55 protein-coding genes, 3 tRNA genes and 1 pseudogene (2 of these 59 cut by a window edge) are annotated in these 55,915 nt (G+C 68.5%); 23 read left to right on the top strand and 36 right to left on the bottom strand.

Features of this window, described 5'->3' with window-relative positions; all coding sequences use genetic code 11:
• On the top strand, window positions 1–93 hold the 3' portion of the coding sequence (locus ACFYY8_RS26560) for a TetR/AcrR family transcriptional regulator (protein WP_390045368.1). It extends 522 nt beyond the left edge of the window; the window shows 93 of its 615 coding nt (coding positions 523–615); the start codon falls outside the window, past its left edge; the stop codon is at window positions 91–93.
• Complete coding sequence (locus ACFYY8_RS26555) at window positions 90–1,175, top strand: acyltransferase family protein (RefSeq protein WP_390045366.1); 1,086 nt, start codon at window positions 90–92, stop codon at window positions 1,173–1,175. Before ACFYY8_RS26560 ends, ACFYY8_RS26555 begins: the two co-directional genes overlap by 4 nt.
• Before the next feature lie 22 nt (window positions 1,176–1,197).
• On the opposite strand, the gene ACFYY8_RS26550 is transcribed toward ACFYY8_RS26555, so the two are convergent.
• Window positions 1,198–2,727 carry an alpha/beta hydrolase gene (locus tag ACFYY8_RS26550; protein ID WP_390045364.1) on the bottom strand — a complete coding sequence of 510 codons (1,530 nt, stop codon included), beginning with the start codon at window positions 2,725–2,727 and terminating at the stop codon, window positions 1,198–1,200.
• 255 nt (window positions 2,728–2,982) lie between these two features.
• Between ACFYY8_RS26550 and ACFYY8_RS26545 the strand changes: the two genes are divergently transcribed.
• The 3 genes from ACFYY8_RS26545 (at window position 2,983) to ACFYY8_RS26535 (ending at window position 6,376) form a co-directional block, all read left to right on the top strand.
• Window positions 2,983–4,275 carry a sensor histidine kinase gene (locus ACFYY8_RS26545; RefSeq protein ID WP_390045362.1) on the top strand — a complete coding sequence of 431 codons (1,293 nt, stop codon included), beginning with the start codon at window positions 2,983–2,985 and terminating at the stop codon, window positions 4,273–4,275.
• Window positions 4,272–4,934, top strand: a complete 663-nt coding sequence (locus ACFYY8_RS26540; protein ID WP_390045360.1) for a response regulator — start codon at window positions 4,272–4,274, stop codon at window positions 4,932–4,934. Before ACFYY8_RS26545 ends, ACFYY8_RS26540 begins: the two co-directional genes overlap by 4 nt.
• Before the next feature lie 92 nt (window positions 4,935–5,026).
• Complete coding sequence (locus ACFYY8_RS26535) at window positions 5,027–6,376, top strand: cation:proton antiporter (RefSeq protein WP_390045358.1); 1,350 nt, start codon at window positions 5,027–5,029, stop codon at window positions 6,374–6,376.
• 2 nt (window positions 6,377–6,378) lie between these two features.
• On the opposite strand, the gene ACFYY8_RS26530 is transcribed toward ACFYY8_RS26535, so the two are convergent.
• The 4 genes from ACFYY8_RS26530 to ACFYY8_RS26515 all read right to left on the bottom strand — a co-directional run bounded on the left by ACFYY8_RS26530 (window position 6,379) and on the right by ACFYY8_RS26515 (window position 10,570).
• Window positions 6,379–7,230: a DUF72 domain-containing protein gene (locus ACFYY8_RS26530; protein ID WP_390045356.1), complete on the bottom strand. Its 852-nt coding sequence runs from the start codon at window positions 7,228–7,230 to the stop codon at window positions 6,379–6,381.
• Window positions 7,231–7,389: 159 nt separating this feature from the next.
• Window positions 7,390–8,460, bottom strand: coding sequence for a phosphotriesterase (locus tag ACFYY8_RS26525; RefSeq protein ID WP_390045354.1), 1,071 nt, complete (start codon window positions 8,458–8,460; stop codon window positions 7,390–7,392).
• On the bottom strand, window positions 8,457–9,473 hold the full coding sequence (locus ACFYY8_RS26520) for a phosphotriesterase (RefSeq protein WP_390045352.1): 1,017 nt from the start codon (window positions 9,471–9,473) through the stop codon (window positions 8,457–8,459). Before ACFYY8_RS26520 ends, ACFYY8_RS26525 begins: the two co-directional genes overlap by 4 nt.
• A gap of 155 nt (window positions 9,474–9,628) precedes the next feature.
• Window positions 9,629–10,570 carry an RNA ligase family protein gene (locus ACFYY8_RS26515; protein ID WP_390045350.1) on the bottom strand — a complete coding sequence of 314 codons (942 nt, stop codon included), beginning with the start codon at window positions 10,568–10,570 and terminating at the stop codon, window positions 9,629–9,631.
• Between the two features lie 398 nt (window positions 10,571–10,968).
• On the opposite strand from ACFYY8_RS26515, the gene ACFYY8_RS26510 reads away from it, so the two are divergent.
• Entirely contained in the window at window positions 10,969–11,457 is a 489-nt protein-coding gene (locus tag ACFYY8_RS26510; protein ID WP_390045348.1) for a DUF1648 domain-containing protein, read from the top strand.
• Between the two features lie 239 nt (window positions 11,458–11,696).
• Window positions 11,697–12,140, top strand: a complete 444-nt coding sequence (locus tag ACFYY8_RS26505; RefSeq protein WP_390045346.1) for an HIT family protein — start codon at window positions 11,697–11,699, stop codon at window positions 12,138–12,140.
• A 218-nt stretch (window positions 12,141–12,358) separates the two neighbouring features.
• Here ACFYY8_RS26505 and ACFYY8_RS26500 read toward each other — a convergent pair whose 3' ends face one another.
• The 4 genes from ACFYY8_RS26500 to ACFYY8_RS26485 all read right to left on the bottom strand — a co-directional run bounded on the left by ACFYY8_RS26500 (window position 12,359) and on the right by ACFYY8_RS26485 (window position 17,024).
• On the bottom strand, window positions 12,359–13,759 hold the full coding sequence (locus ACFYY8_RS26500) for an acyltransferase family protein (RefSeq protein WP_390045344.1): 1,401 nt from the start codon (window positions 13,757–13,759) through the stop codon (window positions 12,359–12,361).
• 1,261 nt (window positions 13,760–15,020) lie between these two features.
• On the bottom strand, window positions 15,021–16,688 hold the full coding sequence (locus ACFYY8_RS26495) for a TROVE domain-containing protein (RefSeq protein ID WP_390045342.1): 1,668 nt from the start codon (window positions 16,686–16,688) through the stop codon (window positions 15,021–15,023).
• A 111-nt stretch (window positions 16,689–16,799) separates the two neighbouring features.
• Window positions 16,800–16,871, bottom strand: a tRNA-Asp gene (locus tag ACFYY8_RS26490).
• Window positions 16,872–16,949: 78 nt separating this feature from the next.
• Window positions 16,950–17,024, bottom strand: a tRNA-OTHER gene (locus ACFYY8_RS26485).
• A gap of 655 nt (window positions 17,025–17,679) precedes the next feature.
• On the opposite strand from ACFYY8_RS26485, the gene ACFYY8_RS26480 reads away from it, so the two are divergent.
• Window positions 17,680–17,895: a hypothetical protein gene (locus ACFYY8_RS26480; RefSeq protein WP_390045340.1), complete on the top strand. Its 216-nt coding sequence runs from the start codon at window positions 17,680–17,682 to the stop codon at window positions 17,893–17,895.
• 274 nt (window positions 17,896–18,169) lie between these two features.
• Window positions 18,170–18,796 (top strand): hypothetical protein, encoded by a 627-nt coding sequence (locus tag ACFYY8_RS26475; protein WP_390045338.1) that lies wholly within the window; start codon window positions 18,170–18,172, stop codon window positions 18,794–18,796.
• A 251-nt stretch (window positions 18,797–19,047) separates the two neighbouring features.
• Here ACFYY8_RS26475 and ACFYY8_RS26470 read toward each other — a convergent pair.
• The 5 genes from ACFYY8_RS26470 to ACFYY8_RS26450 all read right to left on the bottom strand — a co-directional run bounded on the left by ACFYY8_RS26470 (window position 19,048) and on the right by ACFYY8_RS26450 (window position 22,517).
• A tRNA-Ala gene (locus ACFYY8_RS26470) sits at window positions 19,048–19,120 on the bottom strand.
• Between the two features lie 113 nt (window positions 19,121–19,233).
• On the bottom strand, window positions 19,234–19,974 hold the full coding sequence (locus tag ACFYY8_RS26465) for an HAD-IA family hydrolase (RefSeq protein ID WP_390045336.1): 741 nt from the start codon (window positions 19,972–19,974) through the stop codon (window positions 19,234–19,236).
• Window positions 19,975–20,003: 29 nt separating this feature from the next.
• Window positions 20,004–20,123: a DLW-39 family protein gene (locus ACFYY8_RS26460; protein WP_013130296.1), complete on the bottom strand. Its 120-nt coding sequence runs from the start codon at window positions 20,121–20,123 to the stop codon at window positions 20,004–20,006.
• Window positions 20,124–20,466: 343 nt separating this feature from the next.
• Window positions 20,467–22,182 (bottom strand): pentapeptide repeat-containing protein, encoded by a 1,716-nt coding sequence (locus ACFYY8_RS26455; protein WP_390045334.1) that lies wholly within the window; start codon window positions 22,180–22,182, stop codon window positions 20,467–20,469.
• A 50-nt stretch (window positions 22,183–22,232) separates the two neighbouring features.
• On the bottom strand, window positions 22,233–22,517 hold the full coding sequence (locus tag ACFYY8_RS26450; RefSeq protein ID WP_352013554.1) for a GNAT family N-acetyltransferase: 285 nt from the start codon (window positions 22,515–22,517) through the stop codon (window positions 22,233–22,235).
• A gap of 200 nt (window positions 22,518–22,717) precedes the next feature.
• On the opposite strand from ACFYY8_RS26450, the gene ACFYY8_RS26445 reads away from it, so the two are divergent.
• The 3 genes from ACFYY8_RS26445 to ACFYY8_RS26435 all read left to right on the top strand — a co-directional run bounded on the left by ACFYY8_RS26445 (window position 22,718) and on the right by ACFYY8_RS26435 (window position 24,717).
• Window positions 22,718–23,089, top strand: a complete 372-nt coding sequence (locus tag ACFYY8_RS26445; RefSeq protein WP_390045331.1) for an STAS domain-containing protein — start codon at window positions 22,718–22,720, stop codon at window positions 23,087–23,089.
• A 69-nt stretch (window positions 23,090–23,158) separates the two neighbouring features.
• A complete protein-coding gene (locus ACFYY8_RS26440; RefSeq protein ID WP_390045329.1) occupies window positions 23,159–23,557 on the top strand; it encodes an ATP-binding protein in 399 nt (132 codons plus the stop codon).
• Window positions 23,558–23,646: 89 nt separating this feature from the next.
• Window positions 23,647–24,717, top strand: a complete 1,071-nt coding sequence (locus tag ACFYY8_RS26435; protein WP_390045327.1) for a polysaccharide deacetylase family protein — start codon at window positions 23,647–23,649, stop codon at window positions 24,715–24,717.
• A 79-nt stretch (window positions 24,718–24,796) separates the two neighbouring features.
• On the opposite strand, the gene ACFYY8_RS26430 is transcribed toward ACFYY8_RS26435, so the two are convergent.
• The 6 genes from ACFYY8_RS26430 to ACFYY8_RS26405 all read right to left on the bottom strand — a co-directional run bounded on the left by ACFYY8_RS26430 (window position 24,797) and on the right by ACFYY8_RS26405 (window position 31,303).
• On the bottom strand, window positions 24,797–25,438 hold the full coding sequence (locus ACFYY8_RS26430) for a response regulator (protein WP_390045325.1): 642 nt from the start codon (window positions 25,436–25,438) through the stop codon (window positions 24,797–24,799).
• Window positions 25,435–26,700, bottom strand: coding sequence for a sensor histidine kinase (locus ACFYY8_RS26425; RefSeq protein ID WP_390045323.1), 1,266 nt, complete (start codon window positions 26,698–26,700; stop codon window positions 25,435–25,437). Before ACFYY8_RS26425 ends, ACFYY8_RS26430 begins: the two co-directional genes overlap by 4 nt.
• Before the next feature lie 8 nt (window positions 26,701–26,708).
• On the bottom strand, window positions 26,709–27,686 hold the full coding sequence (locus ACFYY8_RS26420) for a hypothetical protein (protein ID WP_390045321.1): 978 nt from the start codon (window positions 27,684–27,686) through the stop codon (window positions 26,709–26,711).
• 314 nt (window positions 27,687–28,000) lie between these two features.
• A complete protein-coding gene (locus tag ACFYY8_RS26415; protein ID WP_390045319.1) occupies window positions 28,001–28,699 on the bottom strand; it encodes an HAD family hydrolase in 699 nt (232 codons plus the stop codon).
• Window positions 28,700–28,780: 81 nt separating this feature from the next.
• Entirely contained in the window at window positions 28,781–29,884 is a 1,104-nt protein-coding gene (locus ACFYY8_RS26410) for a ferritin-like domain-containing protein (protein WP_390045509.1), read from the bottom strand.
• Window positions 29,885–29,992: 108 nt separating this feature from the next.
• Window positions 29,993–31,303 (bottom strand): MFS transporter, encoded by a 1,311-nt coding sequence (locus ACFYY8_RS26405; RefSeq protein WP_390045317.1) that lies wholly within the window; start codon window positions 31,301–31,303, stop codon window positions 29,993–29,995.
• A 236-nt stretch (window positions 31,304–31,539) separates the two neighbouring features.
• Here ACFYY8_RS26405 and ACFYY8_RS26400 point away from each other — a divergent pair, with 236 nt between their 5' ends.
• The 3 genes from ACFYY8_RS26400 (at window position 31,540) to ACFYY8_RS26390 (ending at window position 34,617) form a co-directional block, all read left to right on the top strand.
• On the top strand, window positions 31,540–32,670 hold the full coding sequence (locus ACFYY8_RS26400; protein WP_390045315.1) for a M20/M25/M40 family metallo-hydrolase: 1,131 nt from the start codon (window positions 31,540–31,542) through the stop codon (window positions 32,668–32,670).
• 92 nt (window positions 32,671–32,762) lie between these two features.
• On the top strand, window positions 32,763–33,890 hold the full coding sequence (locus ACFYY8_RS26395; RefSeq protein WP_390045313.1) for a glutamate--cysteine ligase: 1,128 nt from the start codon (window positions 32,763–32,765) through the stop codon (window positions 33,888–33,890).
• Window positions 33,891–33,954: 64 nt separating this feature from the next.
• The gene (locus tag ACFYY8_RS26390) at window positions 33,955–34,617 is read left to right on the top strand and encodes a nitroreductase family protein (RefSeq protein WP_390045311.1); all 663 of its coding nucleotides are present in this window, start codon (window positions 33,955–33,957) and stop codon (window positions 34,615–34,617) included.
• 122 nt (window positions 34,618–34,739) lie between these two features.
• Here the strand turns inward: ACFYY8_RS26390 and ACFYY8_RS26385 are convergent, their stop codons facing one another.
• From ACFYY8_RS26385 to ACFYY8_RS26375, 3 genes are all read right to left on the bottom strand, one after another.
• Window positions 34,740–35,225 carry a hypothetical protein gene (locus ACFYY8_RS26385; RefSeq protein ID WP_390045309.1) on the bottom strand — a complete coding sequence of 162 codons (486 nt, stop codon included), beginning with the start codon at window positions 35,223–35,225 and terminating at the stop codon, window positions 34,740–34,742.
• Window positions 35,226–35,244: 19 nt separating this feature from the next.
• A complete protein-coding gene (locus ACFYY8_RS26380; protein ID WP_390045307.1) occupies window positions 35,245–36,813 on the bottom strand; it encodes a S1 family peptidase in 1,569 nt (522 codons plus the stop codon).
• A 353-nt stretch (window positions 36,814–37,166) separates the two neighbouring features.
• The gene (locus ACFYY8_RS26375) at window positions 37,167–37,511 is read right to left on the bottom strand and encodes a dienelactone hydrolase family protein (protein ID WP_390045305.1); all 345 of its coding nucleotides are present in this window, start codon (window positions 37,509–37,511) and stop codon (window positions 37,167–37,169) included.
• On the opposite strand from ACFYY8_RS26375, the gene ACFYY8_RS26370 reads away from it, so the two are divergent.
• Window positions 37,500–38,249 (top strand): helix-turn-helix transcriptional regulator, encoded by a 750-nt coding sequence (locus ACFYY8_RS26370; RefSeq protein ID WP_390045303.1) that lies wholly within the window; start codon window positions 37,500–37,502, stop codon window positions 38,247–38,249. The genes ACFYY8_RS26375 and ACFYY8_RS26370 overlap by 12 nt on opposite strands.
• Here the strand turns inward: ACFYY8_RS26370 and ACFYY8_RS26365 are convergent.
• On the bottom strand, window positions 38,242–39,774 hold the full coding sequence (locus ACFYY8_RS26365; protein ID WP_390045301.1) for an NAD(P)-binding domain-containing protein: 1,533 nt from the start codon (window positions 39,772–39,774) through the stop codon (window positions 38,242–38,244). The two genes, ACFYY8_RS26370 and ACFYY8_RS26365, sit on opposite strands and share 8 nt — an antisense overlap.
• Window positions 39,775–39,962: 188 nt before the next feature.
• Between ACFYY8_RS26365 and ACFYY8_RS26360 the strand changes: the two genes are divergently transcribed.
• Window positions 39,963–40,505, top strand: a complete 543-nt coding sequence (locus ACFYY8_RS26360) for a carboxymuconolactone decarboxylase family protein (protein WP_390045299.1) — start codon at window positions 39,963–39,965, stop codon at window positions 40,503–40,505.
• 125 nt (window positions 40,506–40,630) lie between these two features.
• Here the strand turns inward: ACFYY8_RS26360 and ACFYY8_RS26355 are convergent, their stop codons facing one another.
• The 3 genes from ACFYY8_RS26355 to ACFYY8_RS26345 all read right to left on the bottom strand — a co-directional run bounded on the left by ACFYY8_RS26355 (window position 40,631) and on the right by ACFYY8_RS26345 (window position 43,209).
• A complete protein-coding gene (locus tag ACFYY8_RS26355) occupies window positions 40,631–40,870 on the bottom strand; it encodes a hypothetical protein (protein ID WP_390045297.1) in 240 nt (79 codons plus the stop codon).
• A 156-nt stretch (window positions 40,871–41,026) separates the two neighbouring features.
• Window positions 41,027–42,970 (bottom strand): hypothetical protein, encoded by a 1,944-nt coding sequence (locus ACFYY8_RS26350; protein WP_390045295.1) that lies wholly within the window; start codon window positions 42,968–42,970, stop codon window positions 41,027–41,029.
• Window positions 42,970–43,209 carry a hypothetical protein gene (locus ACFYY8_RS26345; protein WP_362783659.1) on the bottom strand — a complete coding sequence of 80 codons (240 nt, stop codon included), beginning with the start codon at window positions 43,207–43,209 and terminating at the stop codon, window positions 42,970–42,972. The genes ACFYY8_RS26350 and ACFYY8_RS26345 overlap by 1 nt, the downstream gene beginning before the upstream one ends.
• Window positions 43,210–44,479: 1,270 nt before the next feature.
• On the opposite strand from ACFYY8_RS26345, the gene ACFYY8_RS26340 reads away from it, so the two are divergent.
• Both ACFYY8_RS26340 and ACFYY8_RS26335 read left to right on the top strand, forming a co-directional pair.
• Window positions 44,480–45,241: a DUF2127 domain-containing protein gene (locus ACFYY8_RS26340; protein ID WP_390045293.1), complete on the top strand. Its 762-nt coding sequence runs from the start codon at window positions 44,480–44,482 to the stop codon at window positions 45,239–45,241.
• 77 nt (window positions 45,242–45,318) lie between these two features.
• Window positions 45,319–45,744 (top strand): hypothetical protein, encoded by a 426-nt coding sequence (locus ACFYY8_RS26335; RefSeq protein WP_390045291.1) that lies wholly within the window; start codon window positions 45,319–45,321, stop codon window positions 45,742–45,744.
• 323 nt (window positions 45,745–46,067) lie between these two features.
• Here ACFYY8_RS26335 and ACFYY8_RS26330 read toward each other — a convergent pair whose 3' ends face one another.
• From ACFYY8_RS26330 to ACFYY8_RS26310, 5 genes and pseudogenes are all read right to left on the bottom strand, one after another.
• Window positions 46,068–46,298 (bottom strand): BldC family transcriptional regulator, encoded by a 231-nt coding sequence (locus ACFYY8_RS26330; RefSeq protein WP_390045290.1) that lies wholly within the window; start codon window positions 46,296–46,298, stop codon window positions 46,068–46,070.
• Between the two features lie 12 nt (window positions 46,299–46,310).
• Window positions 46,311–46,544: a hypothetical protein gene (locus ACFYY8_RS26325; protein ID WP_390045289.1), complete on the bottom strand. Its 234-nt coding sequence runs from the start codon at window positions 46,542–46,544 to the stop codon at window positions 46,311–46,313.
• A gap of 707 nt (window positions 46,545–47,251) precedes the next feature.
• The gene (locus ACFYY8_RS26320) at window positions 47,252–47,707 is read right to left on the bottom strand and encodes a hypothetical protein (RefSeq protein WP_390045286.1); all 456 of its coding nucleotides are present in this window, start codon (window positions 47,705–47,707) and stop codon (window positions 47,252–47,254) included.
• Window positions 47,704–47,943: a hypothetical protein gene (locus tag ACFYY8_RS26315; protein WP_390045513.1), complete on the bottom strand. Its 240-nt coding sequence runs from the start codon at window positions 47,941–47,943 to the stop codon at window positions 47,704–47,706. Before ACFYY8_RS26315 ends, ACFYY8_RS26320 begins: the two co-directional genes overlap by 4 nt.
• Before the next feature lie 657 nt (window positions 47,944–48,600).
• Window positions 48,601–48,996 (bottom strand): annotated as a pseudogene (locus tag ACFYY8_RS26310) (ATP-binding protein); the annotation flags it as partial.
• 240 nt (window positions 48,997–49,236) lie between these two features.
• On the opposite strand from ACFYY8_RS26310, the gene ACFYY8_RS26305 reads away from it, so the two are divergent.
• Window positions 49,237–50,040: a Scr1 family TA system antitoxin-like transcriptional regulator gene (locus tag ACFYY8_RS26305; protein ID WP_390045284.1), complete on the top strand. Its 804-nt coding sequence runs from the start codon at window positions 49,237–49,239 to the stop codon at window positions 50,038–50,040.
• Entirely contained in the window at window positions 50,028–50,234 is a 207-nt protein-coding gene (locus tag ACFYY8_RS26300; RefSeq protein WP_352013576.1) for a DUF397 domain-containing protein, read from the top strand. The genes ACFYY8_RS26305 and ACFYY8_RS26300 overlap by 13 nt, the downstream gene beginning before the upstream one ends.
• Before the next feature lie 347 nt (window positions 50,235–50,581).
• On the opposite strand, the gene ACFYY8_RS26295 is transcribed toward ACFYY8_RS26300, so the two are convergent.
• Entirely contained in the window at window positions 50,582–52,027 is a 1,446-nt protein-coding gene (locus ACFYY8_RS26295; protein ID WP_390045281.1) for an amidohydrolase family protein, read from the bottom strand.
• A 121-nt stretch (window positions 52,028–52,148) separates the two neighbouring features.
• Here ACFYY8_RS26295 and ACFYY8_RS26290 point away from each other — a divergent pair, with 121 nt between their 5' ends.
• Window positions 52,149–52,607 (top strand): MarR family transcriptional regulator, encoded by a 459-nt coding sequence (locus ACFYY8_RS26290; protein WP_352013586.1) that lies wholly within the window; start codon window positions 52,149–52,151, stop codon window positions 52,605–52,607.
• A gap of 109 nt (window positions 52,608–52,716) precedes the next feature.
• Here the strand turns inward: ACFYY8_RS26290 and ACFYY8_RS26285 are convergent, their stop codons facing one another.
• The 3 genes from ACFYY8_RS26285 to ACFYY8_RS26275 are packed head-to-tail and all read right to left on the bottom strand — an operon-like array spanning window position 52,717 to window position 55,345.
• On the bottom strand, window positions 52,717–53,613 hold the full coding sequence (locus ACFYY8_RS26285; protein ID WP_390045279.1) for an alpha/beta fold hydrolase: 897 nt from the start codon (window positions 53,611–53,613) through the stop codon (window positions 52,717–52,719).
• Window positions 53,614–53,630: 17 nt separating this feature from the next.
• Window positions 53,631–54,302, bottom strand: coding sequence for a TetR/AcrR family transcriptional regulator (locus ACFYY8_RS26280; RefSeq protein ID WP_390045277.1), 672 nt, complete (start codon window positions 54,300–54,302; stop codon window positions 53,631–53,633).
• A gap of 59 nt (window positions 54,303–54,361) precedes the next feature.
• Window positions 54,362–55,345: an Acg family FMN-binding oxidoreductase gene (locus ACFYY8_RS26275; protein WP_390045276.1), complete on the bottom strand. Its 984-nt coding sequence runs from the start codon at window positions 55,343–55,345 to the stop codon at window positions 54,362–54,364.
• Window positions 55,346–55,601: 256 nt separating this feature from the next.
• Between ACFYY8_RS26275 and ACFYY8_RS26270 the strand changes: the two genes are divergently transcribed.
• Window positions 55,602–55,915, top strand: partial view of a hypothetical protein gene (locus tag ACFYY8_RS26270; RefSeq protein ID WP_390045274.1) — the 5' portion only. Its footprint extends 778 nt past the window's final position; only the first 314 of its 1,092 coding nucleotides appear in the window; its start codon is at window positions 55,602–55,604; the stop codon falls past the right edge of the window.

The following is a 55,915-nucleotide window of genomic DNA, read 5'->3' as shown; positions in this document are numbered from 1 at the left end:
ATGTTCGCCTACTGGGCGGTCACCCCTGACCACGACCTCGACGCGCACGCGCGCGAGTTGGCCGACTTCTTCGAAAGGGCGGCGGCGAAGTGACGACCGAGACCAGAACCAGGACCAGACTGTTCGCCGTCGACAACCTGCGTGTGGTGCTCACGGTCCTGGTGGTCCTCCACCATGTCGCGATCACCTACAGCCACATCCCCGCGTGGTACTACTTCGAGGAGGCCAAGGACGCCAGCGGCGTCGCGCTCGACATCCTGGTGATGTTCAACCAGGCGTTCTTCATGGGGTTCTTCTTCCTCATCTCCGGTTTCTTCACGCCCGCCTCCCACGACCGCAAGGGCGGCGGGGCTTTCGTCCGTGACCGGTTGAAGCGGCTCGGCATCCCCCTGCTGGTGTTCCTCCTGCTGCTGCGGCCCCTGCTGGTCGCCGGTTTCTACCCGGACGACATTCCGTACTGGTTGTTCTACCTCGGCTCGTGGGACGCGGGCCCCATGTGGTTCGTCGAGGTGCTGCTGGTCTTCGCCGTCGTGTACACGCTGTGGTCGAAGTGGACCGGCGGGTCGAAGCAGGCCGTCGAACCCCGGCGCACCGAGCTGACCGCGCGGGCGATCGTGCTGTTCGCGCTTGGGCTGGCGGTCGCCACGTTCCTGTGGCGGTTCCTGGTGCCCGTCGGGACCTACTGGATCGTGATCGGGCTGCCGACGCCCTCCCACCTGCCGCAGTACGCCTCGATGTTCGTCGTCGGAGTGCTGGCCTACCGGCGTGGCTGGTTCGAGACGCTGCCCGCCAAGGCGGGACGAATCGGCCTTCTCGCCGCGACCGGGGTGACGCTGGTGGTGCTGCCGCTGAGTATGACGACCGAGGGTGTGCTCCACCAGGCGTTCAACTCCCTGTGGGAGTCGACGTTCGCCGTCTCGATCATCGTCGGGCTGAGCGTGCTGTTCAGGAACCGGTACAACCGGCAGGGGGAGGGTGGCAGGTTCCTCTCCGAACACGCCTACACGGTCTACTTCATCCATCCGGTCGTGCTCGTCGCGGTCGGCTACGCGCTGGCCTGGCTGCACGCGCCGGCGATCGTCAAGTTCGTCGTGGCCGCCGCCGTCGCGTTGCCGCTGTGCTGGGGGGTGGCCTGGCTGGTGCGCGCGCTACCCGGCGCCAAGCGGGTGCTGTGACATCAGAGCGGCATCAGGGACGTCAGGTCGCCGTGCAGGTGGTGTCGGTCGCGGGCATGACGCCGTCCACCAGATAGCGGTTGACGATCCGGTCGACGCAGTCGTTCTTCGGGGCGAACAGGCCCGCGTAGACGGTGTGCCGGAAGGCTCCGCGCAGAGTGACCAGGCGTGATCCGGTCAGGGCCCGGTGGGTGGCCCGCTGACCCTGGTACGGGGCTCCCGGGTCGCCCGTCGCGCCGACCATCAGGACCGGCACGTCGTTGCGGACCCGGGTCGGCGGCTCCGCGGGCGTCACGGGCCAGAACGTGCAGGGGGTGAGGTTGCGGATGAGCGGCCCGAACAGGGGCTCCCCTGCCCGGTGGGCCTGGATGTCGCGGTAGTAGGTCTCGGGGTCGCGGGAGGCCGCCCGGTCCGCACAGAAGATCGCGTTCTGTACGGCGGCCGCCCCGTCGGCGTCCGGCCCGGAGAAGCCGGTCAGCACCTGCTCCAGGACCGGGGTCGGGGTGACCTCGACCCCCGTGGCCGCGTCGCCGAGCACCTTGACGTCGGCGGCGAAGCTCCCGTAGGCCTCGTCGCTGTCTCCCCCGGTGACGTTGAACATGATCATGGGCAGCACACGGCTGTCCACCTGGAACCGGCCGACCCTCAGCGGGCCCCGGCCGGTCGCCCGGTTGATCCGGTCGACGACGGCCAGCACCTCGCCCGCCGTACGGCCCAGCCGGTAGCGGTCGTGGTGGCGGGCCGTCCAGGCCGCCCAGTCCCGCATGACCCCGGCGAGGGCCGGGCCCTGGTACCGGGCCAGGTCGGGGCCGTAGCGGTCGACGTCGAGCGCGCTGTCGAGGACGACCCGGTCGGCACGGCCGGGGAAAAGCTGGAGGTAGACGGCGCCCAGGTAGGTGCCGTACGACGAGCCGAGGTAGGACAGTTTGCGTTCGCCGAGGGCGGCGCGGATCACGTCCATGTCTCTGGCGGTGTTCCTGGTCGAGACGTACGGCAGCACGTCCCGGTGGGCGGCGCAGCGGGAGGCCAGGTCCCTGGCCAGCGCCGTGGTCCGGTCGAAGGATCGCCGGTCGGGCCCGGCGGAGCCGACGATGGGGCTGGGCCAGCCGCAGTTCAGCGGGGTGCTGCGCCCGACGAAGCGGGGGTCCATCCCGATCAGGTCGTAGCGGGCGGCGACCTCGGGCTCGGCGTTCCTCACCATGAGCGCGAGGTAGGTCACCGGGACGCCGGGGCCGCCGGGGTTGTAGAGCAGCGTGCCGCGCCGGCGCGCGGGGTCGGTCGCCTTCAGCCGGGACATCGCGACCTTGATGGTCCGCCCGTCAGGACGGCCGTAGTCGAGCGGCACCGTGACCTCGGCGCACTGGGCCTTCGCCGCGTCCAGCTCCTTACCCGCCTCGTCGTCGGGGCCGTTCTGGCAGCGGTGCCAGTCGATCCGCTGGTTCTGGAACCTGGCCAGACCGTCGTCGGCCGTCGCCGTACCGGTCAGGGCTGTGGTCAGGGTGGTGGCCAGGGCCGTACCGGCCAGGACCGCCGCCATCCCTCGTCCGAGCATCGGACTCTCCTCTCGCTTCGCCATGCGGGGCACGAGGCTAGGCGGGCGGGCCACGGCGGCGCGTCGGTCCGGAGTCTGGTCTTAACGACCCCTGTGACCTGCGCTTTCCCCTGTCGGGGAATGGTCGTTGGCGGAGGGTGTCCTCCTGGGGTCGCAGGTCCTCCGCGTCATCGTCATCCCCAGGGGGCACGTGTTCACCGGGTCGCGGAACCTAACATGTGTCACGCGATGCGGCTGTTCAGGAGGAATGCCCTGATGTTCGGAGTTCACCGGCGTGACGGGGTACTGGCGGCCGTGATCCTCCTGGGGTGCGTGGTTCTCAACGACCGTGTCTACGGCTCCCCGGGGCCGTTGATCCTCCAGGCGGCGCTGACGGCGCCGCTGGTGTGGCGGCGACACGCGCCGTTCACGGTGTTCTGCGTGGTGGCCGGGGTGGCGCTCGTCCAGTGGTTCGCCGACGTCCAGACGCTGGCCGACGTGGCGTTGCCGGTCGCCCTCTACACGGTGGCCGCCCGTTCGACCTGGCGGTACGCGCTCGCCGCCGGGGTCGTCCTCGAAGCGGGAGTCCTGCTGGCCGCCGCCCGCTGGGCCGCGCCCGCCGACAGGTTCCTCAACTCGGCCGCCTTCCTGACCGCCGTGGTCGTGGCCGTCGCCGTCACCGGCGTGAACACCCGCATCAGGCAGGAGCGTGCCGTACGGCTCGAACATGAGCGGGACCAGCGGGAGCGGCTCGCGGTGGCCGAGGAGCGCGGACGCATCGCCAGGGAGATGCACGACATCGTCACCCACAACCTGTCGGTGATGGTCGCGCTGGCCGACGCCGCCGTCTTCGCCCAGCGGTACTCACCCGAACGGGCCGAGGGCGCCATGCGGCAGATCTCCGGCACCGGACGGCAGGCGCTGACCGACATGCGGCGTTCCCTGGGTGTGCTGCGGGCCGACGAACCGGACGCGAGCCGGCATCCGGCTCCCGGCCTGTCCCAGCTCGAACCGCTCGCCGCCCGGACGCGCGCAGCGGGACTGTCCGTCCGCCTCTCCCTTGAGGGGGACGTCTCGGCGGTTCCCGCCGCCGCGCAGCTCACGGTCTACCGGCTGGTCCAGGAGGCGCTGACCAACACGTTCAAGCACACCCCCTCCGGGACGCGCGCCGCCGTACGGGTGCGGTGCGCGGGCGACGCCGTCACCGTCGAGGTCGTGGACGACGGTCCGGCGGCGCGGGTCCCCGGCCCGTCGGACGGGCACGGCCTGATGGGCATGCGCGAACGCGCCGCCGCGTACGGCGGGACCCTGGAGGCCGGTCCCCGTGACGGCGGCGGCTGGCGGGTCGCGACCAGGCTCACCCTGACCACGGCGGGCACGACCGGACCCGGCCGGACCACGGCGGGCACGACCGGACCGGCCGTGAACACGGCGGGCGTGACCGGGGGCCTGGGCATGACGAGTACGGCCGGGCCCGGCTTGGACAGGGCGGGTGCGACCGGGGGTCTGGACGCGCCGGGTGTCGCCGGGCTCGACCTGGGTGTGGCGGCCGGTAAGGGGGCGGTGTGACGATCCGGGTGTTGCTGGCCGATGACGAGTCACTGCTGCGGATGGCCTTCACCATGGTCCTGGACGCCCAGCCGGACATGGAGGCCGTCGGCGAGGCGGCCGACGGCGCCGAGGCCGTACGACTCGCCAGGACACTGCGTCCCGACGTGGTGCTGATGGACGTCCGGATGCCCGGGATGGACGGCATCGAGGCGACCGGCCGGATCACGCGTGTTTCACCGTCGTCGAAGGTTCTCATCCTGACCACCTTCGACCTCGACGAGTACGCCTTCGCCGGGCTGCGGGCCGGGGCCTCAGGCTTCCTGCTGAAGAACGCCCTGCCCGAGGAGCTGCTCGCGGCCATCCGCAACGTCGCGGCGGGCGACGCCGTGGTCTCCCCCAGGATCACCCGGCGGCTGCTGGAGACCTTCGCCCACCGGCTCCCCCACGGGGAGCACCCCGTGTTCGACGAGCGGCTGGAACGGCTCACCGCGCGTGAGCGGGAGGTGCTCGTCGAGGTGGCGCGTGGTCTGTCGAACACCGAGATCGCCGCCGAACTACACCTCGCCGAGGCGACCGTGAAGACCCATCTGGGCCGCATCCTGCTGAAACTGGAGCTGCGTGACCGGGTCCAGGCCGCGGTCTTCGCCTACGAGAGCCGCCTCGTTCATCCGTCGTGAGCGTTCTCGCGACTGGTTTGTGATCTGTCCGGAAGTGGGTTCCGGGTGCTTAACGGGGAGACCTTCCTAGATTCCTACTCTTTCTAGGGGTAATGATGCCTTCTGCCTTAGGTGCTCCCATAGCACCCATCGCCGCGCACAATCTGCTCGTCTTCCTGCTCCAGGTCAGCCTGTTACTCCTGCTGGCGCTGGTTCTCGGACGGCTGGCCACCCGGTTCGGGATGCCCGCCGTCGTCGGCGAACTGTTCGTCGGCGTGGTCCTCGGCCCCTCCTTCCTGGCGCACGTCGCGCCCGGCCTGCAGACCTGGCTGTTCCCCGCCGATCCCGAGCAGTTCCACCTGCTCGACGCCGTCGGCCAGATCGGCGTGCTGCTGCTGGTCGGCCTCACCGGCATCCACATGGACATGAAGCTGGTCCGCCGCCGTGGCGTCACGGCCGCAGGAGTCAGCGTCGGCGGGCTCGTCGTCCCCCTCGGCCTCGGCATCGGCGCCGGGTTCCTGCTGCCCAGGACGCTGGTGCCCGAGGGCACGGACATCACGGTCTTCGCGCTGTTCCTCGGTGTGGCGATGTGCGTCAGCGCGATCCCGGTCATCGCCAAGACGCTCATGGACATGAAGCTGCTGCACCGCAACATCGGGCAGCTCACCCTGACCGCCGGGATGATCGACGACGCCTTCGGCTGGTTCATGCTGTCGATCGTCAGCGCGATGGCCGTCAACGCGGCCTCGACGGGAACCGTGCTGACCTCGCTCGCCTACCTGACCGTCATCGTGGTGTTCGCGCTGACGATCGGCCGCCCCCTGGTCAGGCGCGCCTTCCAGCTCACCGCCAGGTCGGAGGAGGCGGGACCGGCCGTCGCCACCGCGGCCGTGCTCATCCTGCTCGCCTCGGCCGGTACCCACGCGCTCGGGCTCGAAGCCGTCATCGGCGCGTTCGTCTGCGGCATGCTCATCGGTAGCGCGGGCAAGGTCGAACCGGCCAGGCTCGCCCCGCTGCGCACGGTCGTGCTCTCCGGATTCGCGCCGATCTTCTTCGCCACCGCGGGCCTCAGAATGGACCTGACCGCGCTGGCCAGGCCTGAGGTACTGCTCAGCGGCCTGGCCGTACTGACCATCGCGATCGTCGGCAAGTTCCTCGGCGCCTACGCCGGGGCGCGGCTGAGCAGGCTCAACAGGTGGGAGGCGCTCGCACTCGGCGCCGGGCTCAACGCCCGCGGCGTGATCGAGGTGGTGGTCGCCATGGTCGGCCTGCGGCTGGGCATCCTCGGCGTCGAGGCCTACACCATCGTGATCCTCGTGGCGATCGTGACCTCGCTGATGGCTCCGCCGATCCTGCGGATCGCCATGGCCCGGGTCGAGCAGACCGCGGAGGAGAAGCTCAGGGAAGCCGAACACCAGGCCTGGAACAGCCACTCGACCAGTGGCACCGAACCGATTCTGTGACCTCAGAAAAGGGTGAGCGGCTCGACCGGTACGGGCTCCGGCAGCGGGGCCAGGGCGGGCAGGTGGGACCGTACCTCGTCGTGGAAGCGCCGGGCGAGCGCGGGGGCGTCGGCGTTGTCGGGGGTGTGCAGGAAGAAGGTCGGCGAACGGCCCTCACGCAACCACGTCACGACCGTGTCCACCCAGGGTTGCCAGCCCTCGGCGGTGCTTTCGGCGGCGTCCCTGCCGATGTAGCGGACGATCGGGTTCCCGGTGAGGGCGGTCGTACGGCGCGGCATGCGCGGCTTCTTCGTCCAGGACTCCCGCTCGGCGTCGGTCGTCGGCGGCGTCTGGAAGAGGACGACCGTGTCGAACGGCACCCACTCGGCCCCGGCGCCCGCCAGGACCTGTTCCAGCAGCCGCGCGGACCGCTCGTCCTCGAAGAACGCGCGGTGCCTGACCTCGACGGCGTACCGGTGGGATCGGGGAAGCCGGTTGAGAAAGGCCGCGAGGACACCGAGGTCACCCGGGGAGAACGAGCCGGGAAGCTGGATCCACAGCGCGTGGGCGCGTGGGCCGAGGGGCTCGATCGCGTCCAGGAACGCCCCCAGCTCCTCCTCGGCGCCGTTCAGCCGGCGTTCGTGGGTGATCGGTTTGGGCAGCTTGAGCACGAACCGGAAGTCGGGGTCGGTCTGCCGCGCCCACAGCTCGACCGTGTTCCTCGCGGGTGTGGCGTAGAAGGTCGTGTTGCCCTCGACCGCGTTGCACAGGCTCGCGTAGGCGTGCAGCCGTTCCTTCTGCGGAAGGGGATGGGGGATGAAACGCCCCTGCCATGAGGTGTTCGTCCACATCGCGCATCCCACATGAAGCCGCATGTACCGACGCTATCCGAGTACGGCCCGCATCCGGTCATCGGACGCGGGCCGTACTGACGGGTCCGCCTGGTTCAGCGGGAGCCGGACCCGCTTCGGTCCGGCCGGTTCAGGTCCGGTGAGGCTCGGGCCCAGCCGGGCTCGGGTTCGGTGAGACCGGATTCAGCGGGGCTCGGCGAAGGCGAGGGCACGGGCGGGGTTCTCCACCATGATCTTGTGGATGACCTCGTCGCCGACGCCGAGTTCGCGCAGCGCGGGCAGGAAGTAGCGCGAGATGTAGTCGTACCCCTTGCCGCCGTACTTCCTGAGCTGGATCTTCTGGCACACGTCGTGACCCAGCACGATCTGGTCCGCGTAGCCCCGTTCGATCAGGTCCGCGACGCCCCGGACGACCTTGTGGTCGCTGGTCAGGAAGAGGTGTCCCCACGGGCTTCCTGGCGAGGCCAGGAAGTCCAGCTCGATGAAGGCGCCGCGGGCGACGAGACGCTCGGCGAGCGAGGGGTTCGTCACCGCCTCCATGCAGTGGCCCATGACGACGTTCGTCGGGGCGACGCCCTCCTCGTCGAGGATGTCAAGCACGGCGATCTTCTCCTCGCCGACTCCTCCGACGTGGAAGGTGATGGGGGCGCCGGTGATCCTGCTCGCCCGGCCGCTCGCGCGCACGCTCTTCAGCTCGTTCTCGGTCAGCGGCGCGGAGTCGGCGCCGACCTCGCCGATGACGCCCGAGCGGACGCCGGTCTCGCCGACCCCGAGCACGACGTCGCGCACGATGATGTCGGTGAGCTCGTCGACGGTGAGCTCGTCCATGTTCTCCGGGTGGAAGGTCGGGGTGTACCAGCCGCCGCCCATGACGACGTTGAGCCCGCTCTCCCGGGAGAGCCGCAGGAGCCCTTCGGGGTCACGGCCGACACCGATCGGCGAGACCTCGACCAGCGTGCCTCCCCCGACGTTGGCGAAGGCGAGCACCTCCGTCAGCATCTCGTCGAAGTCGCCCATCGCGTCACTGTCGGCGTTGGGGAACCCGTGACGCGTGCGGGCGAGGTTGGCGAGCGTGAGCGGCTCGGCGGCCTCCGGGGAGTCCTCGCCGGGACGGCGGAAGCGCGCCGGGCGTCGCAGGTCGACGAAGACGTGCTCGTGCATGAGCGTCTCCCCGAGCGCCGCCGGGTCGACCGGGCCCGTGACGGTCAGCGCCTTGCCCGCGATGTTCGGGATCTCGAAGGGGTAGCGGCTCACGAGTCTGCCTTCGGGGTCGTGATGGTCAGAAGTCGCCTCGGGTTGCGCACGGTGACGGTCTCGATGAGGGCGTCGTCCGCGCCGACCATCCTCAGGTAGTGGACGAGCTGCTGCAGGATGAAGCCGTACCCGCCGCCGCCGTAGGCGAGGAGGTGCGACTTGGCCGAGACGTCCTGCGACAGCAGAACCCGTTCGGCGTATCCCCTGCGTGCCAGTTCGACCACGGCCGTCGCCACGTCCTGGTCGTCGGAGACGCTCAACACGGACGGCAACCTGCCGAGCTGGTCGAACTGCACGAACACCCCGCGTTCGAGGAGCGGTTCGAGCTCGTCGGGACGCGGGGAGAGCGGGTCGCAGTGCCCGACGACGACGCGTGTGAGGTCCGCGCCCTCCTCGGCGAGCAGGTCGAGCACCCGCCGCTGGGTCGCGGGGTCGGCGGAGCGGTCGAGCGTGATCGCGGCACCGGTGGCCGCGGAGGCCCGCGCCGCCGCGACGAGGATCGCGCGTCCCGCGGGCTCGCCGGGGTCGAGCGCGCCGAGTTCGCCGATGACGCCCGCGCGCACGCCGTCCACGCCCTCGGTGATGTCCCTGACGATCTCCTCGGTGAGCCCGACGGCGTCGCCGGAACCGGTGGGACGGTAGCGTCCCGCGCCCATGACGACGGCCAGGCCGGTCGCCTCGGCGATACGGCGCAGCGCGGCCGGGTCGCGTCCGAGGTCGGGGGTGGTGACGTCCACCAGCGTGCCGCCCCCGGCCTGCTTGAACGCGGTGGCCTCGCGGACGGCCAGCGCCTCGTCGCCGAGAAGCAGGTTGTCCCTGTTGGGGAGGCCCAGGCTGACCTCGCCGAGCAGTTCCATGGTGAGCGGTTCCGGCGGTTCGGTCCCGTCGCTGAAGTCGCTCAGCAGATGTTCGTGGGGCATGACCGCGCCTAGGGCGTCCGGCGCGAGGTCACCGGTGACGGTGACGACCCTCGCCGCGCGCGCGGTTGCCGTGGTCGAGTCGGTGGTGGACACCGGGCCAACATAACATAGAAGATCGTATATGATACAGAGGGCAATCCGTGTCTCTCCGAGGCCGAACGGCACGTGGACGCGTCGAACCGCCGACCATACGGAACCACGGGCCGGCCCGTTCCGAACTCCCCCGCCCCGGACCGGCCGACGGCCTCTCAGCCCCCGGCCAGAGCCTCGGCGGCCCCGCGGACGTGGGCCTGCAACTCGGCCTCCGCGCGGTCGTCGAGGGCCGCCGTGGTCGTGGGAAAGGCGTCGGACAGGTCCACCATGACGTCGAGGACCACCTCGTCCAGGAGCTCGTCGAGGGAGGACGGCCCCGTCTTGGACCGCGCGCCGGCCAGCCGTGGCCCGTTGACCATGTCCAGGGCGATCCGGCGTAGCTCCTCCGGGGCGAGCATCACCTGCGGGTCCCAGGGACGACTCTGGTCGAAGCGCCGTTCGTCGAACTCCTCGATCTTCAGTTTGAGGGCGGGACGGCGTGCGGGAGGCAGGGGGGTGTCGGGTCGCAGGACGATTCCCTCTGCCGTGTTGTCCGGCACCTCGGGCAGGCCGAGCATCCGCGGCACACGGGTGGGGAAACGGCGGGGCAGACCGTCGAGATCGGCCCGGCTCCCCCTGGCGAGAAGCGGCACGACGTCGAGACCGGTGTCGGCGGCGATCGAGGCGATGTCCGCATAGGGCAGGAAGGTCCCGGGGTCGTCCGGCCCCTCGTGACGCAGCACGTCGAAAAGGGCGAAGCGAATCCCGGGGCTGTACCAGACGCCCGTCTGGACGGGGGACGCACCCGGCGCCGGGGGGACACCGGGGTGAGGGTAGTGGCCGCCGTACAGCTCGCCGTAGAGACGCACCGCCGAACCACCGCGGGCCAGGGCGGCCTCCACGGCCCCGGCGAAGGCGCCGCGCAGGAGCTGCCAGCCGAAGAACGGCTCGTCGTCACGCAGCCATGCCTTGCGCTTGCCCACCGACATGCCCTCGCCGTCATGGGCGATCACCATCTGGGCCCCGTGGACCTTCTCGGTGGCCACCCAAGGGCCTCCGGCGGTTCCTCCCCCGGCCCGGTCGGCGGTGGGAATCTTGGGGTAGGCGAGATGCCGCATCGGAGCAGTATGGCCGAGGCGGACTCGGAAACACCTCTGCTTTTCCGGCCGGTCCGGAGCCTGTTCCGGCCCGGTCCGGAGCCGGTGATCGGATCGGTTCCGCTCCGGGGCCGCCAACCTTGATCTTCGCATCGTGTGGTGGATCGCTTCTGAGCCCGAAGGGCCGAGGTCACGACGATCCGTGCATCAGGCCGGTCCTGACGACGAAGCCGTCGGGCGGCCCGGGACGGCGCCGCCGCGCCGTGGCCTCCGTGGAGCCGTCGCATCACCGGAAATGCTTTACCCGGGGCCTACGGCCTTTTTGAGATGGTCTCCACGACCAGGAATGACCAGCCTTCCGGACAATCCTCCTCGTCGTCACAGAAAAGTCACAACAACCCAGGAGAAGCGGGTTCGGCGTGGATGAATCACATGGCTCTCGCTCCATATCGTGGAAGCTCGCATTACTCACCTGCGGACCGCTGCTGACGACGGCGCTGTCGGTGTGGGCCTTCAACCAGGTACCGGCCGACGCGGTGGTCCCTGTCCATTGGAATGCGATCGGCGAGGTGGATCGATACGTGTCGAGACTGGAGGCGCTCCTGACGCTTCCCATCGTCTCGATCGTCGTCAGCCTCGTGGCCTGGCTGGTCGACATGCTGGGAGGCGTTCAGCGAAACGTCGTACCCGGATGGGTGCTGATCTCTCTCATGCTCGTGACGGCGCACGGCTTCGTCCTTCAGGCGGCGCTGTCCGGCAGGGCCGTCCTGCCCCGGGTGATCGTCGGGGTGCTCGGCCTGGCCGTACTGGCGCTGGTCGGCAGATCTTCCGTACCGGCCGGATGGAGATGGGCAGCCGCCCTCCTCGGCTGCGCCCTCCTCGTCGCCGCCTTCGCCGTACCGCTGTGACCACCCGGCGGAGACGAGACCTGGCGCGCCGTACGGTCCCGGCGGCCGCCAGCCCCCCGATTCTGCTCGACGATCTCACAACAGTCCTTTCTCGGAACCCCTGCTTTCTCTTGGCGGGATGGACGTCAGCCAGACCGGCCGACATTTTTTAAAGGGCGACCAGAAAGCATTGTTGCGGCCGGTTCCCACGGAGCGAAAATGATTCGCCACGGCCCTTCTCCGCCGCCACCATGTGAGCCATGAAAGATGACGGCGGATCGGACTGTGAGTTCTGCGCGATCGTCCGCGGCGAGGCCGAGGCGAGTGTTCCCTACGCGGACGACCGGGTGATTGTGATCATGGACATAAGGCCCGTGACCCCCGGCCACCTTCTCGTCGTCCCACGCGTCCACGCCGTGGGTCTGGAGGACCTCGACGAGGAGACGAGCGCGCACGTGTGGCGGATCGGTCACCGGATGGGCCGTGCCCTGCGGCGCTCCGGTCTGCGGTGTGAGGGCGTGAACGTCTTCCTCGCCGACGGGGAGGCGGCGTTCCAGGAGGTCTTCCACTTCCACCTGCACGTCTTCCCGCGATTCGAGGGAGACGGTTTCCGGATAACCGCCGACTGGGAGACAAGGGCAAGGGACCTGCTCGACCAGGAGGCGGAAGCGATCCGGTCCGGGCCGGCGGAGCCGAATCCGTAGAGAACCCGAGGCCCTGACGGTTCCCCCGGAAATCACAGGCCGACCAGTACGTCGAACACGCCGCGCCGTCCCCGAGCGGCGGCAGGTGTCGGTCGTCGGCGACGGGGACCTGGTAGCGCTACCGGGACTGGAGGACGACCTGACCGTGGTCGCCGAGGCCGGCGCCTCCGCCGACGCCGCCAAGCGGTGAACGAGTGGAACACATCGAACTCGCACGCCTAACGCATCGACCGGATCATCCGTCTTCCCTTCATCTGCGCCGGGTACTCGACCAGACGGTAAGCAACCGAAGCAGTGGGAATCAGCAGCAGGAGGTACACGAAAAGTGGAATGAAGTTGTCGATACGCCAGCGACCGACAAGGGCGTCCGACACCTTCAGAACCATCGGGTGCAGCAGGTAGACCGAGAAGCTGATCTCCCCGAGACGCACCAGAGGAGCGGGAATCTTTCTGTCCTGAAGCGCCATGCCTCCGAGGAAGAAAAAAGCCACCAGAACCATGGAGACGGTCCACGAGATGGATCCGCCCTCCACCTCTCTCGGATGCATCCAGCCTTGTGCAACGGTGACGATGAAAACCAAGGAGCCGAAGACGGCTGCCACCCGAACCGGAACCTCTTTTTTCCTGGCGCGATACATCAGTGTTCCACTGAACATCATCGCGAGAACAGAAAGTCCATACCAGGGTGAGATTCTTCCATTCGCCACGACAAGGACCAGCGCCATGGCGGCTCCCGCCGTCGCCCCCAGCCGGCCGACCACGGCGTTCGAGGAGAAGCCGGATCCCATCGCGGCCACCAGGATCACGACCGAGACGGTGGCCACAGTGTTGACTCCGGCCACCGACGACAACTGCGCCGCGCCTGCCAGAAATGTCAGAAGGACACCGCCTGCCACGAGCACGCATATGACCGGGGCCGTTCTCCTGTGCGCACCCCAGGCGAACAGACCGACCACCAGGAGATAGAAGGCCATCTCGTACGAGAGGGTCCACAGCACGTTGATCGCGTTCGGAACGGCGAGCATGTCCTGAAGCATGGAGGCATGCGAAACGACCACGACGACTGGATTGATGGGCCGAAGCTCGCCACGCAGCTCATTGACACCGGTGACGGCAAGAAGGACAAGGACCGTCACCGCCACGCACCAGAGCGGATAGATACGAAATATCCTGCTGACCCAGAAGCGGCGAACATCGCCATGCCGCTCCAGAGAAGAGGGGATGATGTATCCGCTGATCAGGAAAAATATCATCACCCCCCACGTACCCGGGTTGAACCACTCCAGGAGCGCGCCGCGAAACTGTGGAGTGTAAACGTATGTCCCGTGGTGAATCGCGACAGCCAACGCTGCGATGCCGCGCAACCCGTCCAGCCACCTCAGGCGCGCCTCTCCAGGCCTCGACGGCCCCGGGTCGTGAATATTCACCTCAGAGGCAACGCCTCGCGAGAAAGACGCCCCTTCGTTTACCGTCAACTCTCCGCCATCTTCAACAAGGCCGGATTTCCCGTTCCACCGTCGAACAAGGTCTGCAATGTCATATATTACATATCCAACCCTATAGGCTAAGGGAGTCCCAGCTGGGGTTATATGATGCCCGCCGACACAGGCCCCTCTCATCGGAACCGTCAGGCACAGGCCAATCTCGCCTTCGTGTCCACGAATGCCAGATCAAGCATAACAAATTCCTAGCTAATTATAGTAGATCCAGACTTTTCCAGTCGTCTCGGCATCTCCGGTAATCCACCCACAGACGTGGAACGACCCCTTAACGGACACCCAGGGCCGCAGAGACTACCGGCTCCGGCGGAGCCGTACCAATGATCCGGTTCGATGGATAGGTTCATTCCCCAGCCTTGGAGAGATGCGCGGACCTGAACGTTTTTCGCCGCCTGGAACGTGGGAGACCGCCATATGTCGTTAGCCCGGTGGAGGTTGAGGGGCACGGTCCGGCTGTCAGGCCGACCGGCTCGCTTTGAGCGCCACTGTGGCAGCGAGCGCGATACCGGTTTCGAACATGAATGCACACGCGGCGATGCCCATGGCGGTAAGTACGGTGACGATCCTCTTCATTGTCTCGCCTTCCCCGATCTCGCTCCTGGGTCCAGGATTGTCCTATTGGCCAGCAACTCATCGCACGATGTCGGCTCCTGACACGTCCTCCACCCGGCCTACATTCCTTGAGGCGGGAAGAGCTCACGGTCCGAACCAGCGCTGAGAGCATTGACAGGGCCGGGAAGTCCTCATCTGGCTGCCCCGGCCCTGTAGGTGAAAAACCCGTCGCCCGTAACGGGCGAGGGTTGGTTCGTTGAGCTGGGATCACGCAATCCTCAGCTCAACGAGTCAACTCAGACGTGGGCACCATTGACGCCGACCGCGCCGAGGCCGCTCGGGCACTCTGCCTTGGCGTATTCGCACCCGATTGCTCTGTATTCCATGTAGGAATTGAACCTTTCTCATTCTGAAGTGCCGTTTAGCGGGCTGCCCTTGTCGCGAAGGAACTCCCGGAGGACGCACAACGACAAGATCGTGTATTACCCAGGAACTTCCGTGCTGCGTTGTCTTCAACCCTCATCTGTGTGAGCGGCCTGATCCGGCGCTTCCCGGCGTAGGTTCAACCGGTACTCGTCCGCCTGCGCGAAGGCGGATGGGGCCGGGGCGGCCGCGCACCCGTCCCCGTCTTGGGCGGGCGGATAGGTGTACTCCTCCCGGGCGATCCGTGCCCATCCGCGTCGGCGCGGGATCCGCGCCACGCTACACCGGACCTCGCCACTACGGGTACAGGCGCTCGAAGCGATGGGCCGACCTCCTCGATCGCGACATGGGCTGACAGGAAGCCCCGGCCCCTCCTTGATCGGTGGGCCGGGGCTCCGGTCCGGCGCTACGCGCGCACGAAGCCGTTGATGACCAGTGGGAGCGACGCGTCCACACCCGCCATGTTCAACACGCCTTCGTCCTCCGGCTCACCGATCGAGTAACCGGCAGCGGTCATCGCCGCGACCACGACCCGGGCCCGCGGGTTGACGCTGTCTCGGTAGGCGCGGAGCGCCTGCGACGGGTGAGCCCGACCCGCCCACGTCTCGTTGTCGGTGAAGACCACGATGCCATCGGCGTGGAACCGCTCACGCCGCGCCCAGACGAACGGGAGCGACAGGTCGGTGCCGCCGCCCGAGGGACTCCAGGTGGAGATCTCCCGGAGGTTCGTGCGCGGCGTCACCTTGGAGGGGTGGACATCGGTGTCGACGTCGATGACGTGAACGTCACCACGCTCGATGCGGGCGAGCATGACAGCCATGGCGCAACCGACCTCGTACGGCGAGCCGACCGGCGACCCACCGACCCGCACCCCGCCACCCCAGCTCATCGATCCTGACGAGTCGACGGCGACCAGCAGTCGCTTCCCTGAGGGTGCGACGGCGCCGAAGGCGAGCTCGTACGTCTCCTCCAACGCGTCGGAGACCGCCGGCACCGGCTGCCACGTCTGCTGGTCGGCGCGCGGGTTCGGCCGCGCCTGTCCCGAGTTGTAGACGCGGAGTGCGAGCCAGGCGTCCATCGGGTGGATGCGCGCCTTGAGGATCGCGTCACGATCGGTGAGCCTGGCGACCGCCCGGCCGGTGACGTCGCCGAGGGGCTTGAGCGCGCCGATCCGGGTCATGCGGGCCAGGTTGCGGATGAGGGCGGTCATGCCGACGGTGTCGATGAGCGCCTCCCACACGGCGGGCTCGCGCAGCATCGCGTCGGGGAGGAACTCCCACGGCACCCGCGCCTCCGTCACGACCCGAACAGCCTGGTCGACCGTGGTGACGGCCTTCGCGGTGAGGAACCGGTCGACCGCCGGAAGCTCGTCACGCGCCTCGTCATCGGTGACGTTTCCGGCGATCCACCCGAACAAGGCCTTCCGCTGCTCGGAGTCAGCGGCAGGGTGGGCGATCCGCAGCACGTCCCGCAGGTCGAACGCCTCTCCCTGCGGCGTCTTACGCTGCCGCGCCTTCACCGCCTTGAACGCCACGTGGTCCGGGTCGCCCCGCAGGAACCAGGAGCCGAGCGCCGTCCGAAGCGACCGGCCCACCCGCGGCGCCGTACCGCGTGAGGTCGGCTTCCCGCCAAGGTTCTTGTAGTAGCCGAAGAACTGCGCCAGGTGGTCCGTCGTCCGGGCGACCTTCGGAAGTGCCGACTTCGCCGCCCGGCGCGTGTCGGCGTCCCCCCGGGCGTAGCAGGCGGCGAGCGCGAACAGCGCCGGCCGCGGCTTCGGAGCGCGCGGCGGGCGAGCCGTTGAAATGTCCGTGAGCAGCCGCACGACGCGCGGTCCGTCCTCGGCGATCGCCTGGAACAGCACGCCGGCGTTCTCCGCCGTCAGCTTGTCCTCACCCACGTAGTAGGTGCCGCCCGTCGTGCCGAGGATGAGGAAGTCCTCCAGGCGGGTCCACAGATCCTTGGCGAACACGTAGCCACCCGCGGCGTTGGGCACCTGGTCGCTGCGGCCGGGGATCGGCTGAGACTGCGGGGTCGCGACCGTCGACACCGCGGCGAGGGGATCACGGGGAGCCATGGGCGTTTCCTTCCGTTCGACCCGCCCAGAGGCGGATACGCGAAAAGGGAGAGCGGATGTGGGATCTCCGACCGGCTGTGCCCTACCAAGCTGGGCGATGGATCAGGCGAGCTGACCCGACAGGACTCGAACCTGCATTCACCATGTGATAACCGACTGGATTCGACCCGCTCTCCCCGTTCATCAGCCCTTCCGGCGACGCGGATGTGGAGAGACCGACCGGCCGTTGAACGTGCTGGGCCGCTGCACCACACCACCAGAAGGCGGCGCCGGGATTCGAACCCGGGTCTCCGCTTTTACAGAGCGATAACCGATCGAGATTCGACCCACGCCACCGGCAGACCGATGAACGATCAGGTCTGGAGCCGTCACGGATATGGGGACGCCCACCGGCCTTTTTGGCGCTCTACCGCTTGAGCTACATGAGCCGAAGCCCACGACGGGACTCGAACCCGCAACCGCCCCATTAACAGTGGATAACCGACGAGCTTCGACCCGTGCCGGCACCAGACCTGACCAGCTCATCGGGCCGAGAGAAGGCACGGATATGAGGGCGGACACCGGCGGCATCTGATTTGAAGAGATAACCGATGTCCTTCGACCCGCACCGTCTCCAGGCCCGATGAACTGCATGCAACGCTACCGATTCCCGTGACGTATCACACCTGAATTTCCGGACTAGAGTGACAACCGAAGGAAATGTGATCGCATCCCTCCGACGATTGAGCGGCGATCTTCCGGCAGGTCCGTGAACGGTGGTCGACGTCCTCGCGTGGGCGGTCCCTGCTGGGGGCTTCGTACTGATCGTCCTGTCTGCCTCGCCCCCGGAGGGCAACAGCCGGGGACGGAGGATCAAGGACGTCTTCGCGTGTGTAGCAACCGGTAGACGTTCCTCGACCCGTTGGATGCCGACGGTCGCAGACGACCTTGAACCGCAGGAGCCGGGACGATCAGGCCTCTACACCAACCACCAGGAAGTCAGCCCTTGCGATTGACGGTCATCACGGAGCCGAGGCCTCCGGCGGAGGCCCGGAAGGCGGCGCGGCAGGTGGTAAAGAACAGCAACGACCACGGCGGCGACCAGGAGGGCGGAAAGCAGCAGGACGCCCAGGATGACCACCGTGCGGACGGCCTCGTAGCCGAACCAGAGATAGATCTCTCCACTGGAGACCCCGGACAAAGGGGCCTCGACTGCTTCGTCGGGTGACAAAGTCGCTCCTCGTCATATGCGCCGTAGGTGCGGAGTGAGGGTATATCGTCACGCGAGACGCGTCTTGTGGTCCTGGTGCGTACGGCGGTGTGGCCCCGACTCTGCGAGTTGAACGCCGACACACCGTCGAAGAGTCGCACGGCCGGAGACCTTGCCGTTTTCACATAACCGGGAGCAACCTCATGAGGATGAACATCCCTTGAGGCCACACGGATTCATGCGAACAGAAGCTGTTATCGGACCCCGTACGAACACCCGATCAAGGACCACGATGTCGATAGACGAGAGTCTGGCGATCCTGCACCGCGCCGCCGAATCCGGAACGGTCATCATCACGGCGTCGGAGCCCGCCTCCGCCGGAGCCGTCCGCGACCGCGAGACAGGGCTGAAACCCCATTTCGGAACCATCGACTGGACGGCTCCGCCCAGCTACCGGGCTTTCCTCGCCAAGCACAACACCTTTTCCTGTAGGCGCTGGGACGTCTCATCCGACCGGTACATCGAGTTCGTCGTCGTCGGTGACGATGCCATCGTTGAGCTGAACTCCGATCTCGTGCACATGCCCGAGCATGTGGACCGCGGCGACGGCCGGTGGCTGTCCACCAACCACCTGGTCGGCTTCGCCCTCGCCGACGCGGACAACGAGGCGGTCTGGTGCTTCGATGTCACCCGGCCGGACGCGGACGGCGAGTACCCGGTCTACCACCACCACTACGACGATCAGGAAGGGCGTGCCCGCTACGTTGAGGGCGGAGACTGGGAGGACCCGGCCAACTCCACCCCGGACTTCCCCACGTTCGCCGCCTGGCTGGACGCGATGACCAAAGCGTTCACCGTGCCCGAGCCACCGAGCTGGTTCGAGCAGCTGGGCTCTCCGGGCTTCCACCCGGGGCTGTAGGAGGCCGTACGGATAAGGGTGCGATCATGGTCGGCGATTCGGGGTCCTGCCGGGGTGCCCATCCACGCGGCCTCTGAGAACGAAGAGCCCAGCCCTGTACGGCGAGCACCGAATTCGTCCGTCGAGCCCAGGGCCCACATGAAGGACCTCGCCGTGGACGATCTCCCCAATCCTCGCCGCACAGATGGCGGAGATCATTTCTCTCGGAGAGGGCGAGTCGTTTGAGCTGGACGAATGCGCAAAAGTAGGTGTGGAGCCTAGGAGATTCGAACTCCTGACATCCTGCTTGCAAAGCAGGCGCTCTGCCAACTGAGCTAAGGCCCCGAGGTCAGGTCGCCGACGGCATGTGGAAGTGCGCTCGCGACCTGCTTCAGGCGTACACGGTAGCAACTGGACGCCCTCCGACGCCACTTGACGCATGGTCACCCGGAGAAGGGTCAGAGAGCGGCGGCGCCCACGGGGGTCTCGGCGGGGCGGTCGGTCAGGACCAGGGAGGGCAGGTCCCTGACGGAGTCCAGGATGTGGGTGGCGCCGCCCTTGAGGAGGCGTTCCCTGCTGTGGGCCCCGGTCATGATCCCGGCGACGACCGAGGCTCCGGCGCGCCGTCCGCAGAGCATGTCGTTCTCCGAGTCTCCGGCCACCGCGACCTGGCGGACGTCCTGGACGCGAAGACGCAGAAGCGCGCTGAGCACCATGTCGGGCATCGGGCGGCCACGGCCGACGTCCTCGGTGCAGAGCACGAGGTCGAACCGGTCGGACCAGCTCAGGTCGGCCAGTACGCGGCTGATCAGGGAGCGGCTGAAACCGGTGGTCAGGCACACCTTGACGTCGCCGTCGCGGAGTGTGTCCAGCGTCTCGACGATGCCGGCCGCCGGGACGAGGCCGGAACGGCCGATGGCGCCCTCGTAGGAGCGCTCGAAGGTCAGATTGGCCGCCTGGGCCTGAGCCTCGTTGTCGGGGAAGATGCCCCGGAAGACGTCCAGTGTGGAGCGGCCCCGGGACCGGTGTACGTGCACCATGGCACGTGCGTACGCGCCGGTCCCGGGCACGATTCCCTGTGTGGCGATCGCCTCGGCGAACGCCCGTTCGACCATGACGACATCGCCGATCGTGGTGCCCGCCAGATCCAGGCAGACAAGCCTGATGGGGAGCGTTCCCCCATCTTGGGCAAGGACCATGAAAGCACCCGAATCGGTAGCCGCGTTGTTCAGTTCTCGCTTCCCGTGGCCTCAGTCCACAGGTCGAGCTCGGCGCGGTCCGCCTGCACCTTGCGCCAGATCAGCAGTCCCCCAAGCGCGACGAGCGCGAGAACGAGCAGCTTCTTCACGGTGTGACCCCACTTCTTGACGGTCTCACCTGCCGGGGTGAGACAACGCCCGGTTCCAACGTTTTCCCTGCAGCCTAGCAAGGGATCGGGCCATGATCCGGTTTGGGCGACAAGCCGAAGCGGCTAATCACCGTCAACCGGGTGATTCTAAACATCACGCCGTACGGCTCGCATCCAAACGGCCGCAATACGCGACGAGTCGGGCCTCATGGCCGTTCCCGCTTCACCATAACCCCCGGAAACCTCTGGCTGCGCACACACCCGGGGACGATCTTCCCCAAAGCCCACATGATCAGGAAATATGCGTGTTTTTGGGTAGGTGCGGGGGAGGAAAACCAGGAGGTCAGAGCCATTCCCGCCTTCCGCCGCTCTTGGGGCCAGTGCCCCCGGGCCTGGTCAGCGCGTCACGTCCCCGGTGCACGATGCCCCTGACCGCCTTCAGCCCGGCCTCGTCCCTCGCCGCCGCCAGCGCCGCCTTCGCGGCGTCGTAGGCGTCGAGGGCCTCGTGCCAGTCGGCCGCCTCGGCGTCGGCGCCCGCCTGGTCGAGCAGGTCGATCTCCTCGCCCAGCGAGGTCACCTCCTCCTCGGCCGCACGCCTGGAGTCCTCGAACCGGGCCCGTTCCCGTACGGCGGCCCGCCTGCGCCGTACGACCCCCCGGGCCGTCCTGGCGGCGATGGCGGCGGCGGCCAGACCGAGCAGCCACAGGACGACGACCCAGCCGACCGGCATCTTGCTCGTCGAGCCGGAGAGGTCGGCGTCGTCGACGTTGGCCGTCTCCATGTCGGTGACGTTCGCCCCCTGGAAGGACGCGCCCTTGAGGTGGGTGAAGGACAGGTCGGCGCCGATGAGGGAGGCGTTCCTGAAGACCGCGTCGAAGTACTGGCCGCTGCTCAGGTCGGCGTGTTCCATCATGGCCCCGGTGAAGTCGGCCCGGTCGCCCTTGGCGCTGCCGAGACGGGCGTCACGCAGGTCGGCGCCCTTGAAGGAGGCGCCCCTGAGGTCGGCGCTGCCGAGGTTGGCCGTGGCCAGTACGGCGGAGCCGAGGTCGGCGCCCGTCAGGTCACCGCTGCCGACGTCGGCGCCGATGAGACGGGCCTGGCGCAGGTCGGCCCCCTTGAGGGAGCGGAGCCTGGCCCCGGACAGCGACGCCTTGCGCAGGATCGCGCGGTCGAGCCGTACGGAACTCAGGTTCAGGCCGTCGAGGCGGGCACCGGTCAGGTCGGCGCAGCTGAGGTCGTCGGGGAAGTCGCTGACGCCGGTGAGATCCCGGCCCGCGTACCGCTGGCCGCTGCCCGGCTCACAGTTCGCGCCGGGGGCGGGCAGTTCGGTGGGGACGCCCTTGCTGCCCGCCAGGTCGAGGCCGGTGGCGTCGCGCAGGTTGGCCTCGGTGACGTCGGCGTCCTGGAAGGTGGCCCCGTCCGCGGCGGTCGAGTACATCTCGGCCTTGGTCAGATCGGTCCTGTGGAAGACCGTGTCGATCAGGATCGCGTTGTAGAACCTGGCCCCCGCCGCCCTGACGTCGGTGAGGTCGGCCCGGCGCAGGTCCGCGTAGTAGACGCTCGCCTCGCGCAGGTCGGCCCCGGTGAGCTTGGCACCGTCGAACTGGGCGTTGTACGCCTTGGCCCTGACCATGCGGACCCCGCGGAGGTCGGCTCCCTCCAGGTGGGCGTAGGCGAACATGGCGTCGTCGAGGGTCGCCTCACGCAGGTCGGCGCCGCGGGCGTCGGCACCGGGCAGGTTCGCCTCGGTGAGGTCGGCCTCCCGCAGGTCGGCACCCGCCATGCTCACGGTGGACAGGTCGGCCCCCTTGAGGGAGGCGCCCCTGAGATTCGCCCGGGTGAGGGGCGCGCGCAGCCGTACGCCGTCGAGGGTCGCACCGTGCAGGTCGGCGCAGGTCAGGTCGGCGGGCAGGGCGGCCGTGGTGAGGTTCCTGCCGGACAGGTCGATGCCGCTGCCCGGCCTGCACGCCGCCTCGGCCGATGCCGGAGGGGCCTGCGTCACGGCCGCCAGGATCACCGTCGGGGTGAGAAGGGTGAGAAGACGGAGAAAGACCCGCATTTTCCACTCGCTATCTCCCCCGAAACATCAGGATCCTACCGAAAAGCGGGTCAGGCGTCCTTGACGAGGTCGGCGTAGTCGGGGTGCCGGTCGATCCACTGCCTGACGAACGGACAGCGCGGCACCACCTGGACGCCCTCGGCGCGGGCGGCGTCCAGGGCCGTACGGACGAGGGAGCCACCCACCCCCTTACCGCCGAACTCGTCCTCCACCTCGGTGTGGGTGTAGACGATGACGCCGTCACGCCGGACGAACTCCAGCTGTCCCGCGTGTCTTCCGTCGATCAACGCCTCGTAGAGGTCGCCTTCGGGTGAGAGCTTGACGTCGACGTGCACGAGAAGTCCTCCTTCGTCGGGCCGCCGGACGGCGGCCTACCGATCAGCCTCCGCCGGGAGGGATTCATTCCCCGCGAATCCCGGAGCCGTGGCGGCCTGGTAAAAGGCACCCAACAGGATTTCCGGTCAACGGTAAACTGGACGGTCACGGCGTCGGTCGTGTGACGCCTTCTGATCCGACAGCCCGCAAAGGTGGCCCCGTGACCACGGTCGTCCGCGTAACCGTCGTCCCCGGCGACGCACCCGAGGGGATTCTCCTTCTCGCCCTGGGTGGGGAGCTCGACTACACCAACGCCGAACGGCTGCGGCACGACCTGCACGAGGCCGTCGGCCCCGAGCCGCGTGACCTGGTCGTCGACCTGACGGAGCTGATCTTCTGCGACTCGTCCGGCCTTCAGGTCCTCCTCGGCGTGCGCGAGCTCGTCCAGGCCCGTGGGCGCCGGATCGCGCTGGCCAACCCGCACCAGCGGCTGAAACGGCTCTTCCACCTGACCGGCCTCGCCGAGGCCTTCGGCGTCCAGCCGACCGTCACGCGGGCGGTGGAGATCCTGACGAGCCAGACCCCGCTGTAGGACGTAAGTCGGCGGGGACCGGGCAGATGTCTAACGACCACCGGACGGGGCGAGGTCGAGGGGGAAGGCGTGACCGGCGACCAGGAACAGCAGTGGCCGATCGATGAGGATCTCGGTGCGCTGCGGGACTTCCTCCTGCGCAGGGCGTCCCTGGCGGGCCTGCGCGACGACCGCCTCGACGACCTGCTGATCGCCGTCAACGAGGCCGTGATCAACGTGCTCGAACACGGCGGCGGCGAGGGCACGGTGACCGTACGGCACGACGCGGACTCCATCACCGTCGACATCACCGACACCGTGGGCGCGCTCGGCAGGCATGACGTCCCGCCCCGGCGTCCCGCCGACGCCGTGCGGGGCTTCGGCCTGTGGCTGATGAGCCAGCTCTGCGACGAGTTCACCATCCGGCGCAACGACGGCCGCTCGCTGGTACGCCTGCGGATGTGCCTGGACACCGTCCCCGCCCGATAAGCCCTCTCCGAAGCTTTGCCTCGCGTGGAGATCGGCACGCGACTCCCAGGGGGATCACCTGGCCATCGTCTGCGCGCGAGGGGGATTCGATGGGCCGTCTCAGGGTGATCGGCGTCGTTGTGGTGGCCGCGGCGACGGGAGCCGCGCTCGCCGGGTGCTCGGGACAGAACGAGGCGGAGAAGGACCCCGCGGCGATCGCCGCGGCGGCGAAGGCCTCGGCGTCCGCGGTCGCGGCGAGGAAGGCGGCCCAGCTCAAGTCCAGGGCGGTGACGGCGGCCCAGGTCCGCGCCAACGAGCTGGGGCAGATCCCCGTCCTGATGTACCACCGGGTGGTGGACAAGCCCGGCACCCAGGACGACCGCACCCCGAAGCAGTTCCGCACCGAGCTGGAACGGCTGGCCAAGGAGGGCTACGTCCCGGTGACGGCCGCCGAGTACGTCACCGGGCGCATGGACATCCCGGCCGGCAAGCACCCGGTCGTGCTCACCTTCGACGACTCCTCTCCCTCCCAGCTCTCGCTGGACGGGATGGGCGTCCCCAAGCCCGGGACGGCCGTGGCCATCCTTGAGGACGTCGCCAAGCGGAACCCGGGCTTCCGGCCGGTCGCCACCATGTACGTGACACGCGACATGTTCGGCAAGGCGACGCCCGAGGAGGGCACCGAGATGCTGACGTGGCTGCACGACAAGGGATTCGACATCGGCAACCACACCCGGGACCACAAGAACCTGCGGGGCAGGCCAGAGGACCAGGTCACCGCCGAGATCGCCGCCGGTCACAAGCTCATCACCGACCTGATCCCCTCGAAGCCCGTCACGCTCGCCCTGCCGTACGGCAACCAGCCGAGCACCAAGTCGTGGGGGCTCAAGGGGACCTCGGGAGGCGTCTCCTACGACTACGGCGGGGTGTTCCTGGCCGGGTACACGCCCGCGGAGTCGCCCTTCAGCAAGAAGTTCGACCCGCAGGGCATCCCGAGGATCCGCTCGATGGACAAGACCGGTGACTGCGCGAAGTTCTGCTCGACCGCCTGGCTCGACTGGCTGCAGGCCCACCCGGACGAGCGCTACACCTCCGACGGCGACGTGAACACGGTCGCCTTCCCGAAGTTCAAGTCGCCCTTCGCGCTCAAGCGCTTCAGCGACCGAATCCTGGCCTACTGAACAGGGCGAGGGTCTCCGGCAGCTGGGAGTGGCGGGGCAGGGCGGGTGCACGGCCGCCCGACCCGGTGCGAAACCGCCACTAACGCTCGCCCGGAGTGACGACGCCGGATTCGTACGCCAGCACCACCGCCTGGACCCGGTCGCGCAGCCCGAGCTTCGTCAGGATGCGCCCCACGTGGGTCTTGACCGTTGTCTCCGACAGGAACAACTCGGCCCCGATCTCGGCGTTGGACGCGCCTCCGGCCAGGCTGAGGAAGACTTCACGCTCACGCTCCGTGAGCGCCTTGAGCACGGCGTCCGGGTCGGTGTCGGCCTTCGCGATGAGCCGCCCGATGAGTCGGCGGGTCGTGGCGGGCGCGATGATCGAGTCACCCCGATGCACGTGCCGGATCGCGGCGATGATCTCCTCACCTGGCGCGTCCTTCAGCATGAACCCGCTAGCACCGGCGCGCAGCGCGGCCAGGGCGTGCTCGTCGAGATCGAACGTGGTCAACACCAGCACCTTCGGCGGGTCGGTCAACCGCTGGATCTCCCTGGTGGCGGTGACACCGTCCATTCGGGGCATACGGATGTCCATCACCACCACGTCGACGTGCCGCGACTCCAGCGCCGACAGGGCGGCCAGGCCGTCAGCGGCCTCTGCGACCACCTCAATGTCGGGCTGGGACCTGGCGACCATGATCAGGCCGTTGCGCAGCAGCTCCTGATCGTCGACGATCATGATCCGGATGATGGAAGACTCCTCGGCTCATAAGGCAGGGTGGCCGACAGTTCGAAGCCGACGCCTGAGCGTCCGCCGGCCTCCAGGGTGCCTCCCACCATGCCGAGACGTTCGCGCATCCCGGTCAGCCCGACGCCGGCCTCTCCGGCGGGCGGCCCGGCGCCGTCGTTCGTGATGGTGATGTGCAGTCTGTCCGCGCGCCAGGCCAGCGTCATGTCGGCGGAGGCCGTCGCCCCCGCGTGTTTGATCACGTTGGTCAGTCCCTCTTGGATGACGCGGTAGGCGGTCAGATCGACGGCGGGGCGCAGTGGCCGCGCGTCCCCGACCTCCCGTACGGCGAGCCGTACGCCTGTGTCGCGCACCTGGTCGAGTAGGTCGGAGAGATCGTCGAGGCCCGGTTGCGGAGTGGTACCGCCGTCGGCGCGTAGCACGCCCAGGAGCCCGCGCATGTCGCGCAGGGCCTCACGCCCGACCCCGGCGATGGTGGCGAACACACCCGCTCCGGGCGAGCCGGGGTCGGACAGCCTGCCACCTTCCGCCTGGCTGACCATGACGGCGAGCGAGTGGGACACCACGTCGTGCATCTCGCGGCTGATGCGGTCGCGCTCCGCCCGCGCCGCCTCCTGCCGCTCCCGCGCACGGTCGGCCTCTGCGCGCTCGGCCTTCGCGCTGAGCTCGGACAGGAACAACATCCGGATCCGGCTGAGGCGGCCCAGCGACCATAGGCACGCCGCTGCGGCGACCAGGCCGACCGACAGCCCGATCCGCCACGCGACCGGCTCGTAGGAGCCCGAAGAACCGCCCCATGAGGCCGGATTCCACAGACGCGCCAGGACCAGGGCCACACCCGTCAGGGCGATGGCCAGACAGGCCAGGCTGGGCAGCAGGTCGAGCCGGCCGGAGGCCGTGTAGAGCAACAGCCCGAAGACCAGCGTGCTCGGCAGCAGCACCGCCGGATAGTAGGCGCCGCCCGGGTCGTGCAGGGGCGGCAGTGCCACCAGCAGCAGCATCGCCGCGGCGGCCAGTCCGTACGCCACCAGCGGGCGCAGCCGACGCGGGACGACGCACCCGTGCAGCGCCAGCAGGCCGAGACCCGCGAGCAGGCGGAGCGGCAGAGGACTGTCCGAGGCCCGGAGCAGGCTCAACGAGACCAGGCCGAGCGGCAGGAAGAGCAGGACGGCGAGCAGGGCGTCGGTGCCCACCTGATGCCGGTTGAGAAACGAGTCCACCGCGACGTCGGAAGGTGACGGGGGCTCTCGCACGCCCACCATTATGGTCGGCGTGTGTGAACGAGGTGGCGGCGGCGGGAGAGGTACGCCAGCGCGGCCACCGCCAGAGCCGCGCCCCACAGCGGCCACAACATCTCTGGCAGCCAGGCCCCCAGTTCGTTGTTCGCCCCCGCGGGGCCGACCTGCTCACCGGTGAGCTTCTTGCGGACGTACATCAGTCCGGCGGAGGTGACAGGGAGGGAGGCGACCAGAGCCGAGTAGGCCGGGAGCTTCGCCGGAATCGGACACCCACGCAGGAACGGCACCCAGCGCGGCCAGGTCTCGCCCCACGGCCGGACCAAGCCAACGGTCAGGACCGCACCGATGAGACCGAGCGTGCTGAGACCGGCGCCGATCGGGGTGATCTCGGCGATGTGGGCCAGGAACCGATCGCTGATCCCGACCGGAACGCCCAGCAGCCAGCCAAAGCGGGTGACGGCGTAGACCACGGGGACGGCGACCGCGACGGCGGTCGCGTACTGCCCGGCCCGTAGCGCGCCGACGGCGCTGCCGGGCCGCCCGGTCCCTGCGATCAGTGCGCGCGTCCCCAGGAGCATCAGGCTGACGCCGGCCGCCATCAGGATGAGCAGGTTGACGCTCGGCCACGTGAGCATGGCCGCGATCATCGAGAACTCGGCCTGGCCGAAGAGCGCGGCGACCAGCATCACCGGCAGATACCCGGCGGTCATCATGATGCGCACGTCAGGCAGGAGCACCGCCAGTCCGACGCCGACCGCGATGGCCACGACGGCGGGGGCCCGGTTGAGCGGACCTCTGACGACGAGCACGGCGACGACGCCGGCTACCAGTGCCGACACCGCGAGCACGGCCCCGCCGGCCGCCGCTGGAAGAGGGTCGAGCAGAGTGTTGCCCACGCCTGCGTGGCCGGCGTCGAAGGGATATGCGGGCCCTCCGACAGCCCAGAGCAGGCTGAGGGGCAGATAGCTCACCGACCAGACGGCGATGATCAGGATCGGCACGATTGGAGGGCGGTTTCGTGGCGGAGAGGCGTTCACCCGGCCCAATTTGCCGCCGCGGGGGTGCCCCGCACATCGTCACCGGGTCTCGGCCGGCTCCTCCGAAGGTCGCGATGGCGCCGTCCAGGAGGATGACGCCCGGCCGCCCGGTCGGCGAGAGCGGGGCGCCCCAAGCCGGAGGATCAAGACCCGGCGCGGTCCGGCCACCCGCTACGACAAAACCTCAGAAAGCCACGAGGCCGGGCTTCGCCTCCGAGGCTCGATCATGTGGCTGAGACTCTTCACCTCACCCACATGATCCGAACCTCGAACAGCTCCTAGAAGTGGTCGAGCAGCTCGGGGAACGCCCGCAGGGTGAGCACTCCCTGGTCGCCGGGGTCGAGGGTGGCCTGTTCGAGCACCCAGGTGTGGGCGTTGGGGATGAGGACGGCGTTCATTCCGGCCTGCCGGGCGGGGATGATGTCCGACTTCGGGGAGTTCCCGATCATCCAGGTGCTCGCGGGTGTCAGCGCGTGCTCCTCGGCCAGCCGTAGGTAGGCGGCGATGTCCTTCTCCGGGACGATGTGGATGCCGTCGAAGTGGTGCGCCAGCTGGGAGGCGTCCAGTTTGCGGCGCTGTTCCGCCTGGTCGCCCTTGGTCAGCAGGAGCAGCCGGTGCCGGGTGCCGAGGTCGAGAAGCGTCTCGGCGACGCCGGGGACGAGCTCGACGCGGTGCTCGACGAGCGCGACCGCCAGTTCGTCGATCCGGCGCCGTTCCCGCTCGGTCGTGGGCCGCTCGTTGAGCCGCTCGAAGCAGTCGCGGAGGCTGCGCAGGAACACCTTGCTGCCGTAGCCGTGGACCGCCGTGTTGGCCGTCTCGATGTCGTTGAGGACGGCGCGGAGTTCGGCCCTGTCGAGGGTCGGATGTTCGAGCCAGTCGAGGAAGTCGTCGATGACCCGCTCGAACAGGATGTTGTTCTCCCAGAGCGTGTCGTCGGCGTCGAAGATGAGCACCCTGCCGGTTGACCGCGGTGGCACGACTCTCCCTTGCTCGGATTTCCGCATGCCGTACAAGAGGTACAGGGCACCCGGAGCAGCGGCAAAGGGTTTTTCCGGCGGTCAGGACGCGGCTTCGGCGATGACCTCGTCCACTTCCCGGCGGCGCGCCGCCTCCTCCGCGGCGAAGCGTTCGACCTCGATCCGTTCGGCGATCTCCTCGTCCTGCCGCATGAGGGCGTCGAGGTCGCCCTTGGACATCTCCAGGACGCCCATGTCGTCGTAGGCCTGGCGGATGCGCTCGCTCCACAGGCCGATGTCCTTCACGCACGGGACGATCCGGCTGAACAGCAGGCTCTGGAACATCCGGATGTACGGCGAGTCCCTGAGCATCTCCTGGGCCTCAGCGCGGGGGATGCCGAAGTTCTCCCAGATCTCGACGCCGCGCAGCCGGTCGCGCATGAGGTAGCAGCCCTCGATGACGAAGTCCTCGCGTTCGCGCAGCTCGGCCGCCGACAGCTGCGCGTAGTAGTCGCGCAGCGCCAGGCGGCCGAAGGCGACGTGCCTGGCCTCGTCCTGCATGACGTAGGCGAGGATCTGCTTGGGCAGCGGCTTGGTGCTGGCGTCGCGGATCACGCCGAAGGCGGCCAGCGCCAGACCCTCGATGAGGACCTGCATGCCCAGGTAGGGCATGTCCCAGCGGGAGTCGCCGAGCGTCTCGCCCAGCAGGTCCTGGAGCTTGCCGTTGATCGGGTAGACCAGCCCGAGCTTCTCGTGCAGGAAGCGGGAGAAGATCTCCACGTGCCGGGCCTCGTCCATGGTCTGGGTGGCCGAGTAGAGCTTGGCGTCCAGGTCGGGGACGGTCTCGACGATCCTGGCGCCGGTGATCATGGCTCCCTGCTCACCGTGCAGGAACTGGGAGAACTGCCAGGCGGCGGCATGGTGGCGCACCCGCTTCCGCTCCCGCTCGTCCATCTTCTCCCAGTGCCTGGTGCCGAAGATGGCCAGTGACTGGTCGGGCATGCCGAGCGCGTCGTACGGATCGACCTCGATGTCCCAGTCGATGCGTTTGACCGAGTCCCACTGCTTGTCCTTGCCCTTCTGGTACAGGGCAAGCAGCTTCTCCCTGTTCTCGTCGTACTCCCAGGTGAAGCGGGCGTCGCCGGTCATCGGCACATCCCAGGTCGCCTCGCCTACGGGGGTCGTGTAGAACCGGCCGGTCGACACGGTGATCACCTCCATGGCACGCGGACGTACGCCGTAGGAACGGTTTCACGCGCTCCCTGGGGTGTCAACGGCGGGGCGACATGTCCGCAACCAGGGAGAACCCGGTTCTCACACCGCCTCGACCGCCGCCGGGGCCTCCGTTTCCTGGACGGGGGCGCGCAGCCCGCGCACCCCGGGGAAGAGCAGCGCGGCGAGCGAGGCCAGCAGGATGAGGGCGGCGCAGCCGAGCAGCGCGGGCCTCGGGCCGACCAGGATCGCCGCGGGCCCGGCCAGCATCAGTCCGATGGGGCCGAACATGAGGGACCCGAGGGCGTCGTAGGAGCTGACCCGCGACAGCGCCTCCGGCGGGATCTCACGCTGCATGGTGGTGTTCCACAGCACGCCGAAGACGTCGAAGCACACACCCATCACGACCGCGCCGAGGACGACCGTCCACAGCGGCGCCGAGATCCCGAGCAGCAGGTACGGCAGCGCGGTCGGCAGTGTCATGAGTGTGGCGATCAGGATAGGGCGGCTCGGCCGCAGCCGCAGAGTGACGACGATGCCACCGAGCATGCCGACCGCCTCGCCCGCCAGGACGGCCGACCAGGCCGCCGCCCCGCCCATCTGCTCCTTGGCGACCAGTGGCCCGAGCACGCCGTGCGCGGCCTGCATGGCCAGCACCAGCAGGGAGAACTGCGCGACCACGACCCACAGCCACTGCCGTGAGATGAACTCGCGCCAGCCGCCGCGCAGGTCGGTGAAGACGGAGCGCACCCCGTCGAGGAGCGACGTCCTGGCGGGCCGTACGGCCTCGGCTTCGTCCGGGGTTTGGGCGGCCGCCGCCGGTTTGAGGCGCAGGGCGGCCACGAGCACGGCGGCCAGGGCGAACATCAGGCCGCTGACGACCAGTGCCCAGCCCGCGCCGATCAGGACGACCGTCATGCCGCCCATGACGAGACCGGCGACCCGGGAGATGTTGGTGCCCAGCCCCAGCAGGGCGTTGGCGGTCTGCAGGCGGTCGGCCTCGACGACGTCAGGGACGATGCCGGTCAGGGCGGGGAAGAGGATGGCCGTCGAGACTCCGCTGATGGCCGCCGCCGTCGCCAGGGCGGGCAGCGGGGTCCAGCCGGTGAGCATCATGCCGGCGAGGCTGAGGAAGGCCGCCGCGTTGAGCGTCTCGGCGGTCATCATCACCCGGTCGCGGGGCAACCTGTCGGCGATCACACCGCCGACGAGCATGAACACCACCATGGGCAGCGACTCGGCGGTGAGGACGACCGACAGGGTTCCGGCCGTCGCACCGGGCAGGGCCAGGACGCCGAAGGCGAGGGCCACGGGGGCGAAGGAGGTGCCGAGCACCGAGATGGTTCTGGCGACGAGCAGAAGAGAGAAGTTCCGATCCCGGAGCATGCCGAGATCACTCCGGTAGCTGTGCACGTGCCGTCCCCTTAGACCCCAAACCAGAAAGAGAACCCATTCTTCCGGTTCCCGGGTCATATGTCGCATGAATTTCGCCCGCTGTCCAGGAGCCAGGCAACACAGAAGAAGCCCCAAAAGACGAAATATCCGACAATTGACTGATAGTCAGCACCTCATGTCATCCTCGCGATCACGGCGGCTCCGTAGGACCTGGCGCCCGCCGGACGGCCGGGGACCGCTGCCGAAGGAGCCCGATGAGACCGCTGAGCGTCATGCGATGGGCGGCGCACGAGGACGGCGCGAAGATGATCGACCGGCTGGGGGAGCTGGTCTCGTGCGAGTCGCCCCCCGGTTCCATCCCCCACCTGCGGGTCTGCGCCGACCTGGTCGCGGGCTGGGGCGAGGCCGTACTCGGCAGACCGGCGCGGCGGGTCGTCAGGGACGGACTGCCGCACCTGCTCTGGGCCGCGCGGGACCAGCGGGTACTGCTGCTCGGCCACTTCGACACGGTGTGGCCCGCGGGAACGATCAGGCAGTGGCCCTTCGCCGTGGACGGCGACCGCGCGACGGGGCCGGGGGCCTACGACATGAAGGCGGGCATCGTGCAGATGTTCACCGCCCTCGGCCTGCTCGCGGACACCTCACGGGTCGGCGTGCTGCTCACCTGCGACGAGGAGAGCGGCTCCGTCACCTCCCGCGAGCTGATCGAACGCCAGGCCCTGCGCTCGGGGGCGGTTCTCGTCTGCGAGGCCAGCGACCCCGCGGGCGCGCTGAAGGTCGCGCGCAAGGGCGGCTCCCTCTACCGGCTCACCGCCGTCGGCAGGGCGGCGCACGCGGGCGTCGAACCCCAGCGGGGCGTCAACGCCACCGTCGAGGTGGCCCACCAGGTCCTCACCGTGCAGGCGTTCGCCTCCCCGGCCGAGGAGACCAGCGTGACCCCGACGGTGCTGACCGGCGGCACCACGACGAACACCGTCCCGGAGACCGCGACCCTCTGCGTCGACGTCCGCGCCTGGACCAGGGACGAGCTCGAACGGGTCGATCTGGAGATCCGCAGGATGACCGCGCGGCTGCCCGGGGCCGTGCTGTCCGTCGGCGGCGGGATCAACCGCCATCCACTGACCCCGGAGGTCGCGCTGCCGCTGCTCGCGGTGGCGCAGGCCGCGGCCAAGGACATCGGCCTGCCTCCGCCGGACGGCGCGCACGTGCCCGGCGCCTCCGACGCCAACTTCACCGGCGCGCTCGGCGTGCCGACGCTGGACGGGCTCGGCGCGGTCGGCGGCGGCGCGCACGCGCGGGGGGAGTACGTCGACGTACGGGCGATGCCCGACCGCGCGGCGCTGTTGGCCGCACTCGTAGCGAGGCTTCTGACGACGCCTTCCTGACGAAGGCCCCACATCGGACGGTCGCCCCTAATACGCTGTGATCGGCCGCGCTCCCGCGCGTCCGGGGCTACCGCGAAAGTGGGCGCGACACGATGAACAGGGACAGCCGGCGGATCGGAGTCGAGGAGGAGTTCCTGGTCGTCGATCCGGTCACCAGGTGCGCGGTGCCCCAGGCGGAGGCGGTGCTGCGCCGGGCGGCCGACCGGCTCGGACCCCAGGTGGGCGGGGAGATCACCAAGCTCCAGGTCGAGTCACGGACGCTGCCCTGCCGTACGGTCACCGACCTGTACGGCCAGCTCGCGCGGGGCCGGGCGGAGCTGGACGCCTCGGCGGCCGAGGAGGGGCTGCGGATCATGGCCAGCGGCACCCCGGTGCTGGGCGACTTCGTCCCCTCGCCGATGACCGAGGGGCCCCGGCAGGACCTGGGCAACGCGACCTTCAGGGGTCTGCACGACGAGCTGAGCATCTGCGCCCTGCACGTCCACGTCGAGCTGCCGGAACGCGACCGGGCGGTGCTCGCGGGCAACCACCTGCGGCCCCACCTGCCCACGTTGATCGCGCTCACCGCGAACTCGCCGTACTGGTCGCGGCGTGACACCGGCTACGCGAGCTGGCGCACGCTGGTGTGGAACCGCTGGCCGGTCGCCGGGCCTCCGCCGTACTTCACCTCGGCCGACCACTACGACTCCCACATCGCCACGCTCCAGGAGGCCGGGGCCCTGGTCGACGTGGGCACGGTCTTCTGGGACATCAGGCCCTCGGCGCACCAGCCGACGCTTGAGATCAGGGCCGCCGACGTGCCGACCACCGCCGAGGAGTCGGCGATGGTCGCCGCCCTGGTCAGGGGCCTGGTGACGACCTCGCTCTCGCTGGTCGACCGGGGGGATCCGGGGCCGGTCGTCTCGGCCGACCTGATGCGGGTCGCCTACTGGCGGGCCGCCCGCGACGGGCTCGGCGGGTACGGCGTGGACGTGCGCACCGGCCGTCCCGTGCCCGCCGCCGAGCTGGCCGTACGGATGCTCGACGCCGCGGCTCCCGGGCTTGAGGAGCACGGGGACCTCGACCTGGTCACCGGCTGGCTGAAGCGCCTGACCGGGGAGGGCGACGGGGCCACCCGCCAGCGCCGCGCCGCCGAGGACGGCGGGCTCGCCGGGGTCGTCGACCACCTCATCACCTGTACGGCCCCGCCCGCCCTCCGGGAGGAGAGCACGTCCGCGTAACGACATCCCGGTCCGCCCGGTCCACCCTTGAGGGGAGGCAGGACGGACTGGGAGGCGTTTTCCGTTGACCGAGACCGCAGAGCACCCGACGATTCCCCTGGACACCGCCCGCAGGCCGCCTTCGGCCATGGCCCACGACGCCAGGGTGTTCGCCGACACGATGACCGCCCGCAGGTCGGTGCGGGAGTTCGCGCCCGACCCGGTGCCCGAGGGGGTGATCGAGGCGGCCGTACGGGCGGCGGCGAGCGCGCCGAGCGGCGCCAACCTGCAGCCGTGGCGGTTCGTCGTCGTGACGGACCCCGAACGCAGGCGGCGGCTGCGTGCGGCCGCCGAGGCCGAGGAGCGGGAGTTCTACGCGCACCGGGCCTCCGCCGAGTGGCTCGACATGATCGCCCCGATCGGCACCGACTGGCACAAGCCGTTCCTGGAGATCGCCCCGGTGGTGATCGTGATCTTCGAGGTGCACCAGGGGCCGAGCACGCCCAAGCCCTACTACGTCAAGGAGTCGGTCGGCATCGCGGTCGGCCTGCTGATCGCGGCGCTGCACCACGCGGGGCTGGCCACGCTGGTCCACACGCCAAGCCCGATGCGCTTCCTCAACGAGGTGTGCGACCGGCCCCCGGAGGAGCGCCCCTACCTGGTGATGCCGGTCGGTTACCCGGCGGCGGGTGTCCGGGTACCCGACCTGACCCGCAAGCCGCTGGAGGAGGTGATGATCCGCTGCTAGACGAGTAAGTCCTAAGTCTCCGTCACCTGGGCCCTGGCCGCCCCGAACATCGACGAACGCCACGTCCTCATGGCCGACAACATCAGTGAATATGGGGCAGGAGCGGCGAGGTAGCCGCCGACTCAGCGCCTAACTTGTCCAATGACGATGAGCTTCTGTCGACCTGGAAGCCCTGTGCAGCGACGGACATCAGCGTCCGATGGGACCATCTCCTCATCGGCTGCGTTTCCGCCAAGCTGAACACGGTCTCCATCAAGAAAGCTCCCCACACCTTTGACGTCCACGCCGCGACGGCCATCGACGACGATCGGTTCGGTGCCAGGCGGCCAGATGGGAATGTTGATGCCGTCGCCCGCCTGCAGAACCACACATTTGCTCGCCGCATGGTAGGCGAGCCGACTCTCGATCCCCACCACACCAGTTTCTCCGCCGGTGTGCACCAGGATGACCGGATCACTGCCGATTGCCTGGATCCACCCGGAAGTGGCCGAGCAGGCGGCGACCGCTGAACAGAGCAGCATGGCCACGCCCTTTTTCCAAGACATGGAAACCATATTCGAGTCCAGATCATCAAATGGGAGAATGGCCCAGCGGAAAACCTGGGCCATTCAGATCACGGCTTTCCGGTCAGCAGGTGGGACACGTCCACACGTTCCAGGAAGTCCCAAGCCCGTCTGCATCGTTGATGCGGTCGGTGGCGACGAACAGACTCGTCCCTCCAGCCGCCGAGGTAATTCCCCAGGCAGTGTTACCGTACCAAAGCGGTCCGCCGCTGTCACCGCCCTGAGTGACGGGGGGAGGGGACCCATCGAATATTGTTCGGATTCCGCCGAACCAATCTCCGGACATACCGGTCATACGATAAGTGACATCCGATTCGACGATAGTCCCGCAGGTGTACTCGCCGTCCGCATCGTGACTCGTTCGGCCGAAGAAGCAAACTCGGGAGCCTTCAACGGGACTCGTGCCGTTGGCGGTCACATATCGTGGCCGGTTGAGCGCGGCGTAAAAAGTTCGGGTGAACGTGAGATTCACCGATCCCGATTGGACCAGCCTGGAGAAGTCGTATTGCCGGCTCGCGTTCTGAGTGAAACCGAGAGTGGTTCGGTTTCCGGTATAGTTCGGATGATTGAAATAGAACCAGTACTGATCGCCGGAGAGTTCCCAGCAGTGCCGCGCACTGGTGGTGGAGTGGTAGCCGTCGGAACGGATCAGATTGAAGGCGCTGGTGCATTTCCAGACCGTTCCGGTGGTACCGCTCGCGAGAATTCCGCCACCGCGGAGGTAGGGATCATCGGCTGCGGCACCGGCCTTCCGGCCAGCGGCTGTGACGCCGGCCTTCTGACCAACGCCCTCAGCGGGACGAAGGTTCAGGTCGTCGCTGATGTTGATCTCGATGCGCATCCGAGGGTTGACTGGAGGCTGGAGCCGCAGGGCGGAGAGCACAGCGGCGCGCCGCCCGGGATCCTTTAGACCCTTCTGCGGCTCGACCTCGAAGTGAATGACGCCGGTTTCGATGTCATATTTACCCACGTAGCCGGCCACTTCGGCACGTTTGCCGAGCTCTTTGGAACTTGACTCGAGCGTCTCCCGCAACTCCTTTTTGGAGAAACCCTTGTCCCCTATCAGCTCCACTTCGCCCGGCAGCGTTCTGGCCAGCCGGAGCGCCAGTTCGGGAATCTTCCCTTTGAACCCGATTCTCGCCGTACGGCCGTCATTGAGAAGGCTCGTGCCGGATGCCTCGTCCGGGAAGGTGCTCTCCAATTTGTTATGCACCGCCTGCAGAGTGGTCTGCCAGGCATATCTGTTGATGGCCTCGGCATGAGGGATGCCCTCGTCCTCAGCGACTTGGCCGAGATCGATGAGTTCCTCGATCCGGATACCGTCGATCTTGACCGGCGGATAATAGGCCGGGCCGTCCGGCTGGTCGGCCACCTGGGACGGATTGGCTGCTGCGAAATCGCGCGCGTACTTCTCCAGGGCCGGCCTGAGGTCGGCACCAGCGCTCTTCGCTTCCGCGACGAGGCGGTCGATGGTGGGCCGCTCGGACTTCGGCTGGCTCTCACGTGTAAGGGTGACTCGATGGGTTCCGTCCGGGAGCTCAATCGCTCGAATTCCGCCGACCGATGGCACCGGATCCGTATTTGCTACGGCCAGCTCAGGTGTGAGCGTTAACGCGAGGACGGAGGCCACCACCAGGGATAATTGTGCTCTCAAGTATCTCTCCATAGCGGGACGACATAATCGATTGACGCCATGAATTACCGGGAGTCAATATGACAGTATCATTGACCTTAATGTCATGCAATGCCAAGATTGTTCCGAGAAATTACCAGAGGCTGCCTAGCGGCGTGTCACCGAACATTGCTTTGGCATTTGATCTCGGCGGGGCGGCCCCGGCAGCCACCTCTCGGATTCCTTCTGGGAGGTGATCGTGGCGCGCATCCGAGCGTTGACGATGGAGGAGGAGCGGCGGCTGCAGAGCCCAAGGCCGGCTCCCCGATCCGCTCGACGGACCAGCTATCCCACCAAGGTCGCGTGACGCACCATTAGTCCCCGGTCAGCAGGGTGTGGACACGGCGCCAGGCGTCGTCCGAGGCGGCGGGGTCGGTGGTGAGGAAGCTGTGCCCGACACCGGGGTAGACGACCATCTCGTGCCGTACCCCGGCCTCGCTCAGCGCGTCCGCGATCTCACGACGCTGGTCGGGCGTGATGAGGTGGTCCTCCTCGCCGACGAGGAAGAGGACGCGTCCGGTGATCTTCGGGGTCAGGGACAGCGTCGGTTCCGGCCTGCTGATCGAGATGTCGGTGGTCGGCAGCCAGCCGCCGTAGAAGACGGCCACGGCGTCGAGGTCGAACTCCGTGGCCGCGAGGTAGGCGATGTGACCGCCCACGCTCAGCCCGCCGACGTCGGCCTGCCCACGGGAGCCCGGCGCCGGACCCGGGGGCTGCGCCGGGAGGAGGTCGCCCAGCTCGCGGCCATCTCCTCGACGTACTACACCTACCTGGAGCAGGGCCGGGAGGTGCGTCCCTCCCGCCAGGTCCTCGACGCGCTCTCGGCGGCCCTTCGGCTCGACGCCGCCGAACGGAGCTACCTGCACGAACTCGCGCACGGCGCCCCGCCCGCCGAGACGCCCGCCGCCGTCTCGCTCGTCGAACGGCTCGACCCGTGCCCGGCCTACGTCACCGGCCGGTGCTGGGACGTGCTGGCCGCCAACCGGGCCGCCCGCGCGCTGTGGACCAACTGGGCCGCCCGGCCGCCGGAGGCCCGCAACCTGCTCTGGTGGATGTTCACCGACCCCGAGGCCCGCCGGGTGATGGTCGACTGGCAGGACGAGGCGTCCGCGCTGCTCGGCCGGTTCCGTACGGCCGCCGCACGGCATCCGGGCGATCCCGGCTTCGGCGCGTTGCTCGAACGCCTGCACGCGGCGAGTCCCGAGGTCCGGGAGTGGTGGCCACAGCACCGGGTCGTGCCGCTCGGCTCCGGCGTCAAACGGCTGCGCCATTCCGCCCTCGGGGAGATCGAGCTGACGCACGTCGTGCTCCAGCTCGCCGACGACCCCGAGCAGAAGCTGGTCACCTTCTCGGCCTCCGAGAAGGTCCAGGCCGGAATCAACCGGCTGCTCAGGTGAGGTTCTCCTCGAAGAAGGCCAGCAGCGGTTCCACGTGCCGTTCGGGACGGCGCCAGTCGGCCAGCAGGTCTTCGAGCAGGTGCCGTTCGGCCACCTGCTCGGTGCCCCGGTGGCGCCGTACGACCGGGTGGATGAAGGCGCTCTCCCGCGCCCGGCCTGGCTCGGGGTGCCGTTCGATGGCGAAGACGTCGCCGTAGTCCTCACGCCCCCAGCGCAACGTGACCGTGTAGTAGTGGGGCTCGTCCCCGAACCGGGAGAGCGCGTAGTCCTCCGGCAGGTCCGTGTAGTGCCTGACCAGCCCGCTCGCCTCGTCGAGCACCAGCACGTCGCACAGGTACTCGAACTGGGTCCACAGCGCCGAGCTCCAGTTCACCCGGTCGAGCACCAGCGCCATCAGCTTCTGCGGGTCGGCGGGAACCGTGTCGTACGGCAGCGCCACCCCCTCGTAGCGTTCGCGCAGCAGGGCGGTGAGCGTGCGCAGGTTGTAGCGGAAGCCGTCGATGAAGGCCGAGGACGCCCGGCGGAAGTCCCGTGCCTGGGCGATGGTGCCCGCGAAGTAGAGGTCGTCGACGTTGGACGAACGCCAGTCCGGGTGCAGCGAGGGGAGCCTGTCGTCGCGTTCGGTCTCCGGACGGCAGGATGGGTCGAAGATCGAGGTGTCCATCCTGAAGCCGGTGCACCGGATGACCGCGTCGTATTCGAGCACGGCCTGTTCCCCGTCGGCGTGGGTGTAGGTGATGCGAACCTCGTAGTGCTCGCCGGTCCAGGAGATCTCGTCGATCACGCAGTCGAGCACCGAGTGCAGCGTCTTGAACTGGTAACTGTCCAGGATCGCCCCGTACTGACCCCGTACGTCACCGGGGTGTTTGGTGTTCCACGCCAGGCGCAGCGGTCTGCGGCTGGCCAGGTGCACCATCGCCGCGTGGCCGAGGATGGCGTTGGCGGTCTCGAACGCCGAGTTGCCCTTGCCGACGACGAGCACCCGCTTGCCCGCGTACACCGCCGGGTCGGTGTCCATCTCCTCGTAGCCGACCGCGTGCTCGATGCCCCTGATCTCCGGCACGTACGGCGCGCCCCACCCGGTGGCCACGACGACGCACCGGCAGCGCAGCACGTCGTCCCCGGCGTGCACGAGAAAGCCGTCACCGGAGCGCTCGATCCGGCGTACGGCGGTGCCGTACCGGACGGCGAGGCCGTGCAGGCTCTGGAAGTCGGACAGGTAGCGCACCAGGTCGTCGGCCCCGGGGAGGTACTCGGCGCTGTAGTCGGGGAACAGCAGTCCGGGGGAGTCGTTGAGCAGCGAGTTCCAGTCCCAGCGCAGTCTGATCTCCGGGTCGGTGCTCGTGGTGTGCACCTTGTTGAGGGAGATCAGCCTGCGGTGACGGGGGTAGGTGCGGAAGAAGCTCGCGGGGGCGTCCGCGCGTTCCAGCGTCACGTAGTCGGCGCCCGCCTGTTGCAGGAAGTAGCTCAACTGGAGGCCCGCCGGCCCCGCTCCGACGATGACGTACTGGTGCGTTTCACTCATGGGTGACATGGCCTCCGCTCGTGACCCCTTTTGACCATGGGGGACCCCCAGAAGACTGTCAATGACGCGTAGTTGGCCGGATCAGGACGTGTCACCTTCTGCGCACTTTCGGCGAAGACATGCGGGATGACGCCGTGTCACCATCGGCCTTCTCCGCTGGTGTTACCGATCCTTCGAGGAGTGACGTCATGGCACACATCGATCTCGGCGTGGACGAGCGCGCGTTTCCCGGCATCTCCGGACTCATGCGGTTCAGGCCGGAGACGGCCGGGCCGCTCGGCGCGCTGGCCGAGGTACTGCTGCGCGGGCCGCACCCGCTGTCCGCCGGTGAGCGCGAGCTGATCGCCGCCTACGTCTCCGGTCTGAACGAGTGCTCCTTCTGCTGCGCGTCCCACTCGGCGTTCGCCGCCGCCCAGCTCGACGAGGGGATGACCCTGGTCGAGCAGGTGCGCGCCGACCTGGACGCGGCACCGGTCTCCGGCAAGCTGCGCGCCCTGCTGCGGATCGCGGGCGTCGTGCGCGGCGACGCCCGCGAGGTGAGCCGGGAACTGGTCGAGGCGGCCCGCAAGGAGGGCGCCACCGATCTGGAGATCCACGACACCGTGTTGATCGCGGCGGCGTTCTGCATGTTCAACCGCTACGTCGACGGGCTCGGGACACTGGCCCCCGAGGGTGGGGAGGGATACGAGGCCTCGGCCCGGCGCATTGTCGAATCGGGCTATCTGTCCTGAATGTTGGTCCGGGCCGAAAGGGTGATTCCTTCACGGCCCGGACAAACAATCTTCAGTCTGCGAAGCCGCCCATATCCAGATGGCCAATCCGACATATGTAGCCGAACAGCGGATTTATCCGGTGACTAGCGAGAGACCTTACGCCGCCTCATGAGGCGGTTCCACACGACACCCAGCCGGACACCCCAGATGGCGGCACCGACGACCAGGAAGAACGTCCCGGTGACGTAGGTCCACCAGCCCCCGCCGTGAGAGAGATCGTGAATGCCGCGGACGATGGAGGAGAGACCGATGATGGGGAGGATGAAGGTCAGAAAAATCCAGGTGCTGCCAGGTTGTCCACCGGATGATTCCTTGGGAGACATAACCCCACTCTACGGCGCGGCCCTCGCTCGTGAAACGAATTATTTTCCGGCTTTAGCAGGAAAGAGTCCTTCCTGTTAAAGCCGGAAAGAGTCCCTTGTGTGTCGGCCCGTCCGGCGCCCCGGGGCTGCGGACAACAGGTGGCGTGCTCTCGGCCGTTACCTGCCGGGCGGGGCGATGCGGACGACCTCGGATCCCGGCGCCACCCGGCTGCCCGTGGTGATGTCGAAGGTGATGAACCCACTCGCTCCGGGGATGCGCTTCTCCCCGGTCTTGAAGGAGCTCAGGGCGTTGCCGACGTCGTGGTTGTTGGGCAGCGTGTCGGGCCCTCCGGAGGTCAGCTTCCGGTTGTAGGCGTCCTTGACCGCCGCGATCGCGGTCAGCAGCGCGTCATGGGACATGATGGCCCACCCGCTGTCCAGGTCCTTGACCTTGAATCTCTCACCGAACCTTCTCTCGAACTCGGCGTAGACGAAGGCGTTGTTGTTCGTGTTCCTGGAACTTCGGAGATAGTCGGGATCCGCGAGGGGGACGTAGACCAGCGCGGTGGGCACCTTCGAGTCGGTGAGCTCGGGGGTGTCCCTGGACTGCGCGGCTCCGTCCGAGCCGGTGATGACCGTGATGAGCTTGTCCGGGCAGGCACGGTTCTGCAGCTCGTGGAGGAACTTCGGCAGGAACGTCTGCCGTCCCGCGTACAGGACCATCTCCTGCCCGCACACGTCCTGGAGAACCGGGTTGCCGCGGGTGTCGAAGTAGAACTGCCTGCGATGGTCCTTGTCTCCGAGGAGGTCGGCGAACTGCTTGAGGAAGGCCTCCTTCAAGGAGGAGGTGTACAGGTCGGAACTGCCCTGGGGGGTCTCGTCGGTCCAGACGAGCACGGCCTTGCCGCTCAGAGGCTTGCGCTTGGTGTCGCTCAGGTATCCGTTTTTGAAGAGGTAGTCCCGGATGGCCGTGAGCTGGCTGGTGGTGGAGGGCGCGACCCGCAACAGTCCGCGGATCGGCTTGCCCCCATCGATCGTGCCGGTGGCGTCGAAGCCGTCGGCGGTGATGACGTCGCTGACCATGGAGATGTCCGCGGCGGACAGGGCCCGGGCCGCCTGGATGCTCTCCTGCTGGCTGAGCCCTGTTCCCACGACGGCCACGAGGTGATCCGGGCCCTCGGTCATGGTCTTCAGGTGGTCGACGGCGTGACGCCACTGGGTTTCGTCGCTGCCCATGTTGGCCAGGACCAGGCGGATGTTCGGACGGGTCTGGCTGTCGTTGGCGGCACGCTGGGCGGTGAGAAGCCCTTCCAGCTGGTGGACGCTCCGGTTGCCCGTCAGCGAGCCCTGTCCGGAACCCATCGGGGCCAGGAAGGCGATCGTGACGTACGGGCCGGTCATCGCTCTTTCGTTCTCCTGACCGATCAGCTCCAGGACCTTCGCGGCCTCCGGGCCGAACACCGTGGAGGTGCCGATGCCGTCGGTGACGCCCACGCACTCGCGGCCCCCGCCCTGGCCTGCGCCCCCCTGCCGGACGTCGACGCTCATCAGCGCCGAATCACCGGTGCCACACTGGCCGTCGCGCACCAGCACGACGGCGGTGGTCGAGGCGGCGGCCACGGTCACACCGACCGCCAGGGAGATGACGATCGTGCGCCGGGTACCGAATCGCGCCAGCAAGGGCCGCCGCGCCCCAGCCGTGGCCGTGGCTGTGGCAGCGGACTGCTGCGGCTCTTGGGCGGAAGGCTCCGGTGCTGTGGCCGCAGCCGGGTCGGCGGGCTGCGGCGGTTCCTGGGAGGAAGGCGGCAGCGGGGAGGGCACGGGTGCTCTGCTTTGCTGGTACAGCCTTTCGCGCGCCCGCGCCCAGGCCTCCACGTCGTCGTCGTTGACACCGCAGGCGCGCACGTAGTCCCTGACGAACTGCTCCGCGGGCAGTGTCCGCCTTCCGAGAACGGTGGAGGCGGTGCTGCTGCGGATGCCGCCTCGTCTGTCGATGGTCTCGAAGGTCAGGTTGTTGACCTCTTTGAGGTCCTTCAGCTTCTGGGTGAACTGCTCGGGCGTGGTGACGTCCTTCAGCTCGTCCACCAGCGACCGCACCGGGGCCTTGTCCTGCCCGGGCATCACAGCCACCTGCTTCCGGCTGTTCCGCCGGCCAGCCACGAGCTGATCTGGGCGGCCGCGCCGCCCGTCGCGAGCACCAGCAGGAGGCTCTCGGGCAGCGGCTGGCCGCTCACCCGCAGTACCGCCGTGACGAGGACGACCACGATCAGGACGACGATCCGGTGGCCGGAGGGCATGGTCACCGGGGTGGGGCGCGTAGCGGGCGCCGGCGACTTCCGGCGCGGGGTACGGACGGACATGTGAGCCTCTTTCCTGGGCGCGGCGTGGAATCCGCTGCGGTGTTCGTCGGGCGGTTACCGGCCGCCCTTGATCTGTGGTCGTAAGAGTTACGCATTTCCCGGTCACCGGTCTAGATTTCCCGACCTTTCCGTCCTTCGGAATTCTCCGGAAGCGTTCGGTCGTATGCGACTTATAGCCGCGGCCCATTCCGTACGACCGTTCCGAAACCGCGATTCGCGGCCGAAACCTTCCCACACCAGAAAACCGGACAAAAGAGGGGAAATAAATAAAGGGGCCCCTGCCGGTACAGGGGCCCCACATGTCCCTCGAACAGTCCACGCCGCGCCCAGGAAGACAAGACGGGCATCCGAGGCGGCGGGCGCGCGAGCGCCTCGCCGGTCCCAGTCTTTCTTCCTTTGCCCCGCCAAACAAGATCAAATGGCTTTCGGGATGATTCGGAAACTCCTCTGAGCTGCTAGAACGTCAATCCATACGCTCGCTGGAAGCCGTACCGGCCGCGTCCTGCCGCTCCTGGCGCCCGGCCCGGCCGCCTCGGTCCGAACGCGCTTGTTTCGGCCGTCCCGCCAATCTCAACCTGCTGAGCGCGGATTCGGCCCCATTCCGGATCGGCCCGCAGCCCGGTCGCGTCAACCGTCCGGCATGTTCAACGCCGCCGGGATCGGCCGCCGACGCTCCGGGCCAGGGCTTGTACCCGGCGTCGGCGACGTCGGGAAAGGGGCCGTTTTCCGGACCGGTCGGCTCCCTTCTCAAGCAGAGCGCTCACCATGTCGTCTTATCCGCTGAGTTCCGCCTTGCTTTCTCCCTCACGGATGAGGCGTTATCCGCTGAGGTCACCACAATGTTCAGCGGAGAATGGGGGTTATTCACTGAGCCGGAGCGAGTGCCGGCATCAAGGTCCCGCGCTGCCCGCCATCGACGTCCAGGGCCGATGGGCCCACCGATCCGTACGTCGGCGTCGCTGTCGGTCTCGGCGGTGGGCCGTTGACGCGGCCGTCGTCATCTTGGCCCAGGACTCCCGAAGCCGCGACGAGCCGCGAAGTAGGCGGGTCGGTCCAGATCAGCGAGGGTTTCCCTATCGCCCTCCGGGGCCGAGTTCCGGTGGCTTGTCCCGGGTCGGCATGGGGGACCGGATTGGCGGGGCGATCGGAGTCAGAGCCGTGAAGTCGTAGTCCTGTTCGGTCAGCCTACTTCTCCCCTGACCGCGGCTTCGGGAGCCCTGGGCCGTGTCGGCCCGTCCGGCGCCCCGGGGACGCGCCTAGGGTGGCGGTCATGGACTGGTCGCTGCTGACCTGCGCCTTCACCGGCCACCGCACCTACGCCCCCGACGAACCCGAACTGCGCGAACGCCTGCGTACGGCGACGGCGGCGGGTGAGGCGTGGCGCTGCCTGCGCTGCGCCGACTTCACCGTGGGCCCCGCCCAGGGCGGCGGCCCCGCCGACCTGGCGCCGGACGTGAGCCGGGGCGACCACCTACGCGACGTCGTCGTGCTGCGCTTCTTCGCCGTCGAGCGCCTGTTCAGAACGGTCCTGCTGCTCCTGGCGGCGTACGCGGTCTGGCGCTTCAGGGGAAACCGGGAGCCGCTCCAGCAGATCTTCCAGCGAGAACTGCCGATCCTCGGCCAGGCCGGCCTCGACGTCCAGCACTCCCGTGTCCTGTCCTGGATCCAGGACGCGCTCGGCGCCAGCGAGACGACCCTGCGCTGGATCACCGTCGCGCTGGTCGCCTACGCCGCGATCGAACTGGTCGAGGCGGTGGGGCTGTGGCTGCTCAAACGGTGGGGGGAGTACTTCGCGTTCGTCGCGACCGGCGTCTTCCTCCCCCTGGAGATCCACGAACTCACCCAGCGGGTCACCCCGCTACGGCTGGGCGCCCTCCTGGTCAACCTGGCCCTGCTCGGCTACCTCGTCTGGACGAAACGGCTGTTCGGGTTGCGGGGCGGCCGGGCCGCCTACGAGGCCGAACGCAGAAACGACTCCCTCGTCGAGATCGAACGCGCCGCCATGACCGGCGGGAAGCCCTGGATGTACTGACCACAGAGGTTGAGTACGGCCAAGGCGTGCCACGAAAGTCGTTTGGTCCGCTTGTCGGACCCGCCTACCCTCTGCCCATGGTCCAGATGAGGAATGACGAGCTGCGTGGCTATCAAGTGGGACCAGTGCACGCCGAGCTTCGCGCGCTCACGGTGAGTGACGACCGTGAAGGTGTGCTCGAAGGGACGCCGCACCTGCACCGCCGCTTTCGTCTGATGGGCATTGAGAAGGCGATGACGGCGACGCCGCATTTGTATGTGCACGATCTCGACAAGCTCCGGGCCGATATGGAGGGGCGGGTCGAGGAGTGGCTGCCGCGAGAGACGGTTCACGCTCGGCTGACGTCATGGTGGAAGCCCGAGGACATCGCAGAGCCTGGGCACACGGTGCTCTCGGTGATGTGGTTCCAAACGGCCGCGCAGGATCCCTTCGCCCACCTGGCCACGATCGTGCGTCCCCTCGACTGGGCTTCGCTCGCCAAGTTCGTCCCTTTTGAAGACTAGGCGTGTCACGGCCGTTCGTTGACGGCAGCGGTCGCCTCGTAGCGTTTGTCGTACCTCGTGGCCACGGCACGGTGCCTCTTGAGGCGGTTGATGCCGCACTCGGCCGCGTGCCGGGCCTTGTACCGCGGATCGAACTTCGGCGGTCGGCCACCGCGCGAGCCGCGTTTCCTGCGGTTGCGGGCCTGGCCGGCCCTGTCCGGAATGGCGCAGCGGATACCGCGTCGCCGCAGGTGAACGTGGTTCTTCCGGAACGGTCCCAGCACCGCCCATCGCTCATCCGTCAGGTCTCCACGAGATATGAGGGAAGAGTCACCCTGGGTGCGTCAGGACGACGTCGAGTCGTTGAGGAGCGCCTTGATGTCGGTTTCGCGGTAGCGGCGCTGCCTGCTGGGGGTCCTGACCGAGGGGATGCGCCCGGTGAGAGCCCACCGGTTGACGGTCTTGGGGTCCACACCGAAGATCCGGGCGACCTCGCCGGGGGTGAGGAGCCGTTCGGTGGTGCCGGGCCCGGTGGCGAAGGTGCCGTCCGGGGCTACGGCCTTGAGCGGTGACATGGGGGCTCTCCTTCAGTGACGACTGCGGTGGAGGATCTCGTCGTGCCAGGCCAGCGCCTCGGCCAGCCGGTGCAGGGTCGTACGGCCCAGCACATCCCGGGCCCCGGCCCCACGCTGGTCGAGCCGCAAGGGTTCGTAGCGGATGGCCCACCACCGGGGAAGGCCGGGCAGGTCCCGTTCCTCGTACCGCCAGGCGGGGTGAGTGCTGATGAGCAGGCCGATCAGCTGTCTCTCGTAGTCGGTCACGGTCGTCCTGGTTCGAGGCGGGCAGGGAAACGCGTCGTTCTGGTTGGCGGGGGCCCTGTGGAGGCGAGGGAACGCCCTGGTGGAGACGGGGAGGGGGGCGGGTGCCCGGCCCCGAGCCGGGGAGCAGGTGGCCGGGCACCCTGGAGGAGGACCGGCCCCAGGACACAGGGCCGGTGCGCCAGACGGTTCCCTCTTCCCCAGCACGCCCTGTCATGTCCCAGCGCGCACGGAAACCGCCTTGCGAGGGTGTGCGGCCCAGACCCCTCCCGCCTGAGCCGCACGCTTAGGAGGTACGGCGAGCGACGGGTGGGATGAATTCCACCGCTCGCCGTACCGGCTTCAAGAGCGCAGAAGTCTGCGCAACGCCGTAGCCGGACCCGGTTTGGCGGCCTGACCAGGACATACGGCCTGAACGATTTGGGTGGTCCGCGTCCGAAGAGCGCGGGCGACGGCGACGGCCTGAACGCTCGGCGGCACCACCGGGAGCGCCTGAGTGCTCAACTTCCGATCCAGCTCCTCAGCCGACCCGGCCCGCACCAACAGCACATCCCCGACGTACGGCCTGCCGAACAGGGCACTCCGGTAAGCACTCCACAACCCGGTCGTCGAGCTGTGGAACACCAGCCAGCCCGGATGGGCCGTCTGCACGGAGTCACAGGTTCGATCCGAAAACTCAGATCCTTGACGATCCGTCCAGGCCGACAGCATCATGCCGCCCTCCCACCCGGCAAGCGCCGTTCTCCGGCGGGCACCGTCTCCCCACCCGGCGAAGGCCGTCCACCAGCGGATGTCGTCTCCCCAGCCGGCGAACCCCGCTCCCCACCGAGTTCCCCGTTCCGCGCCCCGGGACCGACGCCGCTCCTCCTGCGCCGAACCGGCGCCGGAGAAGGCTTCGGCGTGGGAGCCGCGAGCCGCATCGCCCGGATCATCTCGGCCTCCCGCATCCTCTCCTCCAGTCCGTCGCCCGTGGGGTCCTCCACGATCACCGGCCGGGGACCGTCCCAGGAGGCGACGGCGTAGAAGGCGCGTCGTCCCAGGCTGTAGAGGACGGTCCAGTCCGCCCACGCCTGGTCGATCCGCTCGGCCTCCGCTCTCGCGGGTCCGTCCCAGACCCGCCGATAGACGGGGGCGTACGGCTGGCCGTCCCTGTGGCGTCCCGTCATGAGGTGACCTCCTCGACGAAGGCGGCGGCGCGGGCGGTCTTCTCCTGCTCGGCGACGACGGCCTGGATCTCCTCGAAGGTGTCGGCGTCCACAGCCGACTCGGCCCCGGCCCGTACGGCGGCGAAGGGGAAGACGTGGTTGCGGAAGGCCCAGAAGCGGCCCGCGTCGCTGATGAGCAACCGCCAACCCGGGATCACCTGGGCCGTGGGGGCGTTGTGCATGACCTGAACCTCCAAGATCCGACCAGAGGCGCGCCTGACCAGGACGTTCGCCAGACGGGCCTGCCCTACGAGACAAGAAACAGCCGAAACCCGAACCGGCCTCCTGGCCGCACAAGCACGCGAAACGGAACATCGAGGCCGTACACCGAAGTGGTGGAGCTGGTGCACCCGCGTCCAGATGACCCCCGACCGAGGAACCCGATGGAACGGACGCCGAACCCTCCCGGGCAGCGGTGGCCGCGCGGGCCGTACCGGTTTCACAGGCACAGACTCCGGAACCGCAACCGGCCCAAGATCCGGCTTCCCACCACCATCCGGTACAGCTCTCGCAGCCGGGACCATTGTGGGCGCCTCAGGCTCAGGATCGGGCTCGGGACGGCGCTGGGCGGGCACCAGCGGGATCACCTCGGCGGGCGCGACCTCTGTCGGAGGCCGGGGAGCGGGAAGAACCTGCGGACCGTACTCACGACGGGCCTGGAGACGGACGTTCATCAACAGCCCGGACGGCTGCACATACTCGTGCCCGTCCTGCTGCGAACAACCGTGGGTGTAGGGGGGATGACCACAGCGGGCGCACCCCATGGGCAGGGGCACAGTACCGGCGGCGTCGCTGCTGGTTCCAGCGATCGCCAGGTCGGCCCACACGATGCGGTGGCCGTGTGCGGTGAGCTGGGTACCGCAGCGCAGTGACAGCCCCGCGACCAGGTCCAGACCTCGCCCTGACAACCCCATCGAGTCCGGCTGGAGCGGCTGGAAGCGTGGTTCGGACGTTGGAGTGCCCGGGTCGATCACTTCCAGTCGAATGAATCCGGCAGCAAGGCCGAACCGGACCTTGACCCAGTCGCGTTGCGGGCCTGCGGGCACGTGACGAACGGCGTTGGTCACCAGTTCAGAAACGACGAGGAGAGCGTCAGGGTTCAGCGTTACGCCGTAGTCGGCGAGCCAGAGCGTGACCGTCTGCCGTGCCTGGTACGGCGTTCGGGTGCCGCGCCGTAGTGTTGTGATTTGCCGTTGATCCACCTCAGATGCCTCTTTTAGGAGCTGAGGGGTGGCGGTTGCCGTTGGCATGAAATCACCGACTTATCCGAGTTTCGACCTGCCATTCACCAAGACACACCATCTGTCGTCTTCGACGGTGTCGAGGTCAAGCATGAAGGCTCAGGTCGCTCATTGGTGCACCTTCTTCGCGATACCTGGCCGACAAAGAAATAAACCTTCCTTGTATTGAGTGTCGTGTTAATGTCGCAGTACGGTCATGGACAATGACCCTTTTCCCCCGCAGCCAGGGAGAGGCCCGTGAATCCTCATGTGAGCGACCAGGTATCACCTCGGGCCCGATTCGCCACCGACCTGGCCGAATACCGCAAAGCCGCAAAAATGACGCAAGCCACCCTGGCCAGCCGGATTCGGTGCCATGAGTCGCTTATCAGCCATGTCGAAACCGGCCGCCGCGCGCCCACCCTCGAAATCGCCGAGAACGCCGACCGCGTCTTCGGCCTGGACGGCCACTTCGCCGCCCTGTTCACGAAGATCTCCCAGTCACCCGCACTGGGTTGGTTCGCTCGCTGGGTTGAGGAGATCGAACCCCGCGCCGTCATTCTGCAATCGTGGGACCCGCTGCTGATCCCGGGCATCCTGCAGACTCCCGATTACGCCCGCGCGATCTTCCAGACGACCTCAACCCCTGAGCAGGTGAACGAGCGCGTCCAGGCCCGTACCAGCCGGATCGCGATCTTCGACGGCTCTCCCCCACCGACCTTCACCGCCCTCATCGACGAAGGAGTACTGCACCGCCCCATCGGCGGCTCCAAAGTCCTGACGGCCCAGTTGCGCTACCTGCTGGAGATGGCCCACCACCCACGCATAACCATCCAACTGGTTCCTACCGCCGCAGGGTGCGTGCCTGGCATGATGAGCGCGTTCGGGTTGGCGCGGCTGCGCGACGGCTCCGAAGTGGTCTCTACCGATTCGGTCTTGTCCGGCCAGGTGACAGCCGACCACGACGCCGTGGCACGCATCAAACAGCGATATGACAGCATCAGAGCGGACGCTCAACCGAAAAGCGCTACGCAGCAGACAATAGAGGATGCGATCAAGAAATGGACCAGGTAAACCTTGGCGGCGCCTCATGGAGAAAGGCCACTGCCAGCGGCGACAACGGGCAATGCGTGGAAGTCGCCACCAATCTCCCTGGCATTGTCGCCGTCCGCGACAGCAAGGACCCCTCCGGTCCGGCCCTGGCGTTCACCCCCACCCAGTGGCGCTCGTTCATCGGCCACGTGAACACCGGCGCCTTCGACGCCTGATCTCCTGCTCTCCCCGCCAGGCCCTGGCACCGTACGGCGCCGGGGCCTTTTCCATGTCAGAGACAGCTCACGCAGTGAAAGCCAGGACCCGCTTACCCAAAAGCGAGGAACCCCGTGATTCACGATCTGTCCATTGAGACCATCGACCGCGACGACACCGAGTTCCTCATCACCCTGAAGGGTTCGCGGCCCGCCCGTCTCGACCGTGGCGTCGATCGGGGCCCGGGTTCCTCACCGATCGCGCCACGGCCGGACAGCAGGTCATCGGTGACATCGAAGGGTTCCGCAACCGGCTGCCGCGCCCCTCTCGAAGTCCGCACAGGTTCGCCCCACGAACCACCCCAGGTCTAGGCGAACAGGTCCCGCCGTACGCCCGCGGCCTTGAAGAGGTGATCGCGGGAGGCCTCAAGTTCGTGTCGCAGCCGGTCGAGGTCGACGTCGAGGAGCCGGCCCCGCCATTTGCGGATCTTTCCTGCGACGAGCACGGTCTCGACGTTGCCGCGATCCATCAGCGCGACGACCGCCCCCGGCACGTTGTTGAGCGGGGCGACGTTGAGCGCGGTGGCGTCGAGGATGACGATGTCGGCCTGTTTGCCGGGGGTGAGCGTGCCGGTCCTGTCGTCGAGTCCCAGGTCCCTGGCGCCGTTGACGGTCGCGTATCTCAACACGTCCCGGACGGTGAGCAGTTCGGGCGTGCCCTCGGCCGGTTTGGGATAGTTGCCCGGTGGCACGGGTCCGCCCTGGTCGAGGACCATCTGGTTGACGACCATGCGCTGCGTCGTCATCGCCGAACGCATCAGCGTGAACGGGTCCGCGGCCATCGTCGTCTCGACGTCCGAGCTCAGCGAGGGCTCCATGCCCAGTTCCCGCATCGTGAGGATCGGCGGGGTGCCGTGCCGCATGACCATCTCGATCGGGAAGGCCAGCGAGACCCGCGCGCCCGCGTCCCGGATTCGCTTCCAGGTCTCGTCGGACATGCCGGTCATGTGGATGAAGAGATTGTCCGGACCCACCCGGACCCCGTCCTCACCCCTCGCGATCCTCTCCAGGTCCTGCCGCATCGTCCCCCACGAGCCGACCGCGTGGGCGGCGATCCGTACGCCCAGTTCGCGGGCGATCGCCCAGGACCGGCGGTGCGCCTGCCCGCCGAGGTAGATCTCGCCGCCCATGACCATGGTCACCAGCTGATCGTCCGTGGGGAACCACCGTTCCCTGACGCGGTAGGCGTCCTCCGGATACCGGGACCCGGTACGGCCTGCGCCCTCGAAGAGGCCGAACGCGGCACGCCGTCCGGTGTCGACCAGCGCCTGGACCGTCGCGTCGGTGTGCTCCGGGGAGTGGTGGATCTGCGACACGTCGAGCACCGTGGTGACCCCCGCGTCGAGCTGCGAGAGTCCCGCGAACAGCACGTTGACGTACACGTCCTGCGGCCGGTAGGCCGGGGCGAACCTTCCGAGGATGTGCTCGCCGTAGTTGGGCTGGGCGCTCGGCGAGCCCGATCCGTCGTCGATGAGCAGGCCGTTGGGCAGGAAGGCGCGCTCGGCCGTCTCGAACTGGTGGTGGTGCGTGTCGACGAACCCCGGCATGACGACACGTCCCCGGGCGTCGATCACGTCCGCGTCCTGGGCGTCGAGGCCGGGGCCGACCGCGACGATCCTGCCGTCCTCGACCAGGACGTCGGCGTCCTCGAAGTCGCCGACGGCCGGGTCCATCGACATCACCGCCCCGCCCCGGATGACCAGGCGACCACCATCGGGGGGCGCGGGTTCGTTCTCGTTCCACTCGCTGGACATGGGGGTCTCCTTCGCGAGGCACCAGCCACAGGGGGATGAGCACGACATATCGAGTTGATGTGTCCACTCGCCACGGTACGCCCATGAGTTGACATGTCAACTCATGGGCTAGGGTGCCCTCATGGCACAGCTGGGACTGACCGAACGCGAACTCCGCGCCTGGCGGACGTCCTTCCTGATGGTCGAGCTGCTGAGGACCCGCGTCGAGCAGCAGCTGCAGGCCGACAGCGGCCTGTCCAACGCCGACTACACCGTGCTCGTCCTGCTGGCCGAGGCGCCGGAGAGGCGGATGCGCGCCTACGAACTCGGCCGGGTCGCGGGCTGGGAGAAGAGCCGCATGCACCACCAGCTCACCAGGATGGAACGGCGGGGCCTGGTCACCAGGGAGCCGTGCGGTTCCCGTGGTGTGTACGCCGTGCTCACCGCGGAGGGCCTCGCCGCGCTCAGGAAGGCCGCGCCTGGCCACGCCCGGGAGGTCCGGCGCCTGTTCGTCGACCCCCTCACCCCCGAGGAGCTCGAACGGTTCGCCGACGTCGCCGCCAAGATCCTCGACAACCTCCAGGCCGACGCCCAGCCGTAGGAGGCCGGGACATCGTCGACGCAACGTACGGGGTCACCGCGCGGAACGCGGCAGCGGGAGCCGTCGTCCGTGACGACCCGTTCGACCCGGGCGGCGCCGTGGAGCGCCGTCAGCCGGAGACGGTCTGCCGGGTGAGGAGTCGTCGTACGAAGGCCGTGACGCGGGCGGGGTTCTCCTCGGCCATGAAGTGGCCCGCGTCGATCGGTTCGTAGGTGAAGTCGGGTGCCCAGGCCCCCCAGATCTCGGTGGGGTCGAACCCGAGCAGGCTTCCCCAGTCCTGGGAGATCGCCGCGACCGGCATGGTGAGCCGCCGCCCGTCGGCCCGGTCCGCCCGGTCCATCTCAAGGTCGACGCTCGCGGTCGCGCGGTAGTCGGCGACGATGGACGGCACCGCCTTCGACGAGGCCGCGACGTAGTGCTCCCTGAGCCGGGGCGAGAAGGTGGTTCCCGTGGGATCCCAGGCGTCGAGGAACGACGCGAAGAACTCCTCGGCCACGGCGCCGATCATCTTCTCGGGCAGTCCCGGGGGCTGCGCCATGAGGTAGAGGTGCCAGGCGACCTTGGCGTCGACGCCGTGCAGGACGTCCCAGGTGTCCATGGTCGGGAGCACGTCGAGGATGCCCACGTGGGTGATCGTGTCGGGGTGGTCGAGGCCCGCGCGGACGGCGACGAGCGCGCCGCGGTCGTGTCCGACGATCGCGAACCTGTCGTGCCCGAGCCGCGCGGCGACCGTGACGACGTCGTCGGCCATGGTGCGCTTGGCGTAGGTGTCGGGCGAGAGGGCGTCGGGCTTGTCGCTGTCGCCGTAGCCGCGGAGATCCGGTGCGATGACGGTGTGGTCGCGGCTGAGCTCCTGGGCGACGGCGCTCCACATGAGGTGCGTCTGTGGGAACCCGTGCAGGAGGACGACGGGCGAGCCCTGACCCGCGTGGGCGACGTTGAGTTCGGTTCCGCCCGTTCCGGCGACGCGGTCGTAGGTGAAGCCGGGGATGGTGAGGTCGGTCATGGTGGTGGGTCCTTCGGTCACTGGTGGGGTTCGGGGGTGGCCGGGGTGGGGCGGCCGGAGAAGATGCCGTGCTGGGCGGCGTTGACGCCGCTTCGCAGCGCCGGGAGGAGGACGGAGTCGACGAGCGCCTCGCGGTAACTCCGATCGGTGCTGAGGCCGTTGAGCTTGCGGATGACGAGCACGGCCGCCGTGACCTCTTCGTAGGCGAACGGGTCGGCGGACGCCGGAAGTTCGCCTCGGTCGATCGCGGCCCGCAGGACGGATTCGGGGATCCGGGCGCCGGTGGGGCCCGCGGACTCCTCGATGTGCTGGCAGAGTTCGGGATCCCGGAGACCCGCCTGCATGATGGTGAGGCTGACCGGGGATCCGGCCTCCACGGTCGCCTCCAGCCGTTCGAGGAGAGCGAGCAGGTCCCCGCGGAGTGAGCCCGTGTCGATCGGGTCGGGTTTGTTGCCCGCGGCCGGGCCTGCCTTGATCGCCGCGACCACCATCTCCTGCTTCGTCGCCCAGCGGCGGTACAGGGTCCGTTTCGAGGCCTGGGCCCGGCGGGCCACCTCCTCGAACGTCACCCCGTCGATGCCCGCCTCGCCCAGCAGCGAGAGGACGACGGCGAGGATCTCGCTCTCCCTGGCCGCGTCGCGCGGACGGCCGGGAGGCTTCGCGTTGGGCGCACTATTAGGATACGGCACGAGTCGTATCCTAATAGGGAACCGTGCACGGATCCAAAACCGGGAACCGTCACGGACGCCTAGCCGTCCTCGCGCACCTCGCCGACCGGCCTCCTGACGCCCACTCCCTCGTCCGGGGTGAACCCGAGACGCATGATCATCTGTGGGTGTTCGCCGGACAGCAGTTCCTGCCGGGCGAACTCCCGCAGGTGGGCCATCTCCAGGGCCTGGGTGTGGAAGGCCGCCCGGACGTCGTGCGCGGCGGCGTGCAGCAGAACGCGCTGGAGCGCCTGCCCGGCCGCGATCCAGTCCTCCCTGGCGTCGGCCAGGGTGGTCAGCGCCGCCACCAGCCCGGTCGAGGTCGCGGTGAACCGGTCGGACTCCTCACCCCACGGACGGCCGTGGGCGTAGTCGCGCTGGGGGAAGGCGGGCTCGGTCACCACCGGCTCCCGGGGGTAGGCCTCGGCGGGAACCCCGTCCACGTGCCCGCTCTCCGGCGGCCTTCCCCAGCGGATGACGTCGAGGGTGAACAGCGTGGCCTGGGACTGCACCTCTTGGGCCGCCTCGGTGAGCGCGGCCAGCACCCGCACCGCGGCCGTCGAGCGGATCGGCGTCAGGCGGGCCCCCTCGACCGCGGCCTGCTGGACCAGCTCGTCGACCAGCCGCTCGGGAACCGGCCGGTCGGCGAACCCGGACCGGTGGGTGCGCCGCCGTTCGACCTGGCCGTACAGCGTCACGGTGTGCTCGTCCGGCTCGACGTGCCCACCGAGCCGTACGGTGGCCAGTAGGGCGGGGCGGTCGGGGTCGGGGAGCACCCGCACCGGCGCCTCGTGGCCCAGCGCGCGCAGCGCCAGGCACATGTTCGCCAGGGCGGCGCCACAGCTGATCAGCATCTCCCTGCCCGTGACGTCACTGGCCCGCAGCCTCCTGTCGCTGTCGGCCCGCAGGGCGATCTCCTCACCGTCGACGGCGAACGACCAGGGTTGGGTGTTGTGCACGGACGGCGCCCACACCGCCGCCTGGAGCGCCGTGTCGATCGTCTTCGTGACGTCCTCGGGCCGCATGGCTTCCCCTCCCTCTCCCCACGACGATTCCCCGGCGACAGGTGCGACGTCAGCGCCGAAAGTCCCCGATTCGGAGGACCTATGGCCACTCGCCACGGGCGTGACCTGGGGCCGGTCGAAAGACCCCGGCATCAGGGACTTCCGACCCTCGTCAAGCGGCCTTTCCCGTAGTGAAATGCGGGCAGCCGCGGCATCGTGCCGCCTCGGCCCCGCCCGTACGGCGACCTGGCGGGACCACGACCCGACAGGAGGAAACGTGGACCCCTGGCTCCTCACATACGACGGTTTCGACCCCGCCCACGAGGGGCTGCGGGAGATGTTCACGACGCTCGGCAACGGCTACTTCGCCACCCGGGGCGCCGTGCCCGAGGCGCGGGCTGACGACGTCCACCATCCGGGCACCTACGTCACCGGCTGCCACGCCCGGCCCGCCGGACGGCCCGCCGAGGACGAGGACCTGGTCAACGTGCCCAACTGGCTGCCCCTCACCTTCAGGGCCGAGGGCGGCGACTGGCTCGTCCCCGGTGGGGCCGAGCTGCTGACCTGCACGCACACACTCGACATGGGCCA

The sequence above is a fragment of the Streptosporangium sp. NPDC001559 genome, assembly GCF_042893955.1.
Classification (GTDB): Bacteria; Actinomycetota; Actinomycetes; order Streptosporangiales; family Streptosporangiaceae; genus Streptosporangium.
This window is presented reverse-complemented; position numbering and strand designations above follow the sequence as displayed.

Coding starts and splice junctions, on each gene's coding strand:
- ACFYY8_RS26550 (WP_390045364.1), bottom strand. CDS start 2,727: ATGCTCGGACGAGGGATGGCGGCGGTCCTGGCCGGTACGGCCCTGGCC.
- ACFYY8_RS26545 (WP_390045362.1), top strand. CDS start 2,983: ATGTTCGGAGTTCACCGGCGTGACGGGGTACTGGCGGCCGTGATCCTC.
- ACFYY8_RS26535 (WP_390045358.1), top strand. CDS start 5,027: ATGATGCCTTCTGCCTTAGGTGCTCCCATAGCACCCATCGCCGCGCAC.
- ACFYY8_RS26530 (WP_390045356.1), bottom strand. CDS start 7,230: ATGCGGCTTCATGTGGGATGCGCGATGTGGACGAACACCTCATGGCAG.
- ACFYY8_RS26515 (WP_390045350.1), bottom strand. CDS start 10,570: ATGCGGCATCTCGCCTACCCCAAGATTCCCACCGCCGACCGGGCCGGG.
- ACFYY8_RS26505 (WP_390045346.1), top strand. CDS start 11,697: ATGAAAGATGACGGCGGATCGGACTGTGAGTTCTGCGCGATCGTCCGC.
- ACFYY8_RS26500 (WP_390045344.1), bottom strand. CDS start 13,759: ATGAGAGGGGCCTGTGTCGGCGGGCATCATATAACCCCAGCTGGGACT.
- ACFYY8_RS26495 (WP_390045342.1), bottom strand. CDS start 16,688: ATGGCTCCCCGTGATCCCCTCGCCGCGGTGTCGACGGTCGCGACCCCG.
- ACFYY8_RS26475 (WP_390045338.1), top strand. CDS start 18,170: ATGTCGATAGACGAGAGTCTGGCGATCCTGCACCGCGCCGCCGAATCC.
- ACFYY8_RS26465 (WP_390045336.1), bottom strand. CDS start 19,974: ATGGTCCTTGCCCAAGATGGGGGAACGCTCCCCATCAGGCTTGTCTGC.
- ACFYY8_RS26455 (WP_390045334.1), bottom strand. CDS start 22,182: ATGCGGGTCTTTCTCCGTCTTCTCACCCTTCTCACCCCGACGGTGATC.
- ACFYY8_RS26435 (WP_390045327.1), top strand. CDS start 23,647: ATGGGCCGTCTCAGGGTGATCGGCGTCGTTGTGGTGGCCGCGGCGACG.
- ACFYY8_RS26430 (WP_390045325.1), bottom strand. CDS start 25,438: ATGATCGTCGACGATCAGGAGCTGCTGCGCAACGGCCTGATCATGGTC.
- ACFYY8_RS26400 (WP_390045315.1), top strand. CDS start 31,540: ATGAGACCGCTGAGCGTCATGCGATGGGCGGCGCACGAGGACGGCGCG.
- ACFYY8_RS26395 (WP_390045313.1), top strand. CDS start 32,763: ATGAACAGGGACAGCCGGCGGATCGGAGTCGAGGAGGAGTTCCTGGTC.
- ACFYY8_RS26385 (WP_390045309.1), bottom strand. CDS start 35,225: ATGGCCCAGGTTTTCCGCTGGGCCATTCTCCCATTTGATGATCTGGAC.
- ACFYY8_RS26365 (WP_390045301.1), bottom strand. CDS start 39,774: ATGAGTGAAACGCACCAGTACGTCATCGTCGGAGCGGGGCCGGCGGGC.
- ACFYY8_RS26360 (WP_390045299.1), top strand. CDS start 39,963: ATGGCACACATCGATCTCGGCGTGGACGAGCGCGCGTTTCCCGGCATC.
- ACFYY8_RS26355 (WP_390045297.1), bottom strand. CDS start 40,870: ATGTCTCCCAAGGAATCATCCGGTGGACAACCTGGCAGCACCTGGATT.
- ACFYY8_RS26350 (WP_390045295.1), bottom strand. CDS start 42,970: ATGCCCGGGCAGGACAAGGCCCCGGTGCGGTCGCTGGTGGACGAGCTG.
- ACFYY8_RS26345 (WP_362783659.1), bottom strand. CDS start 43,209: ATGTCCGTCCGTACCCCGCGCCGGAAGTCGCCGGCGCCCGCTACGCGC.
- ACFYY8_RS26340 (WP_390045293.1), top strand. CDS start 44,480: ATGGACTGGTCGCTGCTGACCTGCGCCTTCACCGGCCACCGCACCTAC.
- ACFYY8_RS26335 (WP_390045291.1), top strand. CDS start 45,319: ATGGTCCAGATGAGGAATGACGAGCTGCGTGGCTATCAAGTGGGACCA.
- ACFYY8_RS26330 (WP_390045290.1), bottom strand. CDS start 46,298: ATGTCACCGCTCAAGGCCGTAGCCCCGGACGGCACCTTCGCCACCGGG.
- ACFYY8_RS26320 (WP_390045286.1), bottom strand. CDS start 47,707: ATGACGGGACGCCACAGGGACGGCCAGCCGTACGCCCCCGTCTATCGG.
- ACFYY8_RS26300 (WP_352013576.1), top strand. CDS start 50,028: ATGGACCAGGTAAACCTTGGCGGCGCCTCATGGAGAAAGGCCACTGCC.
- ACFYY8_RS26295 (WP_390045281.1), bottom strand. CDS start 52,027: ATGTCCAGCGAGTGGAACGAGAACGAACCCGCGCCCCCCGATGGTGGT.
- ACFYY8_RS26290 (WP_352013586.1), top strand. CDS start 52,149: ATGGCACAGCTGGGACTGACCGAACGCGAACTCCGCGCCTGGCGGACG.
- ACFYY8_RS26285 (WP_390045279.1), bottom strand. CDS start 53,613: ATGACCGACCTCACCATCCCCGGCTTCACCTACGACCGCGTCGCCGGA.
- ACFYY8_RS26275 (WP_390045276.1), bottom strand. CDS start 55,345: ATGCGGCCCGAGGACGTCACGAAGACGATCGACACGGCGCTCCAGGCG.